Origin of the sequence: Pseudomonas sp. StFLB209 (assembly GCF_000829415.1) — a bacterium.
Classification (GTDB): Bacteria; Pseudomonadota; Gammaproteobacteria; order Pseudomonadales; family Pseudomonadaceae; genus Aquipseudomonas.
Window position 1 is genome coordinate 5788472 of record NZ_AP014637.1, and the last position, 57313, is coordinate 5845784.

51 protein-coding genes (2 of these 51 cut by a window edge) are annotated in these 57313 nt (G+C 61.4%); 29 read left to right on the forward strand and 22 right to left on the reverse strand.

What is annotated here, in order from left to right; translation table 11 throughout:
• Together PSCI_RS25730 and PSCI_RS25735 are read right to left on the reverse strand one after the other, a co-directional pair.
• Nucleotides 1-379 carry the 5' portion of an IclR family transcriptional regulator gene (locus PSCI_RS25730; RefSeq protein WP_045494983.1) on the reverse strand. It extends 311 nt beyond the left edge of the window, so the window shows 379 of its 690 coding nt (coding positions 1-379); it begins with the start codon at nt 377-379; its stop codon lies beyond the left edge, outside the window.
• Nucleotides 380-624: 245 nt separating this feature from the next.
• Entirely contained in the window at nt 625-1635 is a 1011-nt protein-coding gene (locus PSCI_RS25735; RefSeq protein ID WP_045494989.1) for an AraC family transcriptional regulator, read from the reverse strand.
• Between the two features lie 559 nt (nt 1636-2194).
• Here PSCI_RS25735 and antA point away from each other — a divergent pair.
• The 4 genes from antA to PSCI_RS25755 all read left to right on the forward strand — a co-directional run bounded on the left by antA (nt 2195) and on the right by PSCI_RS25755 (nt 7420).
• On the forward strand, nt 2195-3595 hold the full coding sequence (gene antA / locus PSCI_RS25740; RefSeq protein ID WP_045492435.1) for an anthranilate 1,2-dioxygenase large subunit: 1401 nt from the start codon (nt 2195-2197) through the stop codon (nt 3593-3595).
• Nucleotides 3596-3597: 2 nt separating this feature from the next.
• Nucleotides 3598-4089 (forward strand): anthranilate 1,2-dioxygenase small subunit, encoded by a 492-nt coding sequence (antB, locus tag PSCI_RS25745; RefSeq protein ID WP_045492437.1) that lies wholly within the window; start codon nt 3598-3600, stop codon nt 4087-4089.
• 19 nt (nt 4090-4108) lie between these two features.
• Nucleotides 4109-5134, forward strand: a complete 1026-nt coding sequence (gene antC, locus PSCI_RS25750; protein WP_045492439.1) for an anthranilate 1,2-dioxygenase electron transfer component AntC — start codon at nt 4109-4111, stop codon at nt 5132-5134.
• A 276-nt stretch (nt 5135-5410) separates the two neighbouring features.
• Nucleotides 5411-7420: a peptidase U32 family protein gene (locus PSCI_RS25755; RefSeq protein WP_045492442.1), complete on the forward strand. Its 2010-nt coding sequence runs from the start codon at nt 5411-5413 to the stop codon at nt 7418-7420.
• A gap of 168 nt (nt 7421-7588) precedes the next feature.
• Here PSCI_RS25755 and PSCI_RS25760 read toward each other — a convergent pair whose 3' ends face one another.
• Together PSCI_RS25760 and PSCI_RS25765 are read right to left on the reverse strand one after the other, a co-directional pair.
• Nucleotides 7589-8221, reverse strand: coding sequence for an HD domain-containing protein (locus PSCI_RS25760; RefSeq protein WP_045492445.1), 633 nt, complete (start codon nt 8219-8221; stop codon nt 7589-7591).
• On the reverse strand, nt 8208-8714 hold the full coding sequence (locus PSCI_RS25765) for a GNAT family N-acetyltransferase (protein WP_045494992.1): 507 nt from the start codon (nt 8712-8714) through the stop codon (nt 8208-8210). The genes PSCI_RS25760 and PSCI_RS25765 overlap by 14 nt, the downstream gene beginning before the upstream one ends.
• A 387-nt stretch (nt 8715-9101) precedes the next feature.
• Between PSCI_RS25765 and nirB the strand changes: the two genes are divergently transcribed.
• The 3 genes from nirB to PSCI_RS25780 all read left to right on the forward strand — a co-directional run bounded on the left by nirB (nt 9102) and on the right by PSCI_RS25780 (nt 13787).
• Nucleotides 9102-11663, forward strand: coding sequence for a nitrite reductase large subunit NirB (nirB, locus tag PSCI_RS25770; protein WP_045492448.1), 2562 nt, complete (start codon nt 9102-9104; stop codon nt 11661-11663).
• Nucleotides 11663-12046, forward strand: coding sequence for a nitrite reductase small subunit NirD (nirD, locus tag PSCI_RS25775; protein WP_045492451.1), 384 nt, complete (start codon nt 11663-11665; stop codon nt 12044-12046). Before nirB ends, nirD begins: the two co-directional genes overlap by 1 nt.
• A 415-nt stretch (nt 12047-12461) precedes the next feature.
• The gene (locus PSCI_RS25780; protein WP_045492454.1) at nt 12462-13787 is read left to right on the forward strand and encodes an OprD family porin; all 1326 of its coding nucleotides are present in this window, start codon (nt 12462-12464) and stop codon (nt 13785-13787) included.
• Nucleotides 13788-13792: 5 nt separating this feature from the next.
• Here the strand turns inward: PSCI_RS25780 and PSCI_RS25785 are convergent, their stop codons facing one another.
• Both PSCI_RS25785 and PSCI_RS25790 read right to left on the reverse strand, forming a co-directional pair.
• A complete protein-coding gene (locus PSCI_RS25785) occupies nt 13793-15133 on the reverse strand; it encodes a sensor histidine kinase (protein WP_052483537.1) in 1341 nt (446 codons plus the stop codon).
• A 1-nt stretch (nt 15134) separates the two neighbouring features.
• Complete coding sequence (locus tag PSCI_RS25790; protein ID WP_045492457.1) at nt 15135-15824, reverse strand: response regulator transcription factor; 690 nt, start codon at nt 15822-15824, stop codon at nt 15135-15137.
• Between the two features lie 402 nt (nt 15825-16226).
• Between PSCI_RS25790 and PSCI_RS25795 the strand changes: the two genes are divergently transcribed.
• Together PSCI_RS25795 and PSCI_RS25800 are read left to right on the forward strand one after the other, a co-directional pair.
• Nucleotides 16227-17552, forward strand: a complete 1326-nt coding sequence (locus tag PSCI_RS25795; protein WP_045492459.1) for an OprD family porin — start codon at nt 16227-16229, stop codon at nt 17550-17552.
• 190 nt (nt 17553-17742) lie between these two features.
• Entirely contained in the window at nt 17743-19746 is a 2004-nt protein-coding gene (locus tag PSCI_RS25800) for a DNA topoisomerase III (RefSeq protein WP_045492462.1), read from the forward strand.
• Between the two features lie 26 nt (nt 19747-19772).
• On the opposite strand, the gene PSCI_RS25805 is transcribed toward PSCI_RS25800, so the two are convergent.
• Nucleotides 19773-21797: a sigma-54 interaction domain-containing protein gene (locus PSCI_RS25805; RefSeq protein WP_045492465.1), complete on the reverse strand. Its 2025-nt coding sequence runs from the start codon at nt 21795-21797 to the stop codon at nt 19773-19775.
• 194 nt (nt 21798-21991) lie between these two features.
• On the opposite strand from PSCI_RS25805, the gene PSCI_RS25810 reads away from it, so the two are divergent.
• The 5 genes from PSCI_RS25810 (at nt 21992) to PSCI_RS25830 (ending at nt 25395) form a co-directional block, all read left to right on the forward strand.
• Entirely contained in the window at nt 21992-23014 is a 1023-nt protein-coding gene (locus PSCI_RS25810) for a Gfo/Idh/MocA family oxidoreductase (protein ID WP_045492467.1), read from the forward strand.
• Nucleotides 23011-23796 carry a TIM barrel protein gene (locus PSCI_RS25815; RefSeq protein WP_045492470.1) on the forward strand — a complete coding sequence of 262 codons (786 nt, stop codon included), beginning with the start codon at nt 23011-23013 and terminating at the stop codon, nt 23794-23796. Before PSCI_RS25810 ends, PSCI_RS25815 begins: the two co-directional genes overlap by 4 nt.
• A 44-nt stretch (nt 23797-23840) precedes the next feature.
• A complete protein-coding gene (locus tag PSCI_RS25820; RefSeq protein ID WP_045492473.1) occupies nt 23841-24767 on the forward strand; it encodes a sugar ABC transporter substrate-binding protein in 927 nt (308 codons plus the stop codon).
• Nucleotides 24768-24839: 72 nt separating this feature from the next.
• A complete protein-coding gene (locus PSCI_RS25825) occupies nt 24840-25208 on the forward strand; it encodes a hypothetical protein (RefSeq protein WP_045492476.1) in 369 nt (122 codons plus the stop codon).
• 1 nt (nt 25209) lies between these two features.
• On the forward strand, nt 25210-25395 hold the full coding sequence (locus PSCI_RS25830; protein ID WP_045492479.1) for a DUF1289 domain-containing protein: 186 nt from the start codon (nt 25210-25212) through the stop codon (nt 25393-25395).
• A 211-nt stretch (nt 25396-25606) separates the two neighbouring features.
• On the opposite strand, the gene yghX is transcribed toward PSCI_RS25830, so the two are convergent.
• The 4 genes from yghX to PSCI_RS25850 all read right to left on the reverse strand — a co-directional run bounded on the left by yghX (nt 25607) and on the right by PSCI_RS25850 (nt 30526).
• Complete coding sequence (yghX, locus tag PSCI_RS25835; protein WP_045492481.1) at nt 25607-26494, reverse strand: YghX family hydrolase; 888 nt, start codon at nt 26492-26494, stop codon at nt 25607-25609.
• Between the two features lie 55 nt (nt 26495-26549).
• Complete coding sequence (locus PSCI_RS25840) at nt 26550-28934, reverse strand: TonB-dependent siderophore receptor (RefSeq protein WP_052483539.1); 2385 nt, start codon at nt 28932-28934, stop codon at nt 26550-26552.
• 109 nt (nt 28935-29043) lie between these two features.
• Nucleotides 29044-30000, reverse strand: a complete 957-nt coding sequence (locus tag PSCI_RS25845; protein WP_045492483.1) for a FecR family protein — start codon at nt 29998-30000, stop codon at nt 29044-29046.
• Nucleotides 29990-30526 carry a sigma-70 family RNA polymerase sigma factor gene (locus tag PSCI_RS25850; RefSeq protein WP_045492486.1) on the reverse strand — a complete coding sequence of 179 codons (537 nt, stop codon included), beginning with the start codon at nt 30524-30526 and terminating at the stop codon, nt 29990-29992. The genes PSCI_RS25845 and PSCI_RS25850 overlap by 11 nt, the downstream gene beginning before the upstream one ends.
• Nucleotides 30527-30723: 197 nt before the next feature.
• Between PSCI_RS25850 and PSCI_RS25855 the strand changes: the two genes are divergently transcribed.
• From PSCI_RS25855 to PSCI_RS25865, 3 genes are all read left to right on the forward strand, one after another.
• On the forward strand, nt 30724-32826 hold the full coding sequence (locus tag PSCI_RS25855) for a TonB-dependent siderophore receptor (protein WP_045492489.1): 2103 nt from the start codon (nt 30724-30726) through the stop codon (nt 32824-32826).
• Between the two features lie 24 nt (nt 32827-32850).
• On the forward strand, nt 32851-33582 hold the full coding sequence (locus tag PSCI_RS25860) for a DUF4198 domain-containing protein (RefSeq protein WP_045492492.1): 732 nt from the start codon (nt 32851-32853) through the stop codon (nt 33580-33582).
• A gap of 239 nt (nt 33583-33821) precedes the next feature.
• Nucleotides 33822-34550 (forward strand): DUF4198 domain-containing protein, encoded by a 729-nt coding sequence (locus tag PSCI_RS25865; RefSeq protein WP_045492495.1) that lies wholly within the window; start codon nt 33822-33824, stop codon nt 34548-34550.
• Between the two features lie 244 nt (nt 34551-34794).
• Here PSCI_RS25865 and PSCI_RS25870 read toward each other — a convergent pair whose 3' ends face one another.
• Complete coding sequence (locus tag PSCI_RS25870; protein ID WP_045492498.1) at nt 34795-35235, reverse strand: thiol-disulfide oxidoreductase DCC family protein; 441 nt, start codon at nt 35233-35235, stop codon at nt 34795-34797.
• 139 nt (nt 35236-35374) lie between these two features.
• Between PSCI_RS25870 and PSCI_RS25875 the strand changes: the two genes are divergently transcribed.
• The 3 genes from PSCI_RS25875 to PSCI_RS25885 are packed head-to-tail and all read left to right on the forward strand — an operon-like array spanning nt 35375 to nt 37463.
• Nucleotides 35375-35869 (forward strand): MarR family winged helix-turn-helix transcriptional regulator, encoded by a 495-nt coding sequence (locus PSCI_RS25875; protein ID WP_045492501.1) that lies wholly within the window; start codon nt 35375-35377, stop codon nt 35867-35869.
• Nucleotides 35859-36605: a class I SAM-dependent methyltransferase gene (locus tag PSCI_RS25880; RefSeq protein WP_045492504.1), complete on the forward strand. Its 747-nt coding sequence runs from the start codon at nt 35859-35861 to the stop codon at nt 36603-36605. The genes PSCI_RS25875 and PSCI_RS25880 overlap by 11 nt, the downstream gene beginning before the upstream one ends.
• Before the next feature lie 51 nt (nt 36606-36656).
• Nucleotides 36657-37463 (forward strand): helix-turn-helix domain-containing protein, encoded by an 807-nt coding sequence (locus PSCI_RS25885; RefSeq protein WP_045492507.1) that lies wholly within the window; start codon nt 36657-36659, stop codon nt 37461-37463.
• Here the strand turns inward: PSCI_RS25885 and PSCI_RS25890 are convergent.
• The 3 genes from PSCI_RS25890 to PSCI_RS25900 form a co-directional block, all read right to left on the reverse strand.
• Entirely contained in the window at nt 37415-38074 is a 660-nt protein-coding gene (locus tag PSCI_RS25890) for a LysE family translocator (protein WP_144403339.1), read from the reverse strand. The genes PSCI_RS25885 and PSCI_RS25890 overlap by 49 nt on opposite strands.
• A 131-nt stretch (nt 38075-38205) precedes the next feature.
• Complete coding sequence (locus PSCI_RS25895; protein ID WP_045492513.1) at nt 38206-39063, reverse strand: transporter; 858 nt, start codon at nt 39061-39063, stop codon at nt 38206-38208.
• Nucleotides 39064-39344: 281 nt separating this feature from the next.
• The gene (locus PSCI_RS25900; RefSeq protein ID WP_045492516.1) at nt 39345-40304 is read right to left on the reverse strand and encodes an AraC family transcriptional regulator; all 960 of its coding nucleotides are present in this window, start codon (nt 40302-40304) and stop codon (nt 39345-39347) included.
• A 310-nt stretch (nt 40305-40614) separates the two neighbouring features.
• On the opposite strand from PSCI_RS25900, the gene PSCI_RS25905 reads away from it, so the two are divergent.
• From PSCI_RS25905 to PSCI_RS25920, 4 genes are all read left to right on the forward strand, one after another.
• Nucleotides 40615-41874: an MFS transporter gene (locus tag PSCI_RS25905; RefSeq protein ID WP_045492519.1), complete on the forward strand. Its 1260-nt coding sequence runs from the start codon at nt 40615-40617 to the stop codon at nt 41872-41874.
• A gap of 82 nt (nt 41875-41956) precedes the next feature.
• Nucleotides 41957-43582 carry a GMC family oxidoreductase gene (locus PSCI_RS25910; RefSeq protein ID WP_045492522.1) on the forward strand — a complete coding sequence of 542 codons (1626 nt, stop codon included), beginning with the start codon at nt 41957-41959 and terminating at the stop codon, nt 43580-43582.
• 162 nt (nt 43583-43744) lie between these two features.
• Nucleotides 43745-44560, forward strand: a complete 816-nt coding sequence (locus PSCI_RS25915; protein ID WP_144403340.1) for a hypothetical protein — start codon at nt 43745-43747, stop codon at nt 44558-44560.
• 338 nt (nt 44561-44898) lie between these two features.
• Nucleotides 44899-45912 (forward strand): alpha/beta hydrolase, encoded by a 1014-nt coding sequence (locus PSCI_RS25920; protein ID WP_231906631.1) that lies wholly within the window; start codon nt 44899-44901, stop codon nt 45910-45912.
• A gap of 52 nt (nt 45913-45964) precedes the next feature.
• Here PSCI_RS25920 and PSCI_RS25925 read toward each other — a convergent pair whose 3' ends face one another.
• Nucleotides 45965-46858 (reverse strand): LysR family transcriptional regulator, encoded by an 894-nt coding sequence (locus tag PSCI_RS25925; RefSeq protein WP_045492527.1) that lies wholly within the window; start codon nt 46856-46858, stop codon nt 45965-45967.
• A gap of 156 nt (nt 46859-47014) precedes the next feature.
• Between PSCI_RS25925 and PSCI_RS25930 the strand changes: the two genes are divergently transcribed.
• Nucleotides 47015-48253 carry an MFS transporter gene (locus tag PSCI_RS25930; protein ID WP_045492530.1) on the forward strand — a complete coding sequence of 413 codons (1239 nt, stop codon included), beginning with the start codon at nt 47015-47017 and terminating at the stop codon, nt 48251-48253.
• On the opposite strand, the gene PSCI_RS25935 is transcribed toward PSCI_RS25930, so the two are convergent.
• Together PSCI_RS25935 and PSCI_RS25940 are read right to left on the reverse strand one after the other, a co-directional pair.
• Nucleotides 48224-48550: an AzlD domain-containing protein gene (locus PSCI_RS25935; RefSeq protein ID WP_045492533.1), complete on the reverse strand. Its 327-nt coding sequence runs from the start codon at nt 48548-48550 to the stop codon at nt 48224-48226. The genes PSCI_RS25930 and PSCI_RS25935 overlap by 30 nt on opposite strands.
• Complete coding sequence (locus tag PSCI_RS25940) at nt 48547-49281, reverse strand: AzlC family ABC transporter permease (RefSeq protein WP_045492536.1); 735 nt, start codon at nt 49279-49281, stop codon at nt 48547-48549. The genes PSCI_RS25935 and PSCI_RS25940 overlap by 4 nt, the downstream gene beginning before the upstream one ends.
• Before the next feature lie 178 nt (nt 49282-49459).
• Here PSCI_RS25940 and PSCI_RS25945 point away from each other — a divergent pair, with 178 nt between their 5' ends.
• Complete coding sequence (locus PSCI_RS25945) at nt 49460-50413, forward strand: LysR substrate-binding domain-containing protein (RefSeq protein WP_045492539.1); 954 nt, start codon at nt 49460-49462, stop codon at nt 50411-50413.
• Nucleotides 50414-50434: 21 nt separating this feature from the next.
• Here the strand turns inward: PSCI_RS25945 and PSCI_RS25950 are convergent, their stop codons facing one another.
• Both PSCI_RS25950 and PSCI_RS25955 read right to left on the reverse strand, forming a co-directional pair.
• The gene (locus tag PSCI_RS25950) at nt 50435-51250 is read right to left on the reverse strand and encodes a protein phosphatase 2C domain-containing protein (protein WP_045492542.1); all 816 of its coding nucleotides are present in this window, start codon (nt 51248-51250) and stop codon (nt 50435-50437) included.
• Between the two features lie 66 nt (nt 51251-51316).
• Nucleotides 51317-52141 carry an isocitrate lyase/PEP mutase family protein gene (locus PSCI_RS25955; RefSeq protein WP_045492545.1) on the reverse strand — a complete coding sequence of 275 codons (825 nt, stop codon included), beginning with the start codon at nt 52139-52141 and terminating at the stop codon, nt 51317-51319.
• A 297-nt stretch (nt 52142-52438) separates the two neighbouring features.
• On the opposite strand from PSCI_RS25955, the gene PSCI_RS25960 reads away from it, so the two are divergent.
• From PSCI_RS25960 to PSCI_RS25970, 3 genes are all read left to right on the forward strand, one after another.
• Entirely contained in the window at nt 52439-53134 is a 696-nt protein-coding gene (locus PSCI_RS25960) for a hypothetical protein (protein WP_231906513.1), read from the forward strand.
• Nucleotides 53135-53337: 203 nt separating this feature from the next.
• On the forward strand, nt 53338-53766 hold the full coding sequence (locus tag PSCI_RS25965; protein WP_045492549.1) for a DUF2231 domain-containing protein: 429 nt from the start codon (nt 53338-53340) through the stop codon (nt 53764-53766).
• The gene (locus PSCI_RS25970) at nt 53763-55055 is read left to right on the forward strand and encodes a PQQ-dependent sugar dehydrogenase (RefSeq protein ID WP_045492551.1); all 1293 of its coding nucleotides are present in this window, start codon (nt 53763-53765) and stop codon (nt 55053-55055) included. Before PSCI_RS25965 ends, PSCI_RS25970 begins: the two co-directional genes overlap by 4 nt.
• A gap of 334 nt (nt 55056-55389) precedes the next feature.
• On the opposite strand, the gene PSCI_RS25975 is transcribed toward PSCI_RS25970, so the two are convergent.
• Together PSCI_RS25975 and PSCI_RS25980 are read right to left on the reverse strand one after the other, a co-directional pair.
• A complete protein-coding gene (locus PSCI_RS25975) occupies nt 55390-56139 on the reverse strand; it encodes a CerR family C-terminal domain-containing protein (RefSeq protein WP_045492554.1) in 750 nt (249 codons plus the stop codon).
• Nucleotides 56140-56426: 287 nt separating this feature from the next.
• On the reverse strand, nt 56427-57313 hold the end of the coding sequence (locus tag PSCI_RS25980) for a hypothetical protein (RefSeq protein ID WP_045492557.1). Its footprint extends 952 nt past the window's final position; only the last 887 of its 1839 coding nucleotides appear in the window; the start codon falls outside the window, past its right edge; the stop codon is at nt 56427-56429.

Below are 57313 nucleotides of genomic sequence, written 5' to 3' on the forward strand. Positions count from 1 at the left end.
GTGAGTTGACCCGGTACTGGCACAAGCGATATGCGCCGTGGCGTACGTAGAAGGATGTGGTTTCGCCGATGGCGTCGGTCAACTGGTGCAGCAGCGGCATGATGTGCCGCTCCAGGTCCAGGGCGTCCTGATACACCGCATTCAGGCGCATGACTTCACTGGCCAGTTGATAGCGGCCGTCGGCCATGCGATTGATCAGACCGTGGGTTTCCAGTGAGACCATCAGGCGCATGATGGTGCTTTTGTTCAGTGCGGTGCGGTCGGCGAGCTCGACCAGGCTCAATGCGCCATCCCCGATGCGAAAGGCCGTCAGCACGGTCAATACCCGGTCGGCCGATGCGACCCCGCTGACCGCCGGACGCGGTTTGACTTTTACCATCTTGCACACCTCGATTCTTGTGACCCGGCAGTCCAGCACGGGGCAATTTTGGCGGGGATTATCCGTCATGCGGCGTATCACCGCCATCGTCGGTGTGGCTTTGGCTATTACTGCGAACGCGCCGCCGTCTTCGCTAGCAACCGGAGCGCCGGCCGGCTGCTCCCACAAAGGTATGCAGCGCCTAACTGAACAGTATTGGCTGGGCTGCGATCAACGGCTACTGCGCTTTGTGGCCCAGCGTCAGCTCAATGCGCCCCAAACCTCTGTTGTTCAACCCGCTGCCGGGTCATGGTCGGGGTTTCGTTGAACAGTTTGCGGTATTCGCTAGAGAACCGGCCCAGGTGGCTGAAGCCCCATTCCATGGCGATGACCGAGATGTTGCGTGAGGCTCGGCTTTCCAGCAATTCCTGGCGTACGGCGCTGAGGCGGTATTTTTTCAGGTAGGCCATGGGCGAGAGTTCGAAGTGTCGGCGGAAGGCCTCGAACAGTTTGAAGCGTGACACCCCGGATGCCGCCTCGATGTGCTCCAGATGCAGTTCGTCGCGGGCATGGGCGTGGATGTAGTCGCGGGCGCGGATCAGGTAGTGCGGCAGGCGCACTTCCAGGCTTTCACGCAGTTGTGCTGAGTAGTTGTTCGGCTGCGAGAGGATCAGGCCTTTGACCAGCGCGCTTTCCAGGTCGCGGCTGAACAGCGGCTGGCTATACAGATCACCGAGCTCCATTTCATCGATGAAGTGCCGGGCCATTCGCCACCAGGAAGCGGTCGCGCCGTTGACCGCGTCCATCCGGGCGCTGAAGCGCAGCGCTTCATGAAGCGGCCGCTGCAGCATGTCTTCCAGCGTCTTGTGCATCGCTGCGCGACTGATCACCACCTGCAACTTGCGACAGTCACCCGTGATGTTCAGCTCCTGGCTCTCGTTGGGGGCGACGATCAGGCCGTACTCACGGTCCGAATGCAGCCGTTCACCGGCCTTGAGCAGCTCCTGCTCACCACTGAGCGGCAGGCTGATGCTGAAGCTGTTAAAGCTGTCCGGGTCGGCGATGCCGACGGTGACATCGGTGCCGTACTCGATGATCCCCAGGGTGGTGGACATCGAACGCAGTACGCTGGCGCTGTGGCGGAACTGGATGCGCCCTGGCCGGCTGGCGACCAGTTGATGCGGCCCGCAGATGTTCGACATCCACGAACGGGCCCCGGCAAGATCGAAATGATCGGCATGGATATCACGTAACTGTGATTCAGGCTTCGGATTCATCACGGCACTCTCAGGCTTGTTTTTCTGATGCGCGCTCTGCGGCACGTCTGGCGTTTCTTTAATGCAAGCAATGCAAGGCCCAGGCCACGGGCAATGCTGATCTAACCATAACTGACTATCCGGATAATGTTCGCCAACATTGCGGATAGGCCCGCCTGATCGCAAAACCTTCAGGGCTTTTCCAGGCCCCCGCGTTAGAGCCGTTGCTGCGCCATAGAGCAGCACGCCAGGGCCTTCGCGCTGCAACAGCGTGCAGCGCCAACCCGAGACGCCCGCTCACTGGCAAATGGGTAAGACCGACACAGCACTGTTACCGCCGCCCTGCTGCCGAATGGCAGGTGCTGATTTTACGGATAGCAATCGCCGACAAACCGGCCTGAACAACTCGCAGATTCGGTGCTATTCGCACCCGCCCGATATCCATTTGCCGCACAAATTTTATGGCCTGCGTTCGTGCACAAAGCGGATAGACCCTGTAGCGCGCTGATTCGTTAAATGGCCCCAACCGAGGGGCCTGAACCGCCCCTGCCGAATCGCCCGATGTGACAGGTACACCGCAATGAACCAGACAAGAAGCGTCGACCAGTGGAAAGCCTTCATCAATGGCTGCCTGGATTTTCGCCCCGTAGAGGGCGTGTTCCGCATCGCCCGTGACATGTTCACGGAACCGGAGTTGTTCGACCTGGAGATGGAACTGATCTTCGAGAAGAACTGGATCTACGCCTGCCACGAGAGCGAGATCGCCAACAAGCACGACTTCATGACCATGCGTGCCGGCCGCCAGCCGATGATCATCACCCGTGACGGTGAAGGTCAGTTGCACGCGCTGATCAACGCCTGCCAGCACCGCGGCACCACCCTGACCCGGGTGATGAAGGGCAACCAGAGCACCTTCACCTGCCCGTTCCACGCGTGGTGCTACAAGAGCGACGGCCGGCTGGTTAAGGTCAAGGCGCCCGGCGAATACCCGGAAGGCTTCGACAAGGCCACCCGCGGCCTGAAAAAGGCGCGCATCGAAAGCTACGAGGGCTTTGTGTTCATCAGCCTAGACGCTCAGGGCACCGACAGCCTGGAGGATTTCCTCGGCGATTCGAAGGTGTTCTTCGACATGATGGTCGCTCAGTCGCCAAGCGGTGAGCTGGAAGTGCTGCCGGGCAAATCGACCTACAGCTATGACGGCAACTGGAAGCTGCAGAATGAGAATGGCCTGGACGGCTATCACGTCAGCACCGTGCACTACAACTACGTGGCCACCGTGCAGCACCGCCAGCAAGTCAATGCTGAAAAAGGCAACGCCAGCAGCACCCTGGACTACAGCAAGCTCGGCGCCGGCGATGCGCAGACCGACGACGGCTGGTTCTCGTTTCATAACGGCCACAGCCTGCTGTTCAGCGACATGCCCAACCCCACAGTGCGCCCCGGCTACGCCACGGTGATGCCACGTCTGGTCGAGGCCTACGGCCAGGCCAAAGCCGAGTGGATGATGCACCGCCTGCGCAATCTGAACATCTACCCAAGTCTGTTCTTCATGGACCAGATCAGTTCGCAGTTGCGCATCGTACGTCCAGTGGCCTGGAACAAGACCGAGATCATCAGCCAGTGCATCGGCGTGAAAGGCGAATCCGACGCCGATCGCGAGAGCCGGATTCGTCAATTCGAAGACTTTTTCAACGTCTCGGGCATGGGCACGCCGGATGACCTGGTGGAGTTCCGTGAAGCCCAGCGCGGCTTCCAGGCGCGCCTGGAACGCTGGAGCGATATTTCCCGCGGCCACGGCAAATGGGTTGAAGGTCCGACCGCCAACAGCGAAGCGATCGGCATCCAGCCGGTGCTGACCGGCACCGAATTCACCCACGAGGGCCTGTACGTCAACCAGCACAACAACTGGCAGCGCTTTCTGCTTGAAGGTCTGGACAAGCAAGCCTGCGAACAAGACGCTTTGAAACTGCGCGAGGTGTGAACATGAATCCGCAATTGCATTACCAGATCGAGCAGTTTTTCTTCCGTAAATCCGAGCTGTGCGACGCTCAGGACTGGGACGCCTACCTGGCGCTGTTCAGTGAAGACAGCGAATTCCACCTGCCGCAGTGGGAGTCCGAACACAGCTATACCAGCGACCCGAAAAAGGCCATGTCACTGATCTACTACGCCAACCGTTCGGGCCTGGAAGACCGGGTGTTTCGTATCCGTACCGGCAAGGCCGCATCGACCGTGCCGATGCCGCGCACCTTGCACAACATCAGCAATATCCGGATCGCCGAGCAGCCCGGCGGGCAACTGCAGGTCAGGCTCAACTGGCACACCCTGTATCACCGCCTGGGCCAGAGTGAGCAGTTTTTCGGCCACGCCACCTATCACCTGAAACCTGTGGCCGACAGCTTCCAGATCACCCGCAAACACGTGGTGCTGCTCAACGACACCATTAACTCGGTGCTCGATTTCTACCATCTCTGATGACGCGGATGCCCGAATCATGAGCCACAAAGTCGCGTTCAGTTTTGCCGATGGCAAAACCCTGTTTTTCCCGGTGCAGGGCAATGAAATCCTGCTCGATGCCGCACTGCGCAACGGTATCAATATCCCGCTCGATTGCCGCGAAGGCGTGTGCGCGACCTGCATGGGCCGCTGCGAATCCGGCCAGTACAGCCTTGATTATGTCGATGAAGAAGCGCTGTCAGCCCGCGACCTGGAACAACGCAAGGTACTGACCTGCCAGACCCGCGTGCAGTCCGATGCGTCGTTTTACTTCGACTTCGACTCCAGTTTGTGCAGCGCCGCAAAGCAGGTGCAGGAACGCGCGGTGGTGAGCCACGTCGAGCAGGTCTCACCCAGCACCGCGATCCTGCATCTGGACGCCGACATGGACGGCCGAACCCTGGACTTCCTGCCCGGTCAGTACGCCCGTCTGCAGATTCCCGGCAGCCAGGCCTGGCGCTCGTACTCATTCGCCAGCCAGCCCAACGCGAACAACCGCTTGCAATTTCTGATTCGTCTGCTGCCTGACGGGGTGATGAGCAATTACATCCGCGAACGCTGCCAGGTCGGCGACGAGATTCACTTTGAAGCGCCGCTGGGTACGTTTTACCTGCGCCAGATCGAACGCCCGCTGGTGATGGTGGCCGGTGGCACCGGGCTGTCGGCGCTTCTCGGCATGCTCGACCAACTCGCTGAGCGTGGCGGCTGCGGCCAGCCGGTAACGCTGTATTACGGCGTGCGTCAGCAGGCTGATCTGTGTGAACTGGCGCGCATCGAGGCGTATGCCGAGCGCATTCCAGGCTTCAGTTTCATTCCTGTGCTCAGCGAGGCCGGCGAGGCCTGGCCGGGCCGGCGCGGTTATCTGGCCGAGCACTTCGACGCTGCTGCACTGCGCGAGTCAGCGTTCGACATGTACCTGTGCGGCCCACCGCCGATGGTTGAGTCAGTCAAGACCTGGCTAGACGAGAACGCCCTGGACAACGGCCATCTGTATTTCGAGAAATTCACCGAGAGCAACACCTGAACCAGACCTGAGCCCAGACCGGCGGCGCCAGACCCGCCGGCTGCACCACCGAATCGGCACCACGTTTGACCACTGCCCACCCCCAACAACAACCAACAGGCCGCAGCAATGCGGCGCTGCCTATCTACAGGCGGTAACCGACACCCCAATAATGATAACCACTCGCATAAAGACGCCATTGGCTGCGATCCGGCAGCTATCCGACCGGCAAAGGGTGCAGTCCGGCCTGCGTGCCACTACAATGCGCGTTTTGCCCTGCGCCGGACTCCACCCGTCATGTCTTTACCCAAGCACCACCTGGAACTGCTCAGCCCCGCCCGCGATGTGAGCATCGCCCGCGAAGCCATCCTGCACGGCGCCGATGCCGTCTACATTGGCGGGCCGAGCTTCGGCGCACGGCACAACGCCTGCAACGAGGTCAGCGAGATTGCCGAGCTGGTGAAGTTTGCCCGCCGCTACCACGCGCGGATCTTCACCACCCTCAACACCATCTTGCATGACGATGAGCTGGAACCGGCGCGCAAGCTGATCCACCAGTTATACGATGCCGGTGTCGATGCGCTGATCGTCCAGGACCTGGGCGTGATGGAGCTGGACATCCCGCCCATCGAGCTGCACGCCAGCACCCAGACCGACATCCGCACCCTGGAGCGGGCGAAGTTTCTCGATCAGGCCGGTTTCTCGCAACTGGTGCTGGCTCGTGAGCTGGATCTGGGGCAGATCCGCGAAATTGCCGACAACACTGACGCATCCATCGAGTTCTTTATCCATGGCGCGCTGTGCGTGGCGTTCTCCGGGCAGTGCAACATTTCCCAGGCGCAGAACGGCCGCAGCGCCAACCGTGGGGACTGCTCCCAGGCCTGCCGCCTGCCCTACACCCTCAAAGACGATCAGGGCCGCGTGGTGGCCTTCGACAAACACTTGCTGTCGATGAAAGACAATAACCAGAGCGCCAACCTGCGCGCGCTGGTCGAAGCCGGTGTGCGCTCGTTCAAGATCGAAGGCCGTTACAAGGACGTGAGCTATGTGAAGAACATCACCGCTCATTACCGCCAGATGCTCGACGCGATCCTCACAGAACGCCCCGACCTGGCCCGCGCCTCCAGCGGCCACACCGCGCATTTCTTCGTACCGGACCCGGACAAGACCTTCCACCGCGGCAGCACCGACTACTTCGTCACCGAGCGCAAGATCGACATCGGCGCCTTTGACTCGCCGACCTTCACCGGTCTGTTGGTAGGTAACGTGGAGAAGGTCAACAAGCGCGACCTGATCGCCGTGACTCACGAGCCACTGTCCAACGGTGATGGTCTGAACGTGCTGGTCAAACGTGAAGTGGTGGGGTTCCGTGCCAACATCGCCGAGCTCAAAGGCGAGTTCGAAGAAGACGGCGAGAAGCGCTGGCGCTACCGGGTCGAGCCCAACGAGATGCCAGCCGCGCTGTCGCGCCTGCGCCCTAATCACCCGCTGAGCCGCAACCTCGACCATAACTGGCAGCAAGCACTGCTCAAGACCTCGGCCGAGCGGCGCATCGGGATCCGCTGGAATGCCGTGCTGCGCGAACAGCGCCTGAGCCTGGAAGCCACCAGCGAAGAAGGCGTGCAGGTCGCGGTCAGCCTCGACGGCCCGTTCGGTGCAGCCAATAAACCGGAACAGGCACTGGATCAGTTGCGCGACCTGCTGACCCAACTGGGCACCACGATCTATCACGCCCAGGATGTGAAGCTCGACGCGCCGCAAGCGTTCTTCATCCCCAACTCGCAACTCAAGGCGCTGCGCCGCGAAGCCATCGAAGCGCTGGATGCCGCCCGTGTGGCTGCCCATCCGCGTGGCGCACGCAAGGCCGAGACCAACCCGCCGCCGGTCTACCCGGAGTCGCACCTGTCATTTCTGGCCAACGTTTACAACCAGAAGGCCCGCGACTTCTATCACCGCCACGGCGTGAAATTGATCGACGCCGCCTACGAGGCGCACGAAGAACCCGGTGAAGTGCCGGTGATGATCACCAAGCACTGCCTGCGCTTCTCGTTCAACCTGTGCCCGAAACAGGCCAAAGGCGTCACTGGCGTACGCACCAAGGTCGCGCCGATGCAACTGATTCAGGGTGACGAAGTACTGACCCTGAAGTTCGACTGCAAACCGTGCGAGATGCACATCATCGGCAAGATGAAGAGCCACATCCTCGACCTGCCACAGCCTGGCAGCAAAAAGGCCGGCATCGTTGGCCACATCAGCCCCGAAGAGCTGCTCAAGACCGCCAAGCGCCCACCCCAGGCGCCGCATTGATGAAATGTCGGTAACGACCTTAGTGTGGGCGGCACTCCGATGAAGGCTAAGGGTCAGGCGCTGGACATGTTTTGTCTGGCCTGGCCCTTTCACGAGCAAGCTCGTTCCCACCTTATTTCAGGCCATAACCGGGTAAGGGCCAACCGGGCCCGCGTCACCCTGAACTGATCAGCATTGCTCCTGTAAGCCGTCGATCTCGGCCTGGATGTTTTCTCTGGCCCGCGCTTCCCAGCGGGCCTGTCCTGCGGGGCTGGTGAAAATCACTGGCCGCTGCAGAAACTTCTTCAACACCGCCACCCTCCCCGGCACATACAGCGCATCGGGAAAGCAACCGTATTCAAGGCGCACAGCTTTTGCGTAGGCGCTGTACTCGCTGGGTGTCGCAGCAAGAATCGACAAATCGATATCCACCAGCAGGCGCTGGTCGGCGCTGGTTGCAGGCTGACGATGGTCGGTGGCCATGATCAGCGCGTGTACGGCCTGCACCTGTGCGCCCAGCCCGTTAGCCTGTAGCACTTCGCTCGCCAGCTCGGCGCTGCGGGTTTCGTTATCCTGGCGGGCCGGGTCGTAGATTGCGTCGTGGTACCAGATGGCAAGCTCCAGCAGTTCCGGGGCCTGGGCATGATCGCGCAGCGTGTCGAAGGTTTGCAGCATGGCGTCGATATGCGCGGCGCTGTGGTAATGCCGGGCGGGCCCGGCGTACAACCGCTGCAAGTGCTCGAAAGCGTCCTGCGGCGGCTGCACGCCCAGCCGCCGCCAGAGCGACTGCCAGCGTTGCAGGTCGAGGTCAGGGGCGTTCATCCAGCGCTTTCTCCATATGGGTGGTGTGCCAGAGCGGATCGTCTTCCACATCGGTGATGGTGAAACCGTGCTTTTCCCAGAAAGCAATGGCGCCAGCCAGGAACGGATGGGTATGCAGGTACAGCACCTCGACGCCCTGCTGCTGCGCATGCTCGCTCAGCGCCCGAAACAACCGGCCCGCCAAACCAGCGCTGCGAAACGCCGGCTCGACGAACAGGCGGACAATCTCCACGGTCCGACGCCCTTGATAGTCCAGTTGCGCAAAGCGGTGATCGTAAGGCAGGTAGCCGATAGCAGCGACGATCTGCTCATCCGCACGAGCGATCAGAAAATGACCGTCCGGGCCATCAATATAAACCTGTTCGAACCCGGCCAGGTCGGCGGGCATGGCGGCCGGGTCGAGCATCGGGAAGATCTGCGCTCTGGCCCGCATGACGAATGCAAGGGTGGCAGGGATATCGGCGTGGGCGGCAGCGGTGATCGGGATGGCCAGTGCTGACATGGTGCTCGTCTGATTGGGCAAAGTCGCATGGTAGTCGATCGGGGCTGGCTACGCCGCCCGACTGCTCCAACCTGGAACAACCCGCACCATTTGAATGCACCATTAAGCCAACGCGCAGCCTGAAAAACCCGAAATCCCCGCATGCCACGGAGCTTTCGGCAATCTGGCACAAGCCCTGCATTAACTCTGGCAAGCCCACCCACGCAGGTCGGGCAGCCCCTTGCAGTCGACGCAGATCAACGGGCTTAAAGGTACATCCGGCAACGTCGCCTGGGTAGCACCTCATAACCAGAACAGGCAAAGGCGCCTGGAACCTCACGGTTCCGGGCGCTTTTTTTTTGCTTCACGAAACCTGATTGGCCTAGGCCGGGATTTGCTATGAACACCACAGTCTTGCCTCACAACGATGTACAAACCCTGATCGTCGTCGGTAACGGCATGGTCGGTCATCATTGCGTCGAGCAGTTGATTGCGGGCGGTGCCCTTGAGCGCTATCGCATCCATGTCTTCGGTGAGGAGCAGCAGCGCGCCTATGACCGCGTGCATCTGTCCGAATACTTCAGCGGCCGCGATGCCGAATCGCTGGCGATGAGCGACGCTGCCCTCTACGAGCAACCCGGCCTCACCTTACACCTCGGTGTCCCGGTGCTGGAAATTGACCGCGTGCGCCGTGAGGTGATCACCGCCCAGGGCAGTTTCGCTTACGACAAACTGGTACTGGCCACCGGCTCTTATCCATTTGTACCGCCGATCGAAGGCGCCAGCGGTCACTCGAAACTGGTGTACCGCACCCTGGACGACCTGGACACCATTCGCGCCGCCGCCAATCAGGCGCGGCGCGGCGTGGTGGTCGGCGGCGGCCTGCTCGGTCTGGAAGCTGCCAACGCCCTCAAATCCCTGGGTCTGGAAGCCCACGTGGTGGAATTCGCGCCACGCCTGATGCCGGTGCAGCTTGACGAGCTCGGTGGCGCGGCGCTCAAGGCGCGCATCGAAGCGCTGGGCGTTGGTGTGCATCTGTCACGCGCCACCCAATCAATCAGCGCCGGCAACCAATACCGCTACCGGATGAACTTTGCAGGCGACGAGTTTCTGGAAACCGACCTGATTGTGTTCTCCGCCGGTATCCGCCCGCAGGATGCCCTGGCCCGCCAATGCGAACTGGACCTGGGCCCGCGTGGCGGCGTAGCGATCGACGAACATTGCCGCACCAGCGATGCCGATATCTTCGCCATCGGTGAATGTGCCTCTTGGAACGGCAGCGTGTTCGGTCTGGTTGCGCCGGGTTATCAAATGGCCCGCAGCGTCGCCGCGCAGTTGTGCGAGCAGGATGCCGAGTCGTTCTTCGGCGCCGATATGTCGACCAAGCTCAAATTGCTGGGCGTGGACGTCGGCTCGATCGGCGACGCCCATGGCGCACTGGCCGGGGCAGTGAGCTACCGCTATATCGATGAAGCCACCGCCAGCTATCGTCGGCTGGTGGTGTCCGCCGACCGCAAGCACGTGCTCGGTGCGGTACTGGTCGGCGACAACAGCTACTACGACACCCTGCTGCAATATGCACAGAACGGCATCGCCCTGCCTGAAGACCCGGCCAGCCTGATCCTGCCGCACAGTGAAGGCGCGCCGGCGCTCGGTGCCGATGCGCTGCCCGCCACCGCGACCATCTGTTCCTGCCACAACGTCAGCAAGGGCTCGATCTGCGCGGCCATCGACGAAGGCTGCACTGACCTGGCCGGCATCAAGGCCTGCACCAAGGCCGCTACCGGCTGCGGCGGCTGTGCGGCCTTGCTCAAGCAGGTCTTCGAGCATGAGCTGATTGCCCGCGGTGTCAGTGTCGACAAGAGCCTGTGCGAGCATTTCGCCTATACCCGCCAGGAGCTGTACTCGATCGTGCGGGTGGAGAACATCGAGAGTTTCGAAGAACTGCTGCATCGCCATGGCAAGGGTGAACACGGCTGCGACATCTGCAAGCCGGCAGTCGGCTCGATCCTGGCGTCATGCTGGAACCGGCCGATCACCGACCCGCTGCTGATTCCGCTGCAGGACACCAACGACACCTTTATGGCCAACATGCAGAAGAACGGCACCTACTCGGTGGTGCCGCGTATTCCCGGTGGCGAAATCACCCCGGACGGCCTGATCGCCATCGGCGCGGTGGCCAAAAAATATGACCTGTACACCAAGATCACCGGTGGTCAGCGGATCGACCTGTTTGGTGCGCAGTTGCACGAATTGCCAGAGATCTGGGGCGAACTGATTGAGGCCGGTTTCGAGACCGGGCATGCCTACGGCAAGTCGACCCGCACGGTGAAATCCTGCGTGGGTAGCACTTGGTGCCGCTACGGCGTGCAGGACAGCGTGGCCATGGCGTTGCGCATCGAGGATCGTTACAAGGGCCTGCGCTCACCGCACAAGCTCAAGTTTGCGGTGTCGGGCTGCACCCGTGAATGCGCCGAGGCGCAGAGCAAGGACGTCGGGATCATCGCCACCGAGAACGGCTGGAACCTGTATGTCTCCGGCAACGGCGGGATGCGTCCACGGCATGCCGAACTGTTCGCCACCGATCTGGATGACGAGACCCTGATCCGTTATATCGACCGCTTCCTGATGCTCTACATACGCACCGCCGACAAGCTGCAACGCACCTCGGTATGGCGCGAATCGCTCGAAGGCGGCCTGGATTATCTCAAGGCGGTGATCATCGATGACAGCCTGGGCCTGGCGGCCGAGCTGGAATCGCAGATGCAACTGGTCGTCGACCGGTACGAATGCGAGTGGGCCAATGCCCTGAAGGACCCGGAAAAACTCAAGCGTTTCCGTACCTTCGTCAACGACAAGCGCAGCGACCCGGATGTGCATTTCGTGCGTGAACGTGAACAGCGCCGCCCGGCGCGAGCCGATGAACTCAAGCTGATTCCCCTGTTCAAGGAGGTGGTGTAATGAGCCAAACCAACGTGGCATTTGCCGAACGCCCCCAAGCCACGGCGACCTTGCACTGGCATAACCTCTGCCAGCATCAGGACCTGGTCGCCAACTCTGGCGTAGTGGCCTGGATCAATGATTGCCAAGTGGCGCTGTTCTATTTGCCTGGCAATGAACAGCCATTGTACGCCGTGGGCAACCGCGACCCGAAATCCGGGGCCAACGTGATCGGCCGTGGCCTGCTTGGCAAACTGGGCGACGACCTGGTCATTGCCTCGCCGCTGTATAAGCAGCACTTTCGCCTGCAAGACGGCAGTTGCCTGGAGTACCCCGAGCAGCGGCTGGATGTCTGGCCGGTACGAATAAATGGCAGCCAGGTAGAGATCGGCCTGCCAGGCTGATATATAAACCAATAAGTTGTAACAATGGCGGCAGCCGGCTCTTATTGACCGGCTGCCGCTTTGTTTTGCAGATTCGCTACAACATGAATGCTTGCAGAACCATGACAAAAACTTAATAAAGGAATTGGACTACAAACAATTCAGAACAAATAACACCCCCTCTCAGAACACCGAAATAACTTCAAACATCGCATCACTCATCGAAACAACACGCCCCGGACAACTAACTTCAACCATCAAAACTGCGTGATATAACTGTCTGCGTCGCCAACCACTGATCCCTGAATAATATTTGGCTGTTTGGCGACTCAATAAACCAGACTGATTTACATCAGCGCTCAATGACTGCTCGTCAGCGTTACAACCTCCACGGTTTGACACGACGACAGATTTGATGGATTCAAGGAGTTACACAATGCAAATAAAATACCTGAGCTATATTGCTTTGGCGGTCTCGGCTGCCCTGAGCCAGAGCGCAATGGGCGCACTGGTGGATGACCAGGCACAGGCCAAGGGCTTGCTCGAAGACAGCAGCCTCAATGTGCACCTGCGCAACTATTACTTCAACCGTGATGCCAAACAAGGCGAGCGCGATAACCGCGACTGGAGTCAGGGCGCAATCGCCCATTACAACTCGGGCTTTACTCAGGGCACGGTCGGTGTGGGGGTCGACGCCTGGGGCCAACTGGGCCTGAAGCTCGACGGCCAGAGCCGCTACGCCGGCACCGGCAACCTGCCGGTCGACCGCCACGGCCACCCGGACCGCAGCTCCGCCAGCGCAGGCGCAAGTATCAAGATGCGTGCCGGCCAGACCCAACTGCGTTACGGCAACATGCAAACCGAGGCTCCGGTATTTGCCACCAGCCACTCTCGCCTGCTGCCACAAACCGCTACCGGCTTCAGCCTGCAAAGCAGTGACCTGGATAACCTTGACCTCGACTTCGGACATTACACCGCGACCAATAGCGGCGTGACCACCAACGGCCGACATACCATCCACGCCAATAACGCCGGGGTCAGATCGGGCAGTGCCACATTTGCCGGTGCCACCTGGCAACTCAGCCCGGAGTGGAGCAGCACCTTGTATGGTGCCCGTCTGGATGATGTCTGGAACCAGTACTACTTCAATAACAACTATGTGCTCGGGCTCAGTGGCTCAGATAAGCTGGAGTTCGATGCCAACCTGTATCGCACGCTGGATCAGGGCCACGCCAAGGCTGGAGCCATCAATAACACCGCCTGGTCGATGGCCGGCACTTATTCATTCAATAGTGCCCATGCGCTGACATTGTCTTATCAGAAAATTCACGGCAACACGCCGTTTGATCTGATCGGCACGGGCAATAACCGCTCGGGTGAAGGCGGCAGCTCGATCAACCTGGCCAACGCCGCACAGTTCTCGGACTTCAACGGCCCGAACGAACGCTCGTGGGGGCTCACGTATAAACTGGACATGGCACCGTTGGGTGTACCGGGCCTGAGCTTCACGACCCGGCACATGCGCGGAACTGGCATTGATGGCAGCAAGACCCCGTATAACAGCGCCTACGCTGGCCTGTACGGAGAAAACGGTCGCCATCACGAAACCAACTTCGAAACCCGCTATATCGTCCAGAGTGGCGCAGCAAAAGACCTGTCAGTACGCCTGCGCCAGGCCTTCCATCGCGCCAACCTCGATCAGGGAGAGAAGAACGTCAATGAAGTACGGCTGATTCTCGACTACCCGCTGAACCTGATCTGACCGCCTCAGCGACTCTGCAACACCACGCGCAGCCCCGGCTGCGCGTCTTCCAGCAGCAACTGATAGCCATGGGTTCTGGCCACGGCAGCAACGATGGCCAGCCCCAGCCCGCTGCCACTGGCTCTGGGCTCCTGCCGGCCACGGGCAAAGCGTTGCAAAACAGCCTGATGCTGGTCCGGGGTGATACCCGGACCATTGTCTTCAACCTCTATTCGTGTGCCCTGCTCACTGCGCAGCAGATTCAGACGAATCTGCCCGCCCGCAGGGGTGAACTTCAACGCGTTGTCCAGCACGTTCATCAGGGCTTCGGCCAGCAGCTCGCGATCCGCCAGCAACGGCGGAACCTGCTCGACATTCAACTGCAGCTCAATGCCCGCCTCTTCAGCCACTGGCTGATAGTCTTCAAACAATTGCGCCAGTAACGGTCCCACCATCAGGGTGGTCATGCCTGCGCGGCGCGAACGTGCGTCGATTTCCGCGATACGTTGCAATGCCCGAAACCGGCCAAGCAACACATCGGCGGCGTCCAGGGATTTCTCCAGACGCACTTTAAGCACCTCTGCGGGCGCCTGGTCGTATTCGATCAAGGCGCGATGCAACTGCGCCCGAAGCTTGTTCAGCGGTGTGCGCAAGTCATGTGCCGCGTTGTCTTCGAGGCTCTTGACCTCATCGAGCAAGCGCCCGACCTCACCCACCATCCGGTTGACCAGTGACGAGAGCATGTCCAGCTCATCGCCGCGCCGGCTGATGGGCAGCCGTTGGGTAAAATCGCCCTCGGCGATTCTGCGGCTGGCAGCCTGGACCTTGCGCATCCTGCGCAGTGGGCCCAAGCCCAGCAGTACGGCAAACAGCAGCCCGGCGATCAGGATCAGGCAGGCGCTCCAGCCCAGATAGCGCAACAGGATGTTACGCAGGCTTGCCAAGGTCTTGGCCTCGAAACCGACCACCAGAATCTGGCCATTTGGCAATTGCCGGGCCACGAACTTGGCTCCGTCAGCAAACCCCGAATCGTCCCAGTCATGCGGTTTGCCGTCCAGTACAAGCTCTTGTGGCGGCGTCTGCATCGTGCCATGCACATGTTGCCTCTGTGGGCTGAACAAGCCATAGGTCACGACCCCGCGCAGGTCGCCCTCTTGCAAGCGGGTGATTTCGTCAGGCAGGGACTCGACCGGGAGGTACGACAGTTGGCGCATTTCACCAAGGATGGTCTGGTCGCCCTGGCGCGACATGTAGCTGGCCACCTGCCAATAGATCAGACCATTGAGCAACAAGGCTCCCAGCGACAAGGCGATCGCATAGGTGACGGTCAGCCGGAATGCCGTGGTACGCAACAAGCGGATCCGCACGTCAATTGACTCCGGTGTCGACCAGCACAAACCCCGAGCCGCGCAAGGCGTTTACCACCACCTGACAGCCCACGGCATCCAGCTTGCGGCGTAGCCGGGTGAGGTGCACGTCGATCAGTTTGGTGCCCGGATCGAAGTGGTAGCCCCATACCGTTTCGAAAATCAATGCACGGGTGACCACGGAGCCGGCGTTGCGCATCAGAAACTCCAGCAGCTTGAACTCGATGGGCGACAGGTTAATACGCTGCTCGCCACATATCAGTTCACGGCTCAGCAGATCGAGACTGAGGTCAGCGACCTGCAACAGGGTTTCGCGCTCCAGTGGATCGATGTGCCGGCGCAGCAGCACATGGATACGGGTCGCCATTTCTTCGGAAACGAACGGTTTGACCAGATAGTCATCACCCCCGGCCCGCAGGCCGCGAATCCGGTCGTCGACATCGGTCAGGGCGCTGATCATCAAGACCGGAGTCTGCACGCCGGCGGCCCGTAACCGGGTAATCACCTGCAGGCCATCGAGCCCCGGCAGCATACGGTCAAGAGTGATCGCGTCAAACCCGCCAGCAAGCGCCAGTTCCAGGCCCCGCAGGCCGTCATCGGCGCACTCGACGACAAAGCCGACACGGCGTAATTCCGAGGCGATTTCCTGAGCGGTGTCGTGGTCGTCTTCAATGCACAAGACCTTTCGCATGAGGCTCCCCTAATCCTATGTGCCGCCATGGTAGCAAGCGGTGACAAACCCGCGCACGACACGCTGGCAATGATTCTGCCCATGGCTTGGCGGCTGCCCAAGGATGAGCAATAGCAGCAAAACGCCATTTGTGCGGCACGCTACAAGCCGGCAAGACCCCGACAAAGTTAAAAAATTGTAACCAGGCCTGTCACTGCTTCGTCTTAAGCCATTGAAATAGCGTGATATAAAAGCCTGGCGCGAGATAATGCATCGCCCACGTAGCGCATGCACCCTCATCTACTATCGCGCCCGCGATCCTTAGCTGGGCAATGCCCACCTGCCGTAAATGCCCGCCACCGATGACTGATCAACATGCCATCAATGGACACGCCGGGCCCTACCAATCAGGGGAATGATTCGATGAATGCAAAACAATGGAGCGCCATCGCACTGGCTGTTTCGGCCGCCGCGAGCCAGCTGGCTCACGCAGAAACAATCGAAGACCAGGCCGAGGCCAAAGGATTCGTCGAAGGCAGCAGCCTCTCGGTACTGGCTCGTAACCAGTACTTCAACCGTGACCGTCAGGATGGCGCCACCGACAACCGCGACTGGACCCAGGGGTTCATCGGCAACTACAGCTCCGGTTTCACCGAGGGCACCATTGGCGTGGGTATCGATGCCTTCGGCCACTTCGCCCTCAAGCTCGATGCCCAGGAAGGAGACAGCGGCACCGGCAACCTGCCACTGGACCGCAACGGCAAGGCTGAAGACAGTTTTGGTAGCGCCGGTGCCGCCGTAAAACTGCGCCTGTCCAAGACCCAGTTGCGCTACGGCAATATGCAACCCACCGCGCCGGTGTTCGCTGTGGGCGGCACCCGCCTGCTGCCACAGACCGCCACCGGGTTCGAACTCAAAAGCAGCGAAATCGAAGGGCTGGATCTGGAAGCCGGCCGTTACACCAGCACCAACAGTAACGTGACCACCAACCAAGACCACGACATCTACGCGTTGTACGCCAATGTCACGGCGCGCAAAGCCACCTTCGCCGGCGCGGTCTACCAGCTCACGCCGAACTGGACCGCCAGCCTGTACGGTGCGCAGTTCGAAGATGTATGGAACCAGTACTACGCCAACACCAACTATGTGCTGGCGTTGTCCGGTGACCAGTCGCTGACCTTCGACGCCAACCTGTACCGCACCCTGGATGAGGGCCAGGCCAAAGCCGGCTCGATCAACAACACCACCGCATCGCTGTCGGCGACCTATGCGTTCCTGAGCGCCCATTCGATCACCCTGAGCGCCCAGAAAGTCCATGGCGACACGCCGTTCGACTATCTGGCCGTCGGCAATAACGGTAACGGCGAAGGTGGCGACTCGATCTTCCTCGCCAACTCGATCCAGTGGTCGGACTTCAACGGCCCGAACGAGAAATCCTTTGGCATTCGCTACAACCTCGACATGGCGACTTACGGCGTGCCCGGCCTGAGCTTCATGGCGCGGCATGTGCGCGGCTATGACGTCGATGGCAGCAAGGTCTCGGCCGACAGCGCTTACGCGGGTTTGTACGGTGACGACGGCAAGCACAACGAAACCGATATCGAAGCCAAGTACGTGGTCCAGACCGGCCCGGCCAAGGATCTGTCGTTTCGTATCCGCCAGGCCTTCCACCGCGCCAACAGCGACCAGGGTGAAGGTGACCTGTCCGAGTTCCGCCTGATCGTTGACTACCCTATCAGCGTTCTCTAAGCGGCAAGTCATAAGCTGCAAGCGGCAAGCTGATTTGAGCCTGACTCACTTGCGGCTTATAGCTTGAAGCTTGCAGCTCCAGTAAGGCCGCTCAGCGGCCTTTACTGTACGTTCATACAGATAAAACTTGATCTGCCCTCGCGCCTGACGCATTCTGTCGAGCTCGACCGATCACAAGACTGCCCCGGCCATGCGCCTGTTTCTCTGCGAAAAGCCCTCTCAAGCCAAGGATATCGCCGCCGTGCTCGGCGCCACCCGACGTGGCGAAGGCTGTCTGGTCGGTCCCAATGCCACAGTCACCTGGTGTATCGGCCATCTGCTGGAAACCGCCCCGCCCGACGCCTACGACGCCCGCTACAAACGCTGGGCTCTGCAAGACCTGCCGATTGTCCCCGGCACCTGGAAAATGCAGGTTAAACCCAAGACAGCCAGCCAGTACAAGGCCGTCAAGCGCTTGCTGAGCGAAGCCCGTGAGCTGGTGATCGCCACCGACGCCGACCGTGAAGGCGAGATGATCGCCCGTGAGCTGGTCGAACACTGTCGTTATCGCGGGCCGATTCAGCGCTTATGGCTGTCGGCACTCGATGATGCCTCAATCCGCAAGGCGCTTGCAGCGCTCAAGCCCGGTGCTGCCACGTTCAGTCTTTACCACTCGGCACTGGGCCGCTCGCGCGCCGACTGGTTGATCGGCATGAACATGAGCCGGCTGTTTACTTTGCTCGGTCGGCAATCGGGCTACCAGGGCGTATTGCCCGTCGGTCGGGTCCAGACCCCTACCCTGCGCCTTGTCGTCGACCGTGACCGCAGCATCGCCGACTTCGTGCCGGTGCCTTATTGGGCGATTGAGGTCGGTCTGCGCCACGCCGGCCAGGATTTTACCGCCCAGTGGCGCGCCCCGGCCGATGCCTGCGACGAGCAGGACCGCTGCCTGAACCAGCCGTTGGCGCAACAGGCCGCGCGAGACATGCAGCAGTCTGGCCAGGCGACCGCCATCAGTGTGCGCACCGAGCGTATCCGCGAGGCGGCCCCGCTGCCGTTCGACCTCGGCACCTTGCAGGAGATCTGCTCAAAAAAACTCGGTCTCGGCGCCCAGGAAACCCTGGACATCGCCCAGTCGCTGTATGAAACCCACAAGCTGATCACCTACCCGCGCAGCGACTGCGGCTACCTGCCCAACAGTCAGCATGGCGAGGCCGCCGGGATCATTGCCGCCCTGACGGCTGCCGACCCGTCGCTGCAGGCCTTGCGCGGCCATCTGGACCCGGCACGCCGCTCACGGGCCTGGAATGATGCAAAAGTCAGTGCTCACCACGGCATCATTCCCACCGCTGCCACCCGCGCCTTTGAGCGCCTCAGTGGCAAGCCACGGGCGGTGTACAGCCTGATCCGTGCCCGTTACCTGGCGCAGTTCCTGCCCAACCACGAATACGACCGCACCCAGGCCGACTTCGATTGTGCCGGCCATGCGCTGCGCGCGGTCGGCAAGTGCATCATCGAGGCCGGCTGGAAACGCGCCCTGCCCGAAGCCCTGACCCCGGCCAAAGGTCGCGAGGCCGCGCCGCCCCAGGCCTTGCCGGCGTTGCACAAAGGCTGTGTCTGCCCGGTCACCGCCGTGCAGCTCAAGGACCTGTGGACCCAGCCGCCCAAGCCCTACACCGAGGGCGATCTGATCAAGGCGATGAAAAACGTCGCCCGCCTGGTGGAAGACCCGCTGCTCAAACAAAAGCTCAAGGAAACCACCGGCATTGGCACCGAAGCAACCCGCGCCGGAATCATTCAGGGCCTGCTCGACCGCGGTTACCTGAGCAAGAACGGCAAGGCGCTGTCGGCCACGCCACCGGCCTTCAGCCTGATCGACAATGTGCCAAGGGCCATCGCCGACCCCGGCACCACGGCAATCTGGGAGCAGGCTCTCGACATGGTCCAGAACGGCGAAATGAGCCTGGAAGAATTCGTCGCCAAGCAGGCCGCCTGGATGAGCAAGCAGGTCGAGCGTTACCAGGGCCTGCGCCTGAACCTGCAAGGCATGCCCGCGCCGGCTGGCGCCGCGCCGTGGAAGAAATCGCGCAAAGGCAGCGGCAAAGGCACCACCAAACGCAAGAGCAGCAACGTGTCGCGCCCCGCCCAGGCTGAAGGTACAACAGCGGTGCGGCGCAAACCTGCCACCTCGCGCAAACCGCGTAGCCCCCGTTGAACACCCGGACCTGGCCGGTCGCGAGTTCAGACTCTAAAGCTGTCCACTTCAAGCCCCAGCCGATGCATTTTGTTATACAACCCGCCCCGTGATACCCCCAGTTGCTGCGCTGCCAATCGCATGTTACCGCCCGTAGCCTGTAGCACCTCGATGATCGCTGCGGCCTGCCGGCTCTGTAGGTCCAGCGACCCGGCGCTTCTGGCAGCAGGACGGGCTTCGACGCGACCACCCCCAATGGCAGGGCCTTGCTGCAGTTCGATCGGCAAATCTTCGACCTCGATCTGCGTCGTGGTCGCCAGGTTGGTGGCCCGCTCCAGGGTATTTTCCAGTTCGCGCACATTCCCCGGCCAGCCATAAGCTTCCAGCAGACGCAAGGTATCTGCCGAGAGGTCGCGGACATCCTTGCGCAGTGACCGCGCCACCCTGACCAGAAAATGCCGGGCCAGCAGAGCAATATCATCACGGCGCAGTCGTAACGGCGGCACGCTCAGATTTAGCACGTCGAGCCGGTAGTAAAGGTCTTCCCGGAACGCTCCCTGCGCCACCGCCTGGCTAAGGTTTCGATGCGTGGCAGCGATAATACGCACATCCACACGTTGGGATTTCTTGGCCCCGACCCGCGTCACCTCGCCTTCTTGCAACACCCGCAGCAAGCTGACCTGGGCATCAAAGGCCATGTCGCCGATTTCATCGAGAAAGATCGTGCCGCCGTCGGCCAGCTCGAATTTGCCCGCAGAACCGCCCCGTGTGGCGCCGGTAAAGGCACCTTCGACATGCCCGAACAACTCACTCTGCACCAGTTCACGGGGAATTGCGCCGCAGTTCACTGCCACGAAAGGACCGCCGCTACGGGCACTGGCATTGTGGATAGCCTGGGCGAACAGCTCTTTGCCTGTACCGCTTTCGCCGATAATCAAGGTGGTGGAGTCGCTGCGACTGGCAATCCGTGCAAGGCGCAGGGCGTCCTGTAGCGCCCGCGACCGGCCCTGTATGTTGTCGAAGGTATACTTGGCACGGGCACCAATCACGCGGCGGGTGATCTCACGAATGCGCAGGTTCTCGCGCAACGATAGAATCCAGCCGCCTTGGGCCAACGGGCAGACCGACACCAGGCAGGCCAGGGCGCTGCCATCGGCCAACTGGAAACTGCAATCGAGGTCGCGCAAGCCGTCACCGTCACGCAGCAGCACCTCCTGAGCGGGTTCACTGTGGGCCAACTGGCGCAGCGGCGCGCCGAGCGAGGTTTCATCTGCGTTGAACAATTGCCGCGCATAGCGGTTCAACGTCTTGATCCGGCCTTGTGAATCAAGCACCACCAGCCCCTCGTTGAGCACTTCCAGCACGGCGCGCTGTTCACTGAGCAGTGCTTGCAAGGCCATCTGCCGTGAAACAGCTTCGGCGGCCGCCTGCACCGTGCCCAGGGTGTGTAAATGAAACCAGCCCGGCTCGGCAGTAAGGGTCAAAATAGCCCGGGTGCGGCCTTCACTGTCGCGAATCGGCGCTGCCGCGCAATGCATGCGCCGCGCACGTAGACCACTGGCGAAGTTTTCTTCGGCCAGCACGTATACCAGACGATCTTCACGCAAAGCCAGGCCCGTGCAATTGGTGCCCTGCACCGACTCCAGCAAACGGCTCCCGATCGGCGTGATGTCCAGGCCACAGAAATGCAGGGTGGTGCCATGGGAATCGGTAAGGTTGATATGCCCCCGCGGGTTGTACGCCAACAACCCCTGCATCACCTGAGCCGCGGTGTGAATCAATTCACGGTGCTCGTGCAAAGTGGCCGCCAACATCTGTGAACTGACAAACCGATAGGCACTGTCATGCGGGTCGATACCGCTTGCCAGACTGCGTTGCCAAGAGGCCCAGATCAGCGCCCTCACCTGCTCAGGAGGCGACGAAATGCCCGCCTGACAGGCTTGCCAGGCCGCTTGCAACGCCGGTATGGGCCCGTCACTCAGATCGCCTGGATTCAAGGCGGTCAGATAATCCAGATCCTGAGGGGCAAGCAGTTGCGCCAAAGGCTCAACCCGGTCAGCAAAATCACGCATCGGCCACCTCTACGAATGTCTATTTTTATGACATGCCATTATAGACATGTCATTAAATTAGACATATTTGCCTTCATAATTCGAAATAAAGCCTTTATTTTCAATAAGTTAAAAATTGGCACAGGCGTTGCTCTCTTGCTGTCACGGACTGTCGTTCGACAACCGGCCCAGAAAAACAACAAGGAGTTTTATCGATGACCTCAAGCAAGACTCTTCGCCTCGGCCTGATTGGTGCTGGCCGCATGGGCAGCTTCCATGGCCTGACAGCAGCCCGGCATATTCCCGGTGCCACCTTGGCAGCCATCGCCGACCCAACCCCCGGCCAGGCAGCCCGGCTGGCCGTTGAATTGGGAGTAGACAGGGTCTATACCGACCCACAGCAACTGATTCTCGACCCGGACATTGATGGTGTACTGATCGCCTCGCCGGCGCGCAGCCACGCCGAACTGGTCGTCAGCGCCGCTCGCGCCGGCAAGGGCATCTTCTGCGAGAAACCGATGGCCATCACTCTCGACGAAGCCGACCGCGCCATCGAGGCAGCCAGGCAAGCCGGCGTGGTCTTGCAGGTGGGCTTCAACCGGCGGTTTTCCAAGAGCTTTCGTCAGGCCCATAAAGAAGTTCTGGCAGGCCACATCGGCACCCCGCAACTGCTGCGCTCACTGACCCGGGATCCGGCGCTGAGCAACCCTGCCGCGTCGCCGCAGTGGGTGATCTTTCTGGAAACCCTGATCCACGATTTCGACACCCTCAACTATCTCAACCCGGGCGCCTGTGCCGTGGAAGTCAATGTCATGGCCGATGCGCTGATCGCCCCGCAGTACAAAGCCAGCGGTCTGCTGGACACCGCGCTGGTGAGCATCCGTTACGACAACGGCGCCCTGGCCAGTGCCGAGGCCAGCTTCCAGGCGGTCTACGGTTACGACGTGCGCGGTGAGGTATTCGGCAGTGCCGGTATGCTGACCATGGGCGACATCAACTGCTCGGACCTGCGCCGTTACACAGCCGAAGGCATCAGTGCCGACAGCATGCGCATGGACACCGACCTGCTGCGCGATGCCTACATTGCCGAACTCAATCACTTTGCCGATTGCCTGCGCAATCGCAGCCAGCCGCTGGCCAGTGGCGAGGATGCCCGCGCCGCACTGGTGATCGCTCGCGCCTGTATCGACTCGGTACTGCAAAGCCGACCGATCCGCATCGAGGAGACCCGCTCATGAGCCGCTGCCCATTCAAACTCGCAGCCAGCGCTGAAATGCTGTTTGTCGACCAACCCTTCATCGAACGCGTGCGACGTATCCATGAGCTGGGCCTGAGTGTAGAGATCTGGAACTGGACGAACAAAGACATTGATGCGCTGATCGCCACCGGTGCCGACTTCACTTCCATGACCGGTTACATCGACGGCAACCTGACCGAAACCGATGGCATTGCCCGTCTGCTTGCCACTGCCCAACAGTCGCTGGCAGTAGCCGAACGTCTGGGCTGTCCGAGTCTCAACCTGCACGGTACCGGCCTGGACGACAAGGGCCTGCCGGTACGCCCGGTGCAGAAGGTCAGCGGGCGCATGTGGCTGAGCGCCTGCAAAACCCTGGAGAAAATCGCCCGCCTGGGTGAGGACGCAGGCAAGGTATTCCTGCTGGAAAACCTCAACACAGCGGTCGATCATCCTGGCACGCCCTTCGCCCGCGCCGAAGATACCCTGGCGCTGATCGAGGCGGTTGACAGTCCGTACCTGAAACTCAACCTCGACCTGTACCACGCCCAGATTGGCGAAGGTAACCTGATTGAACTGGTACAGCGCGCCGGCAGCGCGATTGGCGAGATCCAGGTGGCCGATGTGCCGGGGCGCCAGGAACCGGGCACCGGTGAAATCAACTACCCGGCCATTGCCCGCTCGCTTGATGCCATGGGCTATCGCGGCGTGATCGGCCTGGAAGGCTGGGCCTCGGGCGATCCGCTCCTGGCCATCGAGCGCTTGCGTGAAGCGTTCAGCCTGTAAAACCCTGCGCACGTTTTCCGATAACAACAAAAAGGATACTCACCATGCGCTTTACCAAGCTTTTCGCAGTCACTGCCGGCTTGCTGTTCAGCTCCATGGCACTGGCCGAATACCGTATCGGGGTCAGCATCGCCAGGGTGGACGACAACTTCATGACTTACATCCGCAACGGCCTGAATGACGCCGCCCTCAAGGCCGGTGTGCAGATCCAGATCGAAGATGCTCAGGGCGACGTGGTACGCCAGCTTAACCAGGTGCAGAACTTTCTTACCCAGAAGGTCGATGCCGTCATTGTACTGCCGGCCGACACCGCCGGGGTCGCCCGGGTCACTGCGGCGGCGGTGCAGGCCAAGACCCCACTGGTATACGTCAATCGCCGCCCGGACCAGCCGGAGTTACCCAAGGGGGTGGTGGCCGTAGGGTCGCGTGAAGAAGAAGCCGGGCAACTGCAAATGGGCTTTCTGGCCGAGAAAATGGGTGGCAAGGGCAATCTGGCGATCATCATGGGTGACCTGGCACAGAATGCCACGCTGGGTCGTACCAACGGCGTGAAACAGGTGCTCAAGGATTACCCGGACATCAAGATCATCGAGCAACAGAGCGCTGAGTGGCAGCGCAGCCGCAGTATGGACCTGACCAGCAACTGGCTGTTGGCCGGAACCAAAATCGACGCCATCGTTGCCAACAACGATGAGATGGCCATCGGCGCGGCAATGGCACTGCAACAGGCGGGCAAGACCAAGGGATCGATACCGGTGGTGGGTATCGACGGGTTGCCCGATGGCCTGATCGCTATCAAGCGTGGCCAACTGGCAGCCTCGGTGTATCAGGATCCGAAAGCCCAGGCGGAAGGGGCAATGCAGGCCGCAGTGAAGCTGATCAAAGGCGAGCCGGTCGAAAGTGAAGTCTGGGTGCCCTTCCAGTTGATCAAGCCGGAACAGGTGGATCACTTCGCCCAACAAGCCAAATAAGGCGCGTCCACCTCTGCAAAAAGGCCGGTCCCGTGACACACTGGTCGGCCTTTTTCCACACTGCCACCTCGTATGTCCATATCCAAGCGCGAACAAGCGCACCTTGAACGCCTGCTGAGCCAGACCCTGACCGAAGCCTGCGAAACCGCCAAGGCCGAACTGCTCGGTTTCCAGTGGCTGACCCATGTGGTCGACTACGCCAACTTTCCGGACAGCCTGCAAGTCATCTGGGTGTTCGACAGCGAAGCCAACCGCCAGGCCGCATTGGCCGCCGGGCAGATGCAACGCATGAATGACTTTACCGCCATGGCCCTGAGTGAAGCCGGTGTGCGGCTGCAACAGATTGAACGGCATGTGTCCTGTGACAGCGAACAAGCCTGCCAGCACAGCCACGCCGGTGACTGGCAAAAACGCCTGGCGCGTCGTTCGAGACGCGCCTGAAATGGCCAAGGAAATCGACAACCCTTGCACGTCCCAATGCCAGCTCAGTGGCGAGCTGTGCGTCAGTTGCGGCCGGACCCGGCAAGACATCCGTAACTGGAAACGCATGAAACGCCCGGAAAAAATGGCCGCCGTACTGCGTGCCAGCCAGCAACTCAAAAACCTGCAAAAACGCAGCCGTAACTGATCCCCAGATAAGAGTGATACCGATCAGTTAAGCGATTTCGGATCTGGCTCGGTCCCGGTGGGAGGGAGTTCTACTCGCGACGAGGCCCGTGAAATCGGCACATTGGCTTCGAATGTACCGCCGTCTTCGCCTGCAGAGCTGCCTCCCACCGGGCCGAGTGGGCCTTAACCCGTATTGGCCCGCGATAGCACGGCGGTCCCGCCGCGCGCCTTCAAGCAAGATAACGCTTGAACCACTCCAGCGTCCGTTCCCAGGCCAGCCTGGCCGCTGCTTCGTCGTAGCGCGGCGTGGAGTCGTTGTGGAAGCCGTGGTTGGCACCTTTGTAGATGTAAGTCTGGTAGGTGGTGCCGGCCGCTTGCAACGCTTGCTCATAGGCCGGCCAGCCCTCGTTGATGCGGGTGTCCAGTTCGCCGTAATGAATCATCACTGGCGCCTTGATCCGCGGCACATCTTCGGCCTTGGGCTGGCGACCGTAGAACGACACTGCCGCGCCCAGCTCCGGATAAGCCACGGCTGCCGCATTGGCGACCCCACCGCCATAACAGAACCCCGTGATGCCGACCTTGCCGGTCGTGGCGTCATGGGCCATCAACCATTCCAGGGCGGCAAAGAAATCGTTGAGCAGTTTTTCCGGGTTGACCTGCTGTTGCAGCTCGCGGCCCTTGTCGTCGTTGCCCGGATAACCGCCCACAGAGCTCAGGCCATCAGGGGCCAGGGCGATGAAGCCGGCCTTGGCGACGCGCCGCGCCACGTCTTCGATATACGGATTCAGGCCGCGGTTTTCATGGACCACCACCACGCCCGGCAGTTTGCCGCTGGCCTTGGCCGGACGTACCAGATAACCACGTACCTGACCGTGGCCATTGGGCGACGGGTAGCTCACGTATTCGGCCACGATGTCCGGGTCAGTGAACGGCACCTGCTCGGCCAGCGCATAGTCAGGACTGAGCGCTGCCAGTACGCCGACGGCGGTCAGGCCGCCGGCAGTGAACTTCGCCGCCCGGTCGAGAAACTCGCGGCGGTTGATCTGGCCGTGGGCGTAGTAGTCGTAGAGCTCCAGCAGTTGCGGGGCGAAGTCTTTGGCGGTCAGTCTTTGCATCGGTGTACATCCTGTAGGTCGGTGAGCGCCATTCAAGCATAGTCCGGCCAGCCTCTCAGTAACTCAAGCTCAGGCTGGCCAGCACATGGGCCGGCTCGCCATAGTAATTGCCATCGGTTCCGGCCACCGTTTCGATGTATTTGCGATCGGTCAGGTTACGACCGTTGAGCGACAGTCGTACGTGCTCATTGAGGTCATAGAACAGGCCGGCGTCGAAACGCGCATAGCCGCCCACATCATAGCTATTGTCCAGATCACCCTCGCGCTGGCCGGCGAAGATCACTCCGCCAGCAAAACCCAGGCCGCGCAGACGGCCCTCTTGCAACTGGTAACTGGACCACAGCGAACCGCTGAGCGTCGGCACCCCGGTCAGGCGGTTGCCCTCAGCTATCACCGTGTCCTGGGTGACTTCGGCGTTCAGGGCGCTGAGGTTGCCAATAATCTGCCAGCCCGGCAGCGGGTTGCCGGTGACGTCCAGCTCGACACCGCGCACGCGCTGCTCGCCGGTCTGCACGGCGTATTCGCTGTCACTCGGGTCGCTGGCGGCAACGTTCTCGCGGACGATTTCAAAAGCGGCCAGGGTCGCGCTGAGCTGCTCGGGAATGATGTCGAATTTGGCGCCGACCTCATATTGCACGCCTTGTTCGGGGTCGAGCACCCGCCCGGTGCGGGTCTTGGCGGTCTGTGGAGAGAATGAAGTGCTGTAGCTGGCATACAGGGCCAACCAGTGCTCAGGTTGCCAGACCACCCCGACACGCGGTGACAGTTGCTCCGGCTCAACGTCGGTGCGGGTAATGAGGTCGTCGGCATCCAGCGCCTTACTGGTCTGCCGGGTGTCATCGTAGCGTGCACCGAGCAGCAGCTCCCATTGCTCGTTGAACTCGATCTGGTTTTGCAGGTAGAGGCTGTAGGACTGCAGGTCGTAGCGCACTCGCTCCTGGAAGGCAAAGCGCCCCGGCGTAGCGCCGTAGACCGGACTGAACACATCCAGTGATGCCAGCGAAGCCCGATAACTGGACGTGTCGCGCTGACCATCGATGTACTCGAACCCGGCCAGCGCCGTGTGTTGCACGGCGCCGGTGGCGAAACGCGCAATGGCCTCGAACTGCATGTCCAGGGTGCGAATGCGTTCTTCACCATCCGTGGCGCGCCGGTTGAGCGTCCGGCCGTCACTGGCCAGGCCGCGCAGGTCGACCACATAGCGATCCTTGTGCGAGTCATCCCAGCGGGTCATCTGGCGCAAGCTCAGCCAGTCATTGAGGTCATGCTCGGCGCGGTACCAGAGCGAGAATTTGTCGGCCTTGTCCCGTGCCCATGGCTCGTGCAGGTAGCGGTCGGCCGGCAGATTGATTTTGCCATTGACGGGAATCGCGCCGCGGTCAAACGGTGAGCTCTGGTCGATGTATTCCAGCCCCGTATCGACCCGAGTGCTGTCGCTGGGCTGCCAACGCAGCGCCGGGGCGATGTAACTGTGTTTGCTGTCGCGCAAGGTATCGCGAAAGCCGCGGTCGGTCTGGGTCGCGACGGTCAGCCGGCCGGCCAGTGTCTCGGCCGGGTTCAGTGCGCCGCTGGCGCTGGCTTGCAGACGATAGAAATCACCACTACCGGCCTGGAGCTTGGCGCTGGCCTGCGGGGTAAAGGACGGCTTGCGGGTCACCAGATTGATCAGCCCGCCGGGGTTGCCCCGCCCGTACAGCACCGAGGCCGGCCCCTTGAGAACTTCGACCCGCTCGACATTGGCCAGGTCGCTGAGCGCTTCCGGGCGCGAGGCCAACGGATTGAGCGGCATGCCATCAACCGCATAACCGGTGGCATGAAAACCGCGAATCACGAAGCTCTCCGACGAGCCGCCATGGCTGTTGCCGCGCTGCACACTGCTGACGTTGGCCAGCACATCGCCCAGGCGGTCAAGCTGTTGATCCTCGATGACCTGGCGTGGCACCACCTGCACTGACTGAGGAATATCGCGCAGCGCGGTATCGGTCTTGCTCGCCGTGGCGGTGCGCGTGGCGCGGTAGCCCTGCACCGGTCCTGCGGCGGTCTCGACCTGCGCGCTGCCATGAATGGTCGAAGGGGCCAGGTTCAGCGCCCCCTGCTCAGCCGGCTGGCGGAACAACAGCAGCGTACGCTCCGGGGTCAGGCTCCAGCCCAGCCCGCTATCTTGCAGCAGCTGGCGCAGCGCATCCTGTTCACTCATCACGCCCTTGAGCGCCGGGGCCCGCAGATCACGCGCCAACTCGGCATCAAAGCTGACCTGAATGCCACTTTGTGCTCCGAAGGCGCCCAACGCGCCAGCCAGTGACTGGGCCGGCTGGTCATAACGCTGGCGCTGCTCGGCAGCCACCTGGGCAGCCGTGCTCAGTAGCGCACATCCCAATAGCCAGCCCAGCGGCCAGCGGGATGAGGCGGGGCGAAACAGATGAACACGAGGCACGGGCATGGCAAAAATCCTTGATTACGTCTGGTTAGCATTCGAGATGAATTCTCAAATTCACCAGAAAGACGCCGTGCCCGGTATTTTTTTCCAGATTTCTGTTTTTGCGCTCAGATCACAACACCCGCAGCCACGGCGTAACGGTCTGCAGCGGCACGTTCAGCGAACGCGCCAGGGCCTGCAACGCCCGGTCCGGGTCGCGCAGATCGAACACCCCGCTGATGCGCCGACTGGCCAGTGCGGAATCGGCGACCACGATCCAGCCGGGCACATAGCGCTGCATGCGCCCGACGACCTCTGCAACGCTCAGGTCTTCGACATACAGCATGTGTTGGCGCCAGGCCGCGACCCGGGCCGGGTCGAGTGTCGAGCGCTGCACCTTGCCGCTCGCCCAATCGACCTGCAGCCGTTCACCCGGCAGCAAGCGCTCACTGAGTTGCAGAGACGACTGTTTACGAGCGTTCTCGACCTGCACCTGGCCATGCTGCAACGCGACCTCACTGCGCTGGCCCTGCAGATTCAGGTCGAATGCTGTGCCGAGCACCCGCACCGACATTTCTCCTGCGCTGGCAACAAAGGGCCGGGCAGGATCGGGCGCCACCTCGAAGTACGCCTGGCCCTTGAGCAGGGTGACCTGACGCGGCGACCCGGCCGACAGGCTGATGGCGCTGTCGGGAGCCAGCAGCACGCGGCTGCCATCGCTCAAGCGCACCTCACGGGTGATGGCGGTTGCCGTGCTGTAATCGGCGCGCCAGAACAGGCTGGCCTGTGGCGCTACAGCAATGATCAAGGCCAGCACGGCACCGGCCAGCGCCGCCTGGGGCCAGCGCCGTCGACGCCGGGACCCAGTGACAGGCCGTCTGGCAGTACGCAACGAGGGGTGAGCGACCGCCCGGGCCGGCACATCGCCCAACGCGCCCAGCATCGCCTGCATCTGTTGCCAGGCCTGCCGATGGCGTTCGTCAGCGGCCAGCCAGGCCTCGAACTCGGCATACGCCTGCGGCTCTTCAGCCAGGCGGATCTGCCAGTCGGCAGCCTGCTCCAGCGGATCGGTTTGCTGCTCAACGCTCATGTTTGCCTCCGTGCAGCGCCTGATCGTCACACTCCTGTACAAACGCGCGGGTCAGGCGCACCAGCGCATCGCGCAGCAGACGATGGGCACTGGTCACCGACACCCCAAGCTGCTCGGCAATCTGCGCCAGGGTGTAGCCGCCAAAGCGGTGCATCTCCAGGGCGCGCCGATTGGCGACCGGCATGCTGTCGAGCACGCTGGCAAGGCGTTCGAGGGCCATGCCGTGCTGCCAGGTGTCGGCCGGGTCGCTCAACACCGCCGGCAGCAGCCAGTCAGGCGGCGAGGCGTGCCGCGCCTGCTCGCGGGCACGGCTGCGGATCAGGTCCAGAGCCAGATTACGTACCACCCGGTAAGCATAGGCTGCGGGTTGTTCGATGGGTTCGCCCTGCCCGGCAATCAGCCGCACATAAGCTTCCTGCACGATGTCTTCGGCCTGCATGCGGTCACCGGTAATGCCATTGGCATAGTTGACCAGCTCACGACGCAAGGCGAGCAGTGCATCGAGATCCTTTGCCGAATCTGCCATTGATCCGCTCCATTTACCCAGCCACCACGGCGCCATAGGAACGCTGTCGAAAAGTGCGCCAGCTTAATGGCAAACGATAAGCATTGCCAATTGCAATAATGGGCAGGTTCGAAATAGGCGGATCACTGCAAAAACAAATAGCAATAATTCCTGATAGGGATGTTATATTGTATCTATAACGATCAGGAACCCTCGCAATGTCCTCCCGCACACTCGCCTCTTTTGCCGGCTTCGCCTTTGGCGTGCTCGGCGCGCCGCTGTACGCCGCAGACCCCATTGAACTCGATAGCGTGACGGTCACCGCCGATCACGAATACGAAACCGCGACCAGTGCGGTGAAAGGCTATCGCGCCACGCGCTCAGCCACGGCGACCAAGACTGACACGGCGATCAAGGACATCCCGCAGTCGATCAGCGTGGTGCCGGCCAGCGTACTCAAGGATTTGGGCACCACCCAGGTAGAGCGTGCGCTGGATTACGCCGGCGGTGTGTCGAAGCAGAACAACTTCGGCGGCCTGACCCTCTACGAGTACAGCATCCGCGGCTTTACCACCTCGGAGTTCTACAAGGATGGCTTCAGCGCCAACCGCGGCTACCCCGCCACCCCGGACGCCGCCAACATCGAGCGCATCGAAGTGCTCAAGGGGCCTGCGGCCAGCCTGTATGGCCGTGGCGATCCGGGCGGCACCGTGAACATGGTCACCAAGCAGCCGCAACAGCAAGCCTTCACCACCCTGCAGGCCAGCGCCGGCAGTTGGGATCGCTACCGCACCGCGCTGGACGTCAACACCCCGCTTGATGCCGACGGCAAACTGCTGAGCCGGGTCAACCTGGCGGTGGAAGACAATCACAGCTTCCGCGACCACGTCGAGAGCCATCGGGTGTTCGTCGCCCCGTCGCTGCGCTGGGAGCTTGACCCTGACACCACGCTGCTGGTGCAGACCGAGTTCGTGCGCCACGACTCGATCTTCGACCGTGGCATTGTTGCGCCCAACAACCGCTGGAGCGGTGTATCGCGTTCGACCTTTCTGGGTGAACCGAACGACAAGATCGACAACGACAACAACATGATCCAGGCCGCGCTGGACCATAAGCTCAACGACAGTTGGTCGGTGCGCCTGGCCAGCCATTACAAGCAGGGTGAACTGTCGGGTTTCGCCAGTGAATCGCGGGCGCTGAACGCCGATGGCCGGACGGTCAACCGCCGTTACCGCGAGCGCGACATGAACTGGCACGACAGCATTACCCAACTGGAACTGCGCGGTTTCTTCGACACCGGTGCCCTGCAGCATGAAGTGCTGATCGGCACCGAATACGAGAATTACCGCAAGAACGAACGAGTCACCGCCATCGCCGGCAGCGCTTACGCGATCGACATCTACAACCCTGTCTACGGCCAGGCCAAACCGACTGGCGCGCGTTCCGGCACCGACTTTTTCGAGCACGTAGAAAGCCGCGCGCTGAACCTGCAAGACCAGATCATCTTCACCGACAAATTGCGCGGCATGATCGGCGCGCGCTACGAGCACTTCGACCAGCAGATCGACAACTACGCCGGCAACGCCACCCAGCAGCAGCGTCATGACGCGTTCACCCAACGCGCCGGCCTGCTCTACCAACTGACCCCGCAAGTCGGTCTGTTCGCTAACGCCTCGACCTCGTTCAAGCCCAACAACGGGCTGGATGCGGCGGGCAAGAGCTTCGATCCGGAAGAAGGGGTCGGGTACGAGGCCGGGATCAAGGCTGAACTGTTCGACCAGCGTCTGAGCACCACCCTGGCAGCGTTCCATATCGAAAAGGAAAACGTCCTGGCGCTGGACCCTGGCAGCGACACCAGCCGCGCCATTGGCAAGGCGCGCAGCCAGGGCCTGGACCTGCAATTGAGCGGCCAGCTTACCGACGCGATCCGGGTCATCGGCGCCTTGGCGTACGTGGATGCCGAAGTCACCAAAGGCGACCGCAGCATCCCGGCCGGCAGCCGCATTCTCGGGGTGGCCAAGCGCAGTGGCAGCCTGTTGGGCGTGTATGAGTTCCAGGAAGGCCTGCTGCGCGGTTCAGATGTCGGCGCGGCCTTCAGCTACGTGGGCGACCGCTCCGGTGAAGCGGGCACTTCGTTCGAACTGCCGGCTTACCACACCGTTGACCTGCTGGCTCACTACAAGGCCACCGACAACGTCACTGTGGGCCTGAACCTGAACAACATCTTTGACGAAAAATATTACGAGCGCTCCTACAGCAACTACTGGATTGCCCCCGGCGAACCTCGTAATTTCACCGTCAGCCTCACCCTTAACCTCTGATCAACAACAAAAAAAGGATTCATCATGCGCGTGACTCACTCTCTGCTGGCCTTGAGCGTCATCAGTGCGGCGCTGTTTGCCGGGCAGGCAGGTGCCCATGGTCTGTGGACCGAACAACGCCGCGGCAATATCGAAGTGGTCTACGGCCATGGCGCTGAAGACAACGCCTTCAAGGCGCAAAAAGTCGCCGGGGCCTGGGCGTACGACCTGGCCGGCAAGCAGATTCCGGTGACCGTCGAACGACTGGACGACCACGCCCGCCTCAAGCCGCTCAAGCCTGCGGCGGTGATGACCGTGGCGCTGGACAACGGCATGTGGACGCGCAACAAGGACAAGAAATGGATCAACGAAGGCCGTAGCAAAGTGCCCGGCGGCACCGACTCGATTCACACCTTCAAGTACAGCCTGGCGATCTATGAGCATGACGCCAAACTGCCGAATCTGGACAAGCTGAAGATGGTCATCGTGCCGCAGGCCGACCCGCTGGAAGTTGGTCCGGGCAAGCCACTGCCGGTGCAGGTGCTGATCGACGGCAAGCCGGCCGCCGGTATCAAGCTGTTTGGTGACTACCGCAGCGAACCGGACACAGTCAGCGCTGAAACCGATGCTGAAGGCCGCGCCAACGTGATCATCCGCAATGAAGGCCTGAACATCATCGCCGCTGAAGCGACCTTGCCGGTCAAGGGCGACGCGGATATCGAAGCACGCGGGCTGTTCACCTCCCTGACCTTCGTGGGTAAAGAGCACCACGACTGATTGACCCGCGTTATCTGCCCGGCGAACCTGCCGGGCAGCTTCTGCCTGTTGCTCTCCCCTCCCCTGGGACAAGCGCTGCGCAGAACCCTGACAGCCTTGAATCACCCTGTTACAAACAAGTAACAAGATGTTGTTGTGCCTTGCTGCGATCACTGAGATAACGGGAATCATTTTCAGTTACGCCATTACACGAATGGCTCCACTGCCCGCTTTCTCAACCTGATCGACAAGGATCGACCATGCGCCTCAAACCCTCCCTGCTCGCCCTGAGCCTGATCGGCAGCACTCTGTTCACAGCCCAGGCCAGCGCCCACGGTCTGTGGACCGAACAACGCCGTGGCAATATCGAAGTGGTCTTTGGCGAAGGCGCTGAAGACACCGCTTACAAGCCGGCACAAGTGACCGCTGGCTGGGCCTGGGACAAGACCGGCAAACCGGTTGCCGTGACCATCGAGCCGCAGGCTGACCACGCCCGCCTCAAGCCGGCTGGCGAAGCAGCCGCAGTGGCAGCTGAACTGGACCTGGGGGTGTACACCAAGGGCAAGGATGGCAAGTGGGTCAACCAGCCACTGTCCAAAGTCCCCGGCGGCAGCGACGCCGTGCAGGCCCGCAAGTACAGCCTGGCGATCAACGACCACGTGAAACTGCCGGCGCTGGACGCCCTGAAACTGGTCATCGTGCCCCAGGCCGACCCGCTGGAAATCGGCGTTGGCAAACCACTGCCGGTCAAAGTGCTGCTTGACGGTAAACCCGCCGCCGGCATCAAACTGATCCCGGACTACCGCAGCGCGCCGGATGAAACCAGCGGCGAAACCGACGCCCAGGGCAACGCTCAGGTGGTGGTGCGCAACGCCGGCCTCAACGTAATAGCGGCCCAGACCAGCGTTGAAGTCAAAGGCAACGCCGACTACAGCAAACGCGCGCTGTTCACCTCGCTGACTTTTGTGGGTGAAGAGCACCACGATTGATGCCCAGGGCGCATTGATTGCGCCTGCGCGGGATCCTTGCAGGAGCGACCTTGGTCTGGGCGGCACTCCGACGAAGGTGGCGTGAAACCGACCGCTAATATGCTGATTTCACTGGCCCTTTCGCGAGCAAGCTCGCTCCCACAGGGCAGCAACAAGGCAGTGAAGCATACCGCCTTAACTGATCGGCATTAGTCCTGCGGGGCCACTGTCTTCGCGAGCAACCGGAGCACCGGGGGCTGACGTGCTACAAAAACCGCTTTTGATGATCAGCCGTCGGCAACAGGCACTGGTCGTACTTGCCAAACCAGCGATAACGGTTGCGCGCTATCCAGGCGTAACCGGTGTCACGCAGCCGCACCGGCAGCCACCTGAACACCCCAAGCAGCGGCCAGCCACCCGGCAACTGCCGTAGAACCTCGAAAAACGCATCAGAGCGCAGCCAACAGTGCCGGTCGCGAATCACCGCCATGGTTTCAAAACGATCCAGCGGTAAACCGGCCCAGGCCAACAGCGCCTGCCCTTCGGGCGATTGTACGGTGGCCAGCCGCACACGCTGGTGCTGATCGTGGCGGATCAGAAACCTCGCCCAACCGTTGCACAGCTTGCACACCCCATCGAACAGCACGACGGTTTCTCCTGGCGCCAAGAGTGGCGCCGGTTCAGGACGCAGCAGAGCGTTGGGCATCGACAGATCCTTCACAAGATGATGCAGCGCCTCACCTTACTCCACGCGCCGCTTGCCAGGCCAGCACAGGTTCTGAAACAGCGCTTGCCAATTACATTAGCGCTAATGTAGTTTTCACGCATTGCCCAAGGAGGCCCGCATGTCCGAGAAAAAACAACCCGGCCTGGGTGAACTGCTGCGCTATGTCAACGAATTGGTAGAGCACGGCGCGCAACACCACTACCAGCAGATGGGCCTGGACTACCGGGCGCGCTTCACGCCGGTGCTGCGTGCCATTCAGGCCGGCGCCAGCACCGTGACGCAGATCACCGCCCACAGTCACCTGACCCAGGGCGCGATCAGCCAGACGGTGGGTCAGATGGAGAGCGAGGGCCTGATTGCTCGCCAGCGTCAGGCAGATGCACGTATGAGCCGCATCGAGCTGACCGCCCACGGCCAGCAGTTGATCGCCCGCCTTGAGCAGCACTGGGCAACCACTTTTCAGGTGATCGAAAACCTCGAACAGGAGATCGGCTATCCGCTGTGTCAGGCACTGCAACACGCCGCTCGGGCGCTGGAGCAGAAAGGCTTTGCCCAGCGGCTGACAGAACTGAAACTCAACCACTGCGCAGGAAAAGCACTCAATGAGCAATAACTGGTTCGATCAGGGCGCGGCTGATTACTCGCGTTATCGGCCTCACTACCCTGCTGCACTGAGCGAATACCTGGCCAGCCTCGCGCCGAACCGGACCCTGGCGGTGGACGTCGGTTGCGGCAATGGCCAGCTCACTCAGCAACTGGCCGGGCATTTTTCGCAGGTCGCAGGGTTCGACCCCAGCGCCGAGCAGATCGCCCACACCGTGGCGCATAGCAATATCACTTACCAATGCGCCCCGGCCGAAAGCATTCCGCTGCCCGACCAAAGTGCCAGCCTGATCACCGCCGCCCAGGCCGCGCACTGGTTCGACCTGCCGGTGTTCTACAACGAGGTACGGCGCATTGCCGAGCGCGGCGCGGTGCTGGCACTGATCAGCTATGGCGTGCTGGGTCTTGAAGGCGAATTGGGCAAGCGCTTTGCGCAGTTCTACTGGCAAGAGATCGGCCCGTACTGGCCGGCCGAGCGCAAGCTGGTCGACGAGGGTTACCAGACCCTGGCGTTTCCCTTCGAGCCGGTCACTGCACCTGCCTTGAGCATCAAACTGGACTGGGACTTGCCCGCGTTTCTGGGCTATGTCTCGACCTGGTCGGCGGTGCGCAAGGCCCAACAGGACGCTCAACAGGACCTACTGCTGCGCTTTGCCCAAGACCTGGCGGCCATGTGGGGCGATGCAACCGACACCAGAACCATCAGTTGGCCGATCAATATGCGGGTGGGCAAGGTGTTGTCATAGAATCCGCACCTGCCAGATACTGGCTGCACGCACGTTTGAGACAGCCTGCCCATGCCTGTGACACTGGAACATCTGACCCGCATCGCGCACATCGAGTGCTCGAAGGTAACAGCGCAGAACACCGGCTACCCGAAACATGCCCATGAAGAGTATGTCATCAGCGCCAACCTGCGCGGTCACGAACGGATCTGGTTCGACGGTCGCCAGCAGCAGGTCAGTCCGGGTCAGGTCACGTTGTACAACCCCATGACCATTCAGGCGTCGGAGTTTACCGCCGAGGGGGTGCAGTTCATCAGCCTGCACCTTGACGCACAGACGCTGCACTCGGCACTCAGCGAAACCGCCAGCACGCATGCCCTGCCGATTCTGCACGAAGGCGCGCTGAGCGATACCGCACTGTTCGGTGCCATCACCGGGCTTTATCAGTGCCTCGACACGCTTGATGTTGAAGAAGCGTTGCTGAGCCTGGTCAGCGAGCTGGCGCGGCTCACGACGTCGGCCGCCAAGCCAGCGGAGCCGGCGCGCGTCGGGCAGTTGATCCGCTTCATGCAGGCCAACCTCAATGAACCGCTTGAACTCGAAGACCTCTGCGCCGAAGCCAACGTGTCAAAGTTTCATCTGGTACGCAGCTTCAAGGCCGCCGCGCAGTTGCCGCCCATGCAGTATTTCCAGCAGTTGCGCCTGATCGAAGCCCGCAAGCGTCTACGCCATGGCGAGCCGCCGGCACGGGTTGCCGCAGAGCTGGGCTTTTTCGATCAGGCCCATCTGAGCAACGCCTTCCGTAAAGTGATGGGCGCATCGCCGCTGGGCTACAGCTCGATGCTTGCTGGCGGTGAAGCCGGGAAAAACTCCAGGTAGCCGGTGAGCACGACGTAAACGGCAAAGTAAGCAAAGATCAGCGCCGAGCCGATGTAGGTGTACTTCATCAGCCGCGGCCCCAGCAGCCGCCCACCCTGTGCCGCCAGCAGGCACAACGCGCATGCCCAGAACACCCCGGCAGTGAAGAACCCGCCGAGGAACAGGCCGGCGCCGGTCATGTCGGCGCCTTGCCGGGCGATGATTGCGCCGCCCACTGCAGCGAACCACAGGATTGCGCTGGGCGACGACATCGCCAGGATGATGCCGCGAGAAAACAGCGCCAGGTTGCTCCGGCCCCACTGATCACCCGCCGCCTGCAGGTTGTCTGCACGCACGTTCAGGGCGCTGCGCAGCATCTTCACACACAGGTAACCGAGCACCAGCGAACCACCGAGCCACAGCACCCAGCGCACCCACTCGATCTGCAACAGGACAGCCATCCCGGCCATGGCCAACACCGCGTAGAGCAGATCACCGACACAGGTGCCGATGCCCAGCCATACGCCCTGGGAAAAACCGCGCTGCATCGCCAGATTGATCATCGCCATATTGGCCAGGCCAATCTCCAGGCACAGCGAAAGGCTGAGCAAAAAACCGTTACCAAATTCCATCATCGTTTCCTTGAACAACTGCCAGACAGGCGCCCGCCGTGAACGTGCAGGATCAGCGCAGCGCCATCAAAACAGCCTGCCCAGGACAAGTCTTGGAAAAAATTGCTCAGTGAAACACGCAGGCGCTTGTATCAGTAGAAATAGGCCAGGCGAAACTGCAACGAATGGTCGATCTTGACCCCTTCACGAATCGAAGTATCCCGCTGCACTTGCCCCAACACCTGTAACTGATTACTGAGCATGGTCGCCACGGTAAAACCTACAGTGCCGTTATCGTGACGGCTTGCCAGTGTGCGCCCGTCCAGTGTTTCTCTGGCGCCCCAGTTATGCCGGTAAGACAGCGCCGCGTAGGTTTGCGGGGTGAAGTTGTAGCGCAAGTGGTTGTGCAGTTGCAGCAACGGCTCTTTCTTTGCGTCAGTGGAACGCTGATTGTCATAGAACTCGGTCTCGGCGATCACGTCCCAGGTGATGCGGTCGGTCAGGCCCTTGATATAGCCGACCTGCAGGTCCAGTGCCCAGCGGTTATTGCTCAAGGCAAAGCCCTGGTCTTTGTCTGCACCGTTGGGGGCCGTGACAAACACCGACCAGCCCAGATGTTCATTACGCGCCTGATCAGCGATGGTCCATACCGTACCGCCGAAAGTGATGTCACCGATGCCGGTGTTCTTGCTGTCGATCAGACCTACCTCCTGATGCCCGAACGGGATCACGATCTGCGGATCCCAAGTGTAGCCAGTGCCAAAAAAATCCGTGAAGTGGATCAGGCGCAACACACCCACGGTCATTTTCAGCCCCAGGTCATCGGCAACTTTTTCGCCACCGGAATACTGCGCCTCCCCCCGCGGATTCTGTTGATAGAGCACGACGGCGTTAGTGCCCTTCGGTAACGCGGTGTAATCACCGGGGTCGGGACGCACATCCGCCTGGGCGAACTGAGCCGCCATCAGCAAGCCAAAACTTGCACACGAGCAAGAGCCAATGTTTCTCATGACCAACCTCATTTATTGTTATGGTTAGTTGTCATCGCGCACACATACCCCGGCACGTTTACATGTACCTAGAGGCCATGAAGTTGCTTGATCAGTTATTTAAAATTTGACCGCCGTGACAGTGCGCTCAGGGAAACTGGCCATCACCCTGATAACAAGATGACGGTTATCCCCTGCTACACACCGGCTTACCGTGATATTAAACAACCCATCAGAAGTGCCTGTTTGACCCGCGCGGCCACGATTGTTGGCATTTTCTGCCAATCCGGTGGCCAGCTACATCAACCCCGCCGTACTTCGCTGGGCGTCACGCCATAACGCGCCTTGAAAGAGCGGGCAAAGTGCGCCTGGCTGGAGAACCCGTTGCAATAGGCAATTTCAGCCACACCCAAACGCGCGCCCATAGGCGAAGCGAGCATTTGCCGGGCACGCGCCAGGCGCTTTTCCAGCAAGTAACGGCCCGGCGCCCCGCCTTCCTGGGCGAACAACCGCGCCAGGTGGCGACTGGAGACCCCGGTGGCCGCCGCGACCTGCTCGCAACTGAGCGCCGGGTCATCAAGGTGCTGCTGAATATACTGTTTGGCAGCCAGCAGGTAGGCCGCGCTCAGCGCGCTGGCCCGGTGCTCGCCGGCGTGGTCGCTGATGATGCTGGCCAGCAGGTCGTAAGTCTCAGTCTGGAAGCGAGCGGCCTGTTCATGACGGGGGGCATCGAAAAAGCCATCGACCCGCTCACCCAATGAGCGAACCAGCAAGCGTTGCACCGGACTTTCGGCGCCCACTCTGACCGCGCCCTGCAAATCACGCAGGCAGTGTTCGGCAAAGTCACTGGCCGGCATATCGAAGATAAACAAACGCATCGGCCCGGAAAAACCAAACAGGTAAGGTTTGTCATTTCGATAAAGCAACAGGTCACCGGGCTGTAACAGCAGACAATTGTCGCCCTGGTAAAAGAACGACTGACTGTGCTGCACCAACGCGACAAAGATGGACTCGCTGGGCGTCGACCGAATCATCGGCAGGCTGCGTTCGACCACATGTTCATTGCCGTCGATGCGCGCCAGCCGTAATCGATCAAGACACAGGTTGTCTTGGGTGGCCGTCAATCCTGTCTGGGCAAAGGACGAACACTTCAGGCCAACCAGAATCGACGCATTGTAGTCATCCCAAAAAGCCAAGCGTTGCTCGACAGGTAGATCGAGGGTGCTGGCTCGCCGTGTTTCAAGCACTGTCGTGGCAGGCATTTTATTGTTCTCTGTATGGCAGGGCATCGAAGCCGCAAACACATGATTAACATGTGAACATTCAAGCGTCAACGGTCGCACTTTTACCCTTTCCAGCCTTTGGGAAACCGATGTCAGGAAACCACAAACATCCTGACCGTTCAGATCAAACCCCGATTTCGGGCCGCAGATAGAGTTTGTCTGGCCCTGACAAGACCGGGAAAAACCATGCTCACCACCTTGCGACAGCGCGCTGCCCGGCCACCCTGAGCACGCCCTTGAGCTAGACGATTTTCTGCCTCTGTGACTGGCCCCTGGCCTGGAGAACGACATGGCGTATAAAAATAATACCGCCCGCTATGAAAACACTTTGCTGTGCATCCTGTTCCTGACTTTCGGCTTCGTCTTTTTCGATCGTCTGGCGCTGTCTTTTCTGTTTCCGTTCATGCAGCAGGAGCTGCAACTGAACAACAGCCACTTGGGCATGCTGTCTTCGGTACTGGCGCTGGCCTGGGCGATTTCCGGGCTGGTGGTCGGTGCCTGGTCCGACCGCCACGGCAAGCGCAAGCCGGTGCTGATCGTGGCGGTTATTCTGTTTTCACTGTGTTCGGCAGTGTCCGGGCTGGTCGGAGGGTTCCTCAGCCTGCTGCTGTTTCGCGCCATCATGGGGCTGGCCGAAGGGCCGATCCTGCCGTTGTCGCAATCGCTGATGGTCGAGGCGTCATCGCCGCATCGGCGCGGCCTGAACATGGGCCTGCTGCAAGGCTCGGCCGCCGGCCTGCTCGGCGCGGTGGTCGGCCCACCAGTGCTGGTGGCCCTGGCCGAGGCATTCGGCTGGCGTCACGCGTTCATCGTTTCGCTGCTGCCTGGGCTGCTGATCGCCTGGCTGATCTGGCGCTACGTAAAACCTGACGAACCACGCCCGGCGGCGCAGCCCACCAACAGCGAAACCGGCAAAGTCAGCATTTTTGCCCTGTTGAAGATCCGCAACATCATGCTCTGCACGTTGATCAGCTGCACCTTCGTCACTTGGTTTGTAGTGCTGATCTCTTTCACGCCGATCTTTCTGGTCAGCATCCGTGGCTTCAGTGCCAGCACCATGGGCACCCTGATGAGTTGCCTGGGCGTCGCCTGGGTGATCTGGGGCTTCGGCGTGGCGGCGATATCCGACCGGCTCGGCCGTCGTCCGACCCTGGTGATTTTTTCGCTGCTGGCGGCAGCCTGCCCGATTGCGCTGCTGTATGCGCCCGATGCCATCAGTCTCGGTGCATTGCTGGTGCTGACCTACACAGGGCTGGGCTGCTTCACCCTGTTCATGGCCACCATTCCGGCAGAGACCGTGGCCCGCGGCAGCATCGCCACCGCGCTGGGCCTGATCATGGGCCTTGGCGAACTGATTGGCGGCTTCGTGGCACCGACCATCGCCGGCTTTGCCGCTGACCGCTTCGGCCTGTCAATCATCATGTGGATCTCCTGCGGCGGCGCGCTGCTGGCCGGTTTGCTGTCGCTGTTTCTGCAAGAAACCGCACCCGCCGTGCTGGCCCGCAAAAACCTTGCGGGCGCTCTGCCCGCCAAGACAGGCCAGGCCTGATACCCGACCCAGACCAGAAAAAACGTGGAGCCCGCGCGCGTGCGCGGGCTTCACCAGCACTTGGCATTATGAGGTACACCCTATGACCACCCTCACTCAACGCAGCTTCGACTACATCGTAATCGGCGCAGGTTCCGCCGGCTGCGTACTGGCCAACCGACTGTCAGCCGACCCATCGGTTTCAGTCTGCCTGGTGGAAGCCGGCCCCAGCGACCGCACCCCGCTGCCGGCCGGCTACATCCGCACACCCGCCGGGATCATCCGCCTGATCGCCAACCCGAAGTGGAACTGGATGCACCGCTTCGCGCCGCAGAACGGCGTCACCAACCCCGAAATCCCCTGCCCGCGCGGCAAGGTCTGGGGTGGCTCCAGCGCAATCAACGGGATGATCTACATCCGTGGTGACCGCAATGACTATGACCGCTGGGCCGCTGCGGGCAACCGTGGCTGGAGCTACGATGAGTTGCTGGCGTACTTTCGCCGCAGCGAACACTTCGAGCCGGGCGAGTCGCAATGGCATGGCCGTGGTGGCGAACTCAACGTCGCCGAGCAGCGCAGCCCAAGCCCGGTCAATCAGGTGTTCTATGAGGCCGCCGCCGAGCTGGGCTGGCCTTATAACGCCGACTTCAACGGCGAGCAACAGGAAGGCATCGGCCCGTTCCATGTCACCCAGATCAACGGCGAACGCTGCAGCGCCTCCAGAGCGTTTCTGCATCCGATCCTGCAACGCCGCAACCTGACCATTCTCAGCAGCACCCTGACCCATCGGGTACTGCTGGAGGGCAAACGGGCGACCGGCGCCGAAGTCAGCCACGACGGTGAGGTGATAAAACTGCTGGCCAACCGTGAAGTGATTCTCAGCGCCGGCGCGATCAACTCACCCCAGTTGTTGCTGCTGTCCGGTATCGGCCCGGCTGCCGAACTGGCCCGTCACGGCATTGCGCAACAGCACGAACTGCCCGGTGTCGGGGAAAACCTGCAGGACCATCAGGACGTGGTGCTGATGTACCGCTCAGATGCCGAGCTGGGCTACGGGCTCAGCAGCAAAGGCATCGGCAGGCTCGCGCTGTCGCCATTGCAGTATCTGTTTGGCCGCCGTGGGCCGATGACTTCGAACACCGTAGAGTCCGGTGGTTTTCTGCGCCTGGACCCACAAGCCGCCTCACCGGAAATCGGCGTGATCGTCGCCCCGGCGCTGAAAAACCAGCCGCAGCGCGTCATCCCGGTCGGTCACGGTATCAGCCTGCATGTGGCAGTGATGCACCCGCGCAGCCGCGGGCGGATCGGCCTGAACTCACCAGACCCGCATGACAAACCGCTGATCGAAGCCAACTTTCTCAGCGACCCGGCGGACCTCGACACGCTGGTTCAGGGCGTGCAACTGATCCGCAAACTGGTCGCCACCGAGAGTTTTGCCCGACACCTCAAGGGCGAACTGGTGCCCGGCCCGCAGGTCACCAGCCGCAGCCAGATCGAAACCTGGATTCGCGCCAATCTGGGCACGGTGTTCCACCCGGTCGGCACCTGCAAGATGGGCCACGACGACCTGGCGGTGGTCGACGATCAACTGCGTGTACACGGGCTTGAGGGCCTGCGGGTGGCCGATGCCTCGATCATGCCGACGCTGATCACCGGCAACACCAATGCCCCGGCGATCATGATCGGCGAGAAAGCGGCCGATCTGTTGTTGGGCAAGTCGATTGCTTGAGGCGATTTGGGCGGCGGGCACGTGTGTTCTGTTCAGCGCCGGCTTGCCTGCTGCCTGCACCTGGGGCGCTGGCGAGGCATATGCCGGACGCTATTGCAGGATAACGCTCAAGCCAGCCAACTCGTCGCCGATACTGTGCGCAACCTTGCAACTGTGACCAATATGCCCAAACGAACACGCCTGCTGCTGGTATTGCTCGGCCTCAGCGCAATGCTGTACATCGCCGTGCAAGTCGACTGGTCTGTGCCAGGCCGCTACTACCGCAATTACCAGCATGTCCAGGCGATGCTGGCCCGCAAAGATCAGCTCGACAGTGCAGTGGCCAGGTTGCGTGCGCGCTACGGCGAAAGCGCAAACATGAGTTTCGCTGTCAGCTTCGACTTGCAGGGCACCTTCACCCAGGTTGTCCAGGTCACTCGTGAATGCGGAGAACTGGACGACCACAGCTTCCTCGACGACGCCAGGCAGTTGTTCAAGGAAGCTGGACTCGGCAGGATCGACCGCCTCGAATACCGCTATGGCTGTGATCAGCCACTGAGCTTTGGCATGACCGTCCAAGCCTTCAATCAGAGCTTCATCAGCGCACTCAAAGAGCACAGTTGGTGTCGCGAGATCACGCCGTCGCAGGCCTTGAGCCAGGCCAGGCTGGACCAGCCGTCTCAGCTGTGGACAGACAAGAATGCAGCGATACAGGCGCAACTGGACTCAGACGGCGACGGTTCGATAACCCGTGGGCGCTGGTACAGTGCCTTGGCACCGCTCAACGATGGCCAAGCGCAATATCGGATGATGCTGTGCGCCACCCGGGCTGTGATTCGGGTCCTGGAACCTGGGCTGGATGAAGCGCAGGTCTTTAAACTGAACAGCGAAGTGCATAGCGAAGGCCCAGACAGTCAGGCAGTCGAGGTGGGCCGCTATAGATTCTCCGGCGCTACCCGACCGACGGGGTTCAACGTCAGCCGGGTGCGCAAGGATTAGCCGCCGCGTGAGCGGCATTGGCGACACCAGCGATCGCCATGCAAGACGCTATCGCTGCGCCACGAACTACTGAGTTTTTTTCACAAAGACATGAAAACGCCCCCTACTAATCAGCAGACTCGCGGACAGTCAACATAGCGGTCACCGGGAACAGCAGCCACCACCGGTAGCGGTTCTGGCTGGCCTGACCTTTGACTCCTGCTTGATAAGGTGCACTGACTGTGAGTAGTTCTTTAACGATTACCCAAGCCAACTCCAATCCCCTGCCTGTTGCCGGCAAACCCCGCGCGCGGCTGGCGGCCATCGGTATTTTTCTCGCCTCACTCGGCCTGCTTTCCCTGCCAGCCGGTTCCGCTCTTGCCGCGCAGGCACTGAAGGCCCCGGCGATCCCCGCAGGCGCTGATAACTTTTATAACAGCGCCAGCGTCACCGTGCAGAAAGTGACGTTCAAGAACCAGTACAACATGCAGGTCACCGGCAATCTGGTGACACCGAAAAACCTTGATCGCAAGGCCAAGGCACCCGCCATCATCGTCGGCCATCCCATGGGCGCGGTGAAAGAGCAAAGCGCCATGCTCTACGCGCAGAAACTGGCTGAGCAAGGCTTCGTAACCCTGGCCATTGATCTGCCGTTCTGGGGCGAAAGCGAGGGCCAGCCGCGCAATCTGGTGGCTCCCGAGCTGTACACCGAAGCGTTCAGCGCAGCGGTCGATTACCTGGGCACAAGTGACCTCGTTGACCGTGACCGTATCGGTGTATTAGGCATTTGTGGCAGTGGCAGTTTCTCGATCAGCGCGGCCAAACTCGACCCGCGCCTGAAAGCCGTTGCCACCGTCAGCATGTACGACATGGGTGCCGTTACCCGCCATGGCCTGCAGCACTCCGTGACCCTGGACAAGCGCAAGGCGTTGCTCGCCAAAGCGGCCGAACAGCGCTACACCGAGTACACCACCGGCAAGGGCATTTTCCTTGATTACCTGCCCGCGCAGGCGGATGCCGAGACCGACCCGATAACCCGCGAGTTCTGGGAGTTCTACCGCACGCCACGCGGGGCGGCCACCCCGCAAGGCATGACGCTGGAGCAAACCCAGAACCGCATGCTGAGCAGCGAAATCCGTTTCATGAATTTCTACCCGTTTAACGATATAGAAACGATTTCACCACGCCCGATGCTGTTCATCACAGGTGATCAGGCACACTCCAGGGAGTTCAGCGAAGACGCCTTCCAGCGCGCTGCCGAACCCAAGGAGCTTTACTACGTCAAGGGTGCCGGGCACGTCGATTTGTATGACCGTGCCGACCTGATTCCCTGGGAAAAACTGACCGGCTTTTATCAGCGCAATCTCAAGTGACCGCCTCGGTGCTCCGCTCGGGGCACCGTTGTACAGGGCTCGCCAGTGACGATCAGGGTGTGTAGCGCAACGCTTGCACCAGAGCCGCGAACGCTGGCGAGGCCTGCCTTCGATTCGGGTAATACAGGTGGAACCCCTGAAATGTCGGGCACCACTGCGGCAGCACTTCGATGAGTCGGCCATCGGCAAGGTAAGGCGCGACCAGCTCTTGCGGGACATAGCCGATGCCGATTCCATCCAGAGCTGCATTGAGTACGTGAACAATGCTGTTGAACACCAGCGGTCCTTCGCCCTTGACTGTGAAGGGCTTGCCGTCTCGCTCGAACTCCCAGGCGTAGATCGATCCGGACGGCCGGTGACGAATATTGATGCAGGTGTGCTTCATCAAGTCGTAGGGCGTGGCCGGCGCGGGGTTACGTTCGAAGTAAGCCGGCGTGGCGACCAGCGACAGTCGCCAGTCTGGCCCGATGCGCACCGCAATCATGTCCTTGCTGATGGCCTCCCCGAGGCGAATGCCAGCATCGAAGCGTTCTTCCACCACATTGGTGAAGCCATAGTCGACGAACAATTCCAGTACGATGTCCGGGTATTGCTCAGTGAACCGCTTGAGCTTCGACCTCACGCACAACTCAATCGAATCGTCCGTACAGGTGATACGGATGGTCCCGCGCGGCGTCTCGCGCAAATCGTTCAACGCCTCAACCTCGGCAGCGATCTGCTCGAACAGCGGTGCGACGGAACGCATCAACCTGTCACCGGCTTCGGTCGTCGAGACATTGCGCGTCGTACGCGACAACAGCCGCACGCCCAGCCGCTCTTCAAGCCCCCGCAACGTGTGGCTGAGCGCCGAAGGCGTGACACCCAGTTTGACCGCCGCTTTGGTAAAGCTCTGATCGCGGGCAACGGCCACGAAGGCTTGTAGATCGTTGATTTTGTGCCGGCTCATTCCTGAATTTTTCTCAGCAACTCATAAAAACCATACCTACTAATCATGCCAATGCCGATACGTCAACATGGCCTTGAACGATCAGCCGTGGCCTCAGCCGGCGGCTGAATACTTTTCGGCAAGCCATTTCGTGAATAACGGTTACGAGTGACGTCAATGAACAACCCAAGCATCGAGCCGGTCCACGAGGACCTGTCCGCCCCACAGGCACCGGCACACTGGAGCGGCGTATGGGCCATGACCCTGTGCGTCTTTGCGCTGATCGCCTCAGAGTTCATGCCCGTGAGCCTGCTGACGCCCATCGCGACCGAACTGGGCGTCAGCGAGGGCCTGGCCGGTTATGGCATCGCCATTTCCGGCACCTTTGCGGTGCTGACCAGCCTGTCCATCTCATGGATCGCTGGCGCCATGAACCGCAAGACGCTGTTGCTGCTGCTGACCGCACTGATGTGTGTGTCAGGACTGGTGGTGGCGCTGGCCAGCAACTACATCATGTACATGGTCGGGCGCGCCCTGATCGGCGTGGTGATCGGCGGCTTCTGGTCGATGTCGGCAGCTGTCGCCATGCGTCTGGTGCCTGCCGAAAACGTGCCCCGTGCCTTGGCGATCTTCAACAGCGGCAATGCCCTGGCGACCATCGTCGCCGCCCCTCTGGGCAGCTATCTGGGCGGTATCATCGGTTGGCGCGGTGCGTTTTTCTGCCTTGTTCCGGTCGGGCTGATCGCCCTGATCTGGCAATGGATCAGCCTGCCAGCGATGCAGGCTGCGCCTCGGGCGAGAGGATCGGCCAATGTATTCACGCTGCTGGGCAATCCACTGGTGGCGCTGGGCATGCTCGCGGTGGGCCTGTTCTTTATGGGCCAGTTCGAACTGTTCACCTACATTCGTCCGTTCCTGGAAACCGTGCCCCGCGTTGATGTACCCACCTTGTCGACGATGTTGCTGGCACTGGGTATCGCCGGCTTCATAGGCACCCTGCTCATCGGTTCATTCATCAAACAAGGCCTGTATCGAACCCTGATCGTCATCCCTTTGCTGATGGCTGGACTGGGCATTGGCCTGGTGGCATTCGGGAATTCGGTTGCGATGGTCTTCGTGCTGCTCGCCTTATGGGGCCTGGTCGCCACCGCCGCGCCGGTGGGCTGGTGGTCATGGCTGGCTCAATCGGTACCGTTTGATGCCGAAGCAGGCGGCGGGCTGATGGTGGCGGTGATCCAGCTCTCTATTGCTCTGGGTTCCACGCTGGGGGGTGTGCTGTTCGATACCCAAGGCTATCAAACCACCTTCGTTGCCGCAGCCATTGTGCTGATTGCTTCGGCTGCCCTGACGTTGGCCACCGCCCGCATCAACGCCTCCCGAAATCCGCTACGCGGCCAGATACCTGATTGCCCATAACACCGCCATCCCGACCGCCAGGGTCAGCACCGTACTGCGGGTCTTCCAGGCCACCAGCGCAGCGATGACGGCGGCCGGGATTTGCGGGTTGCTGATATCGATGCTGCTCTGGCCTGCCGGGTAGACCACCGCTGGCAACGCCAGCGCGGCCATGACACTGGCGGGCACGTACAGCAGTGCCCGCGTGAACAGCGCCGGAACCTGCCAGCGGCCTTGCAGCTCGATGAAACACAGGCGGATGGCAAAGGTGCCGATACCGACGGCAGCAAACATCAACCACATGGTCAGCTCGCTCATTGAGCCTCCTCGGTCGCAGGCGCTGCGCTCTTGCCCGACGCATTGGTCAACCGCTCGATCCACAGCCCGGCCACGATGCCACCCAACGAGGCGACGATCAGCCCCAGGTTATACGGCAACCTCGCCAGCCACACCGCCAGCAGGCCACCAACCACCGCCGCGCCCAGGCTCGGTTTGCTGCGAATGCCGGGCACCAGCAGGGCCAGGAATGACAACGGGATTGCAAAGCCCAGCGACCAGTTTTCCGGAATGCTCGCGCCGACATACACCCCTGCTACCACCGAGAGCATCCAGGCCAGCCACATGGCGACCGCGGTGCCAGCGTAGAACGGAAACAGATAGGGCCCCAGTTCACCGGAAAAAGCCTTCAGGCTGCACAGCGCAAAAGACTGGTCAGACAAGAGATAAGCCGACGGCCAGGACCAGCGCCGCGGCAAATGCTGCAGGTGCGGTGCAAAGGTGGCGCCATACATGATGAAGCGCAGGTTAATGATCCACGCGGTGACCACGATGGCGATCGGCACCACCCCGGTGTGCATCAGTTGCAGCACTGCCATCTGTGCGGAACCGGAATAGAACATCGCGGCCATGCCCAGAGTGGTCGCCGGTGACAATCCCATATTGATCGCGGTCACGCCCGTCACCAGGCCAAAGGGAATCACCCCCGGCGTCAGTGGTAGCAGTACGCGCACCCCGTGCATGAAGGCATGTCTGGCCGAGGGATAAGGCATCGGGTTTTCCTTTTTATGTGGGCACAGTCACCCGCACCGGGTTATCGCGGCAGTTATAAGGCTGAACGTGAAATAGGCTGCAGGGCACCCTGTGCTGGGCGTGGTGCGTTAGAGTGTAGGGCCCGGCGGCTGGCCGGCGGAATCGACTTTTTATGCAGATAAACAGGTAGTTTTTGTTATGCGCGAAGGCTCTCAGACTGATCTGGCATTGCTGAAAATGCCCTCTTTCAAGGCCATGCGTTCGTTTGTCGCCGCCGCCCGGTATCGCAGTTTTACCCGCGCCGCCGATGCCCTGTGTGTGACCCAGGCGGCGATCAGTCGGCAGATTCGTGACCTTGAGCTGCACCTGGGCACTGACTTGTTCGTACGCAGCGGCCGGGACCTGCGCCTGACCCCTGCCGGCACGCTGCTGTTTGATTCGGCGCAGCTCTCGCTGCTCAATATCTTCCACACCACCGAGCGGATTCGTCGCCAGACCAGTGATAAAGACACCCTGACGCTGTGTTGCACCCATGCATTTTCATCGATGTTTTTGGCACACCGGCTCACGGATTTCCTCGCCAGCAATAACGACGTCGGCCTCAACGTCATCACCACCGAACGCTTCCAGGATATCGAGCCTGGGATCGAACCCGATGTTTTCGTCACCCAGGCGCTGGATGAGCGGCCGGGCTATCTGCGCGTGCCGCTGTTTCATGTCGTCGTTTACCCGGTCTGCAGCCCGGCCTACCTTGAAGCTCAACCGCAATTACCGACCTTGCAAGGCATGCGTGACAGTGCGTTGCTGGACCTTGACCCTTATGGCCGGTCACAGCTGACCGAGCAGTTCGACTGGAACGCCTGGTTTGCCTGGTTCGCGCAGGACCTGGCGGGTGCTGCGACGCCTCGGCCAGCGGCGTTCAGCAGCAATGACTACAACCTGCTGATCCAGATGGCCCTGAACGGCCAGGGGATTGCGCTGGGCTGGGATCACCTGGTCAAACCGCTGATTGCCCAGGGCCGCCTGGTCCGTCCGGTGAGCGAGCAAGTGGTGTTGCGCGATGAAGTCCACTATCTGGTGATCAACGAAAACAAAGCCCAGGTGCCGGCCTGTCAGCGGCTGACTGAGTGGTTGCTCGAACAATTCAAATGAGCGCGGTCATCCTCACCGGTTTCAGCCCACTCGTAACCATAGCCCGGTAGCGTCATCGCTGGCCTTGAAACGCGGATAGCGCAGGCAAGCCGCGTCTTGGCGTTCAATGTCGCGCAGTTGCCGGGCCAGAGGCGCCAGCCCGTGCTGCAGAACCTGAGCGACGAAGCCGGCAGGGTCATAAGCCTGGTAGGTATCGAACAATGCCGCGAAACCGTCGCTGAGCAGCAGCAGGTCGTCGCCCTGCGCCACCGGCACCCGTACATATTCAGTGTTGATCCGGGCATGCCCGGCATCGATACCCAGCACCGCCTTGGGCCGCTCGCGGGCCGCACGGCGGTCGGCCAGGACTTCGGGACTGCGCACCGCTGCGGCTCCGGTGCCCGGCCCCAGTGCTGCGGCCTCGGCGCGCTCGCGCTCGCGGTCGGGTTGCGGGGTCAGAAAGGCGATACCCGCGGCGCTGCGGTGCAGCACGATGCAGTCGGCCATGAAGCCACACACCAGCGAGTCGCCCTCGATGGCCACGGCGGCAAACGCTGCACGCGGCAGTTCCCAGCCGGCCAGCGGCTCGCGCCGCCGCTCACCTTCATAGGCGCCCGCCACGGTGTCGAACACCTGGGCGCAGATGTCGGTTAACGAGCCATTCGCCGCTGCGAACGCCCGATGCGCAGTACCCGCCAGCCAGGCGGCCCCGCCGCGCGCGCCCAGCAACCCGGCAGGACCAAGGTCGGTGGCACCGTCGATGACCCAGGCATGGCGCTCGGCGCTGCCGGCGCGGTCATCATTGGCGACGTTCAGCCTGCCAGCCAGGCTGATGGATTCGATCAGGTCCAGATGCATCGGGATGGGTCTCCGGAAAAACAAGGCGCGAGTCTAGACCACGCGATGGCCGGGATGTTCGAGGCGCTAGCCCTTCATCAAGTCATTCATGGCCTTGAACGCGATCGCGTCGCGGGCGAAGTTGAAGGTGCCTTGCTCTCTGACTTCTTGGGCCGCACGCAGCAGGCCGCCCAGCGCGGCTCTGGCAAAGGAGCTGCCCAGACTGATGCGGCGTACCCCCACCTCGGCCAACTGCGCCACGCTGTAGGCGGCGCCAGACAGGCCCATCACGACATTGACCGGTTTATTGACTGACTCGCAGAGGGTTTTGATCGATTGCAGATCAGGCAGGCACGGTGCATACAGCACATCGGCGCCGGCCTTTTCGAAGGCCTGTAGCCGGCGAATGGTGTCGTCCAGGTTCTGGATGCCGAAGCTGTAGTTCTCGGCGCGGGCCACCAGGGTGAACGGGAATGCCAATGCCCTGGCGGCTTCGGCGGCGGCGCTGATGCGCTCTACCGCGTGGTTGAAGTCGTACACGGTTTGGCCCTTGCGCCCTGCGCCGTCTTCGATCGAGCCGCCCACCAGTCCGGCCTCGGCCGCCAGGCCGATGGTGCGCGCGACCGCGTCGGGCGAGTCAGCGAAGCCGTTTTCAAGGTCGGCGCTGACCGGCAGTTCAGTGGCCTGCACAATGGCCTTGGCGTTTTCCAGAATCTGCTCGCGCGACAACAAGCCCTCGGTATCGCGCACGCCCAGGCTGAAGGCAAGACCGGCGCTGCTGGTCGCCAGCGCCTCAAAGCCCAGCGAGGCCAGCAACCGTGCGCTGCCGGCGTCCCAGGGGTTGGCCAGAATCAGCGGCTCATTACGCTCGTGCAACCCCTTGAACACCTGGGCTTTGGTTGATTGACACATGTTTGCCTCCTCCACTGATGAGCCGTCCCAGGGCGCAGGATAGCGCAGTGCCCAGCCGCGCTGGCTGACACTACGGCACTGATCGCCTTGGCGGTGGTCGAAACCGGGTTATTTGTTCCTGATCTGCCAACAGATCGGCCAGGCACCCCGGAGAATTTCGTGTCCAAACAGTCCAAAACACTCCTGTCCTTGTTGCTCGCCGTCAGCGTTCTGAGTGGCTGCGCACACTCTTCTAACGCGCCAAACGCCAGCGCGTTGCCAAGCAGCGATAAACATGTGCTTGTCGGAATCTGGGCCATGCAGCCGTTGAACAACGGCATCGCCAACGTCACCGAATTCCGGGCTGACGGCAAAGCGCTGCTGTATCCGTTCAACTGCAGTGACAGGCAGGCGCAGCAGCCCGAGGTGTCCACTTACACGGTGGCGGACAACGGCCAGTCGATTCATATCGCATCTGCGCAAGAAAGCTTTGACCTTAAAGTTCTGGCCTTCGCCCCCAAAGCCATGCAGCTCGCCATGCAGGTTGCCGATCAGCAGTTGACGTTCGATTACGTCAAGGTCGACAAGGTCGCGCCACTGTGCGCGCTGCCGTCCGGGGCCGCCGCCGAACAGGCGCGTCAGTCGCCCTACCAGGCCAGCGACTTTGTCGCCGCGCCGCAGTTGCCGGCGCACCCACGCATGCAGCGCTACCTGGGCACGTGGGCAATCGGCGATGTCGTGGAGCTGGAGATCCGCCGTGACCCGCAAGGCAAGGCTTATCTGTATCACGCCAGCAACACCAACTGGCACTACCTGTACAACGATGTGCGCTGGATCGGCGATGCCCTGCATTTTCAGAGCTACAGCTACTCGGACAAACCCGAGCTGTTCAGCCACCCCAGCCACAAGTCACCGACCCAGGTGATTCTGCAGCCAACGCCTGACGGCAAGCTGCGTTACCTGTTGACGATCGAAGGGCGGGTGTTCGAAGAGACGCTGACCCGGGCCAAGTGAGCAACCGATGAGCCGGCCGGCCATGCCATGCTGCCGGGCATGGCCGGCCACACGATCCACAGCCGGCAGCTGGCTAAACTGGCTGTTACCGAATGTGTAATAGCGCCCATTGGGCTGAACTAAAGCAGCGCCCCGACGATCCATTCCCATGCCCGACGCTATCGAGCCCCGCCCTGGAATGTGAACGATAAGGAGCGCCACCCGTGACCGTACCCGACCATCCCCCGTACCACGCAACCCCCGGCCCGCTTCACGGCATCCTGCTGGGCGGCAGCGTTGCGCTGTTTCTCGGCGCCTTGCTCAACGATATCGCCTATTACAACACCACGCAGATCCAGTGGAGCAATTTCGCCGCCTGGCTGATTGCCGGTGGCTTGCTGTTCGCAGGTCTTGCCGGCCTGTTTGCCATTACCAACCTGCTACGCGCCCCGCACAAGGGCGGCCGACCGCTGGCTTACCTGCTGGTGCTGCTGGCCACCTGGCTGCTGGGCCTGCTCAATGCCTTCGAACACGCCAAGGATGCCTGGGCGGTCATGCCGACCGGGCTGGTACTGTCCGTGATTGTCACCCTGCTGGCCGTGGTATCGGCCTGGATTGCCTTCAGTAACCTGCGCACGGAGGTAGCACGATGAAACCGATGCCTGTCCTGACTATTCTCGGCATGACCGTGCTGCTCAGTGCCTGTGGCGGCGAAGCTGACAGCACCCAGGCCCGCGGCCCGGACCCGAAGCTGCCGGAGCCGCAGCGCGGCCTGCTGCCGAGCATGAAAATCGCCGAGCCAGCCGAATGGGGCAGCGAGAAGCCCACGGTGCCGGAAGGCTTCAGCATCACCGCGATTGCCACGGACCTGAAGATTCCGCGCCAGACGCTGGTACTGCCCAACGGCGATATCCTGATCGCCGAGGGCCGTGGCGGCAACGCCGCCAAACTCAAGCCCAAAGACGTGATCGCCAGCTACATCAAGGCCCAGGGCAATACCAAGGTCAAAGGCGGCAACCGGTTGACCCTGCTGCGCGATGCCGACGGTGACGGCCAGTTTGAGGTGCAGACGGTGTTTGCCGACAACCTCAACGCGCCCTACGGCCTGGCCTTTGCCGATGGCAAGCTGTACGTCGCCAACCAAGACGCGCTGGTGCGTTTCGACTATCAGGATGGCCAGACCAAAGCCAGCGGGGCGCCGGTCAAGCTCACCGACCTGCCCTCGGCGATCAACCATCACTGGACCAAAGCGATGACCATCAGCCCTGACGGGCGCTATCTGTACGTGGGCATCGGCTCGAACAGCAACGTGACCGAGCGCGGCATGGAAGTGGAGATCGACCGCGCCATGGTCTGGCAGATCGATGCTGAAACCGGCGCGCACAAACCCTACGCCACCGGCCTGCGCAACCCCACAGCCCTGGCCGTCCAGCCAGGCACCGGTAAACTCTGGACGGTGGTCAATGAGCGCGACGAACTTGGCCCGGACCTGGTTCCCGACTACCTGACCTCGGTACAGCAAGGCGGTTTCTACGGCTGGCCATGGAGCTACTGGGGCCAGAACGTCGACACCCGCGCCCAGCCACAGAACCCGGAAAAAGTCGCTGCGGCGATCAAACCCGACTACAGCCTGGGCTCACACGTCGCCGCGCTGGGTCTGGATTTTTCCATTGCAGCGATGGGCGAACGCTTTGCCAACGGCGTGTTCGTGGGCGAGCACGGCAGCTGGAACCGCGACAACCCGGTGGGCTACAAGGTGATCTTCGTGCCGTTCAATGACGGTCGCCCGGCGGGTGAACCGGTGGACTTCGCCACCGGCTTTCGGGGTAACGACGGCAAGACCCGCGGCCGCCCGGTAGGTGTAACGGTAGACCCGCGCGGCGCGCTGATCATTGCCGATGACCTGGCCAATACCGTGTGGCGGGTGACGCGTAATCAGTAGGGCCGACCGGGCTGCGATCCGCTTTAGCCGCAATACTGTTCAGTTAAGTACTGCATGCCTTTGTAGGAGCGACCTTGGTCGCGAAGAGGGCGGCACATTCGCAGCAGATGTAGTGTTTTTACTGGCCTCTTCGCGAGCAGAGCTCGCTCCCACCGGGTCCGCAGTGCTTATCTGAACAGTATTGGCTTTAGCCGCAATACTGTTCGGTTAAGTACACAAATCTCGGTGGGAGGCAGCTCTGCTGGCGAAGACAGCGGCACATTCACAGCAGATGCAGTGATTTTACTGGCCTCTTCGCGAGCAAGCTCGCTCCTACAACTGACACGCCTCGGGCCTACGGACACAATGGCACCTCTTGCATGGATCGGCTGGCACCCAGCCTGCCCGCTTCGCGCTCCGAAACCCAGGATCGCAAGGTCAGGCGCATCTGCCCGAGCAATATTTCCCGTACCCGCTGCATGCGCTCAGAATCGACGCTGTCCCACTCCATGATGCCCAGCATCTGGCGACGCAGGGTACGCATGGCCATGCTCTGACTGTTGAGCGCAAACGCGCGCATCCGGGTGCGCTCGTCGTCAACCGGCAAGCCGGTCAGACGCCCCACCAAACCGGTGGTGACGGCGTTCAGAGGCGCGTACAGCTTTTTGTGCATGATTGCATCGGTGTCGAACATGCCCAAGCCGACCACCTCTCTGGCCATGAACAGATACCAGGCTTCAGCTTGCGGGCTGTCTTGGACAAAGCCGATAAAGCCGCCCAACAGTTGCAGATAAGCCTCGATCAACTGCACGTCACTGCTGGCACGATTGTGCAATACAGCTTCGGCATGCTGCACCGCCCCTGCAAGCTGCTCGCGAATCTTCGTGATGATGTCCTCGATACAGGCGTGATACAGCCCTTCCTTGTTATCGAAGTAATACTTCAGGGCCGGCGCATTGAGCCCGGCCTCACTGGCGATATCGCGGGTGGAGGCGCCTTCGAAGCCACGTTCGCCAAACAGCCGCAAGCCGGTTTCGATCAATCGGGCGCGAGTGTCCGTACCGCGTTGATAGCCGCCTCCAGCAGTGCTTTTGTGTCGGGGCATGAGCAATCCTTGTCTGAAAACCTCTTGGAAACATATCGACTGATATGAATGTGCTTGCCGATCATCCTGTCGACCGACCCAGCGCTTGGACTGCCTCGATTGCGCAAAGGTCCATCTGCGGCAAGCCCGGTCGACCGATCCGGCCGCAGAGCCCGATACTATGCGCGAATCATTACACCTCAGGCATGCTACAGGTCACTTCGACCTGCAGCAGTCGGCAAGTCTGACCGGCCTTCAACGGCTGCTGGCATTGCAGCGCGGGTTCCTTTTAGCAAGCCGGGCATGAATCAGTGCAGCTGCGCTTCAACCGCACTGACGTTCTTTCTCTGCAGCAAAATCCTCATCATGCGCCGCGCCCAGTGGGTTCCGGCGGCACGCCAGCGCAGCAACGAAAGCCCCAGCGCCAGCAGGTAGATCTGCGGCAACAGGTACAGGGCGTTGGTCACGGCGTGCAGAGTACCCTGGCGGTTGAACGCGAACTTCAGCCAGCGCCAGTCCGGCCACATTTCGGCCGTCGGATACAAGGCCATGAATACTGCCAGCCACAGCATGCCAGGCACGCCCAGCGTCAGAATGCGCGCCCAGCGCCCCGCCGCCCAGGCCCATAACCGCGGGAACAACAGCGGCAGGCTAAAGCGGTTGAACACGATTGCAGCGCCGAACCACAGCAGCATCCCCACGCCCAATCCCTGATTGGCGGCCTGCAACAGTTGCATGTAGACCCGCTTGCCGACTGTTTGCGGCTCACCGAGCAGCGCCAGGATCCCCAGCTTGCCGGTGCCGGGCTCCGGCAGGCCGGTGAGATAGAAGCTCATCACCAGATACACAACAAACAGCACCGCCGTCAGCGGCAGCGACAGGCCCAGCACGGCAGCAGGCCGCAAGCGGTGGCGGGTGGCGACGATGTGCCGGAAGGTCTCGGCACGCTTGTGCAGAAACTCCAGCCCATCCTCCGGATCAATGATGCCTTGCAGCACCGGGGTGGTCTGGTCGATAGGCCGCTGTTGCTCGTTCTCGGCAATCAACTGGCGGGCGATCTTCGAACTGGAGGCCCGGTGGATGGCCTGGATGTCCGTCGTGTCCTGCATCGAGGCCAGCAGTTTCTTGAAATTGCCATTGAGCACGCCGTCGAGGTACATCGGGATCGGCGGCAGCCCCACAAAGCGGCAGGTCC

Bases quoted from the DNA above. Each gene is read 5' to 3' on its own strand.
- PSCI_RS25735 (WP_045494989.1), bottom strand. From the start codon at position 1,635: ATGAATCCGAAGCCTGAATCACAGTTACGTGATATCCATGCCGATCAT.
- antA (WP_045492435.1), top strand. From the start codon at position 2,195: ATGAACCAGACAAGAAGCGTCGACCAGTGGAAAGCCTTCATCAATGGC.
- antB (WP_045492437.1), top strand. From the start codon at position 3,598: ATGAATCCGCAATTGCATTACCAGATCGAGCAGTTTTTCTTCCGTAAA.
- antC (WP_045492439.1), top strand. From the start codon at position 4,109: ATGAGCCACAAAGTCGCGTTCAGTTTTGCCGATGGCAAAACCCTGTTT.
- PSCI_RS25755 (WP_045492442.1), top strand. From the start codon at position 5,411: ATGTCTTTACCCAAGCACCACCTGGAACTGCTCAGCCCCGCCCGCGAT.
- PSCI_RS25760 (WP_045492445.1), bottom strand. From the start codon at position 8,221: ATGAACGCCCCTGACCTCGACCTGCAACGCTGGCAGTCGCTCTGGCGG.
- nirB (WP_045492448.1), top strand. From the start codon at position 9,102: ATGAACACCACAGTCTTGCCTCACAACGATGTACAAACCCTGATCGTC.
- nirD (WP_045492451.1), top strand. From the start codon at position 11,663: ATGAGCCAAACCAACGTGGCATTTGCCGAACGCCCCCAAGCCACGGCG.
- PSCI_RS25780 (WP_045492454.1), top strand. From the start codon at position 12,462: ATGCAAATAAAATACCTGAGCTATATTGCTTTGGCGGTCTCGGCTGCC.
- PSCI_RS25790 (WP_045492457.1), bottom strand. From the start codon at position 15,824: ATGCGAAAGGTCTTGTGCATTGAAGACGACCACGACACCGCTCAGGAA.
- PSCI_RS25795 (WP_045492459.1), top strand. From the start codon at position 16,227: ATGAATGCAAAACAATGGAGCGCCATCGCACTGGCTGTTTCGGCCGCC.
- PSCI_RS25800 (WP_045492462.1), top strand. From the start codon at position 17,743: ATGCGCCTGTTTCTCTGCGAAAAGCCCTCTCAAGCCAAGGATATCGCC.
- PSCI_RS25805 (WP_045492465.1), bottom strand. From the start codon at position 21,797: ATGCGTGATTTTGCTGACCGGGTTGAGCCTTTGGCGCAACTGCTTGCC.
- PSCI_RS25810 (WP_045492467.1), top strand. From the start codon at position 21,992: ATGACCTCAAGCAAGACTCTTCGCCTCGGCCTGATTGGTGCTGGCCGC.
- PSCI_RS25815 (WP_045492470.1), top strand. From the start codon at position 23,011: ATGAGCCGCTGCCCATTCAAACTCGCAGCCAGCGCTGAAATGCTGTTT.
- PSCI_RS25820 (WP_045492473.1), top strand. From the start codon at position 23,841: ATGCGCTTTACCAAGCTTTTCGCAGTCACTGCCGGCTTGCTGTTCAGC.
- PSCI_RS25825 (WP_045492476.1), top strand. From the start codon at position 24,840: ATGTCCATATCCAAGCGCGAACAAGCGCACCTTGAACGCCTGCTGAGC.
- PSCI_RS25830 (WP_045492479.1), top strand. From the start codon at position 25,210: ATGGCCAAGGAAATCGACAACCCTTGCACGTCCCAATGCCAGCTCAGT.
- yghX (WP_045492481.1), bottom strand. From the start codon at position 26,494: ATGCAAAGACTGACCGCCAAAGACTTCGCCCCGCAACTGCTGGAGCTC.
- PSCI_RS25840 (WP_052483539.1), bottom strand. From the start codon at position 28,934: ATGCCCGTGCCTCGTGTTCATCTGTTTCGCCCCGCCTCATCCCGCTGG.
- PSCI_RS25845 (WP_045492483.1), bottom strand. From the start codon at position 30,000: ATGAGCGTTGAGCAGCAAACCGATCCGCTGGAGCAGGCTGCCGACTGG.
- PSCI_RS25850 (WP_045492486.1), bottom strand. From the start codon at position 30,526: ATGGCAGATTCGGCAAAGGATCTCGATGCACTGCTCGCCTTGCGTCGT.
- PSCI_RS25855 (WP_045492489.1), top strand. From the start codon at position 30,724: ATGTCCTCCCGCACACTCGCCTCTTTTGCCGGCTTCGCCTTTGGCGTG.
- PSCI_RS25860 (WP_045492492.1), top strand. From the start codon at position 32,851: ATGCGCGTGACTCACTCTCTGCTGGCCTTGAGCGTCATCAGTGCGGCG.
- PSCI_RS25865 (WP_045492495.1), top strand. From the start codon at position 33,822: ATGCGCCTCAAACCCTCCCTGCTCGCCCTGAGCCTGATCGGCAGCACT.
- PSCI_RS25870 (WP_045492498.1), bottom strand. From the start codon at position 35,235: ATGCCCAACGCTCTGCTGCGTCCTGAACCGGCGCCACTCTTGGCGCCA.
- PSCI_RS25875 (WP_045492501.1), top strand. From the start codon at position 35,375: ATGTCCGAGAAAAAACAACCCGGCCTGGGTGAACTGCTGCGCTATGTC.
- PSCI_RS25880 (WP_045492504.1), top strand. From the start codon at position 35,859: ATGAGCAATAACTGGTTCGATCAGGGCGCGGCTGATTACTCGCGTTAT.
- PSCI_RS25885 (WP_045492507.1), top strand. From the start codon at position 36,657: ATGCCTGTGACACTGGAACATCTGACCCGCATCGCGCACATCGAGTGC.
- PSCI_RS25890 (WP_144403339.1), bottom strand. From the start codon at position 38,074: ATGGAATTTGGTAACGGTTTTTTGCTCAGCCTTTCGCTGTGCCTGGAG.
- PSCI_RS25895 (WP_045492513.1), bottom strand. From the start codon at position 39,063: ATGAGAAACATTGGCTCTTGCTCGTGTGCAAGTTTTGGCTTGCTGATG.
- PSCI_RS25900 (WP_045492516.1), bottom strand. From the start codon at position 40,304: ATGCCTGCCACGACAGTGCTTGAAACACGGCGAGCCAGCACCCTCGAT.
- PSCI_RS25905 (WP_045492519.1), top strand. From the start codon at position 40,615: ATGGCGTATAAAAATAATACCGCCCGCTATGAAAACACTTTGCTGTGC.
- PSCI_RS25910 (WP_045492522.1), top strand. From the start codon at position 41,957: ATGACCACCCTCACTCAACGCAGCTTCGACTACATCGTAATCGGCGCA.
- PSCI_RS25915 (WP_144403340.1), top strand. From the start codon at position 43,745: ATGCCCAAACGAACACGCCTGCTGCTGGTATTGCTCGGCCTCAGCGCA.
- PSCI_RS25925 (WP_045492527.1), bottom strand. From the start codon at position 46,858: ATGAGCCGGCACAAAATCAACGATCTACAAGCCTTCGTGGCCGTTGCC.
- PSCI_RS25930 (WP_045492530.1), top strand. From the start codon at position 47,015: ATGAACAACCCAAGCATCGAGCCGGTCCACGAGGACCTGTCCGCCCCA.
- PSCI_RS25935 (WP_045492533.1), bottom strand. From the start codon at position 48,550: ATGAGCGAGCTGACCATGTGGTTGATGTTTGCTGCCGTCGGTATCGGC.
- PSCI_RS25940 (WP_045492536.1), bottom strand. From the start codon at position 49,281: ATGCCTTATCCCTCGGCCAGACATGCCTTCATGCACGGGGTGCGCGTA.
- PSCI_RS25945 (WP_045492539.1), top strand. From the start codon at position 49,460: ATGCGCGAAGGCTCTCAGACTGATCTGGCATTGCTGAAAATGCCCTCT.
- PSCI_RS25950 (WP_045492542.1), bottom strand. From the start codon at position 51,250: ATGCATCTGGACCTGATCGAATCCATCAGCCTGGCTGGCAGGCTGAAC.
- PSCI_RS25955 (WP_045492545.1), bottom strand. From the start codon at position 52,141: ATGTGTCAATCAACCAAAGCCCAGGTGTTCAAGGGGTTGCACGAGCGT.
- PSCI_RS25960 (WP_231906513.1), top strand. From the start codon at position 52,439: ATGCAGCCGTTGAACAACGGCATCGCCAACGTCACCGAATTCCGGGCT.
- PSCI_RS25970 (WP_045492551.1), top strand. From the start codon at position 53,763: ATGAAACCGATGCCTGTCCTGACTATTCTCGGCATGACCGTGCTGCTC.
- PSCI_RS25975 (WP_045492554.1), bottom strand. From the start codon at position 56,139: ATGCCCCGACACAAAAGCACTGCTGGAGGCGGCTATCAACGCGGTACG.